At 68.3% G+C, this 55,448-nt stretch carries 55 protein-coding genes, 1 tRNA gene, 2 other RNA genes and 1 pseudogene (2 of these 59 only partly in view); 17 read left to right on the top strand and 42 right to left on the bottom strand.

Translation table 11 applies throughout. The features are described 5' to 3' along the window. From IFT54_RS06815 to IFT54_RS06765, 11 genes are all read right to left on the bottom strand, one after another. Positions 1-1,450 carry the 5' portion of a hypothetical protein gene (locus IFT54_RS06815; RefSeq protein WP_192070030.1) on the bottom strand. The gene continues 518 nt to the left of window position 1, outside the view, so 1,450 of the gene's 1,968 nt are visible here — the first part of the coding sequence; the start codon lies at positions 1,448-1,450; its stop codon lies beyond the left edge, outside the window. Positions 1,451-1,495: 45 nt separating this feature from the next. After that, positions 1,496-1,884, bottom strand: an RNA gene (gene rnpB, locus IFT54_RS06810) — RNase P RNA component class A. 11 nt (positions 1,885-1,895) lie between these two features. After that, positions 1,896-2,528 (bottom strand): N-acetylmuramoyl-L-alanine amidase, encoded by a 633-nt coding sequence (locus IFT54_RS06805; RefSeq protein WP_081874152.1) that lies wholly within the window; start codon positions 2,526-2,528, stop codon positions 1,896-1,898. Between the two features lie 53 nt (positions 2,529-2,581). Continuing rightward, positions 2,582-3,496, bottom strand: a complete 915-nt coding sequence (locus IFT54_RS06800; RefSeq protein ID WP_192070029.1) for a DMT family transporter — start codon at positions 3,494-3,496, stop codon at positions 2,582-2,584. A gap of 60 nt (positions 3,497-3,556) precedes the next feature. Continuing rightward, a complete protein-coding gene (locus IFT54_RS06795) occupies positions 3,557-4,435 on the bottom strand; it encodes a CheR family methyltransferase (protein WP_244648635.1) in 879 nt (292 codons plus the stop codon). A 29-nt stretch (positions 4,436-4,464) separates the two neighbouring features. After that, entirely contained in the window at positions 4,465-5,562 is a 1,098-nt protein-coding gene (cheB, locus tag IFT54_RS06790) for a chemotaxis-specific protein-glutamate methyltransferase CheB (RefSeq protein WP_342354778.1), read from the bottom strand. 59 nt (positions 5,563-5,621) lie between these two features. After that, positions 5,622-5,987, bottom strand: coding sequence for a response regulator (locus IFT54_RS06785; protein ID WP_031396352.1), 366 nt, complete (start codon positions 5,985-5,987; stop codon positions 5,622-5,624). A gap of 85 nt (positions 5,988-6,072) precedes the next feature. Further along, the gene (locus IFT54_RS06780) at positions 6,073-6,504 is read right to left on the bottom strand and encodes a chemotaxis protein CheW (protein ID WP_056680424.1); all 432 of its coding nucleotides are present in this window, start codon (positions 6,502-6,504) and stop codon (positions 6,073-6,075) included. After that, a complete protein-coding gene (locus IFT54_RS06775) occupies positions 6,504-8,858 on the bottom strand; it encodes a chemotaxis protein CheA (protein ID WP_192070027.1) in 2,355 nt (784 codons plus the stop codon). The genes IFT54_RS06780 and IFT54_RS06775 overlap by 1 nt, the downstream gene beginning before the upstream one ends. 100 nt (positions 8,859-8,958) lie before the next feature. Continuing rightward, on the bottom strand, positions 8,959-9,603 hold the full coding sequence (locus IFT54_RS06770) for a histidine phosphotransferase family protein (protein ID WP_192070026.1): 645 nt from the start codon (positions 9,601-9,603) through the stop codon (positions 8,959-8,961). Between the two features lie 104 nt (positions 9,604-9,707). Next, positions 9,708-10,100 carry a Mov34/MPN/PAD-1 family protein gene (locus IFT54_RS06765; protein ID WP_056405530.1) on the bottom strand — a complete coding sequence of 131 codons (393 nt, stop codon included), beginning with the start codon at positions 10,098-10,100 and terminating at the stop codon, positions 9,708-9,710. Positions 10,101-10,117: 17 nt separating this feature from the next. On the opposite strand from IFT54_RS06765, the gene IFT54_RS06760 reads away from it, so the two are divergent. From IFT54_RS06760 to mtgA, 4 genes are read left to right on the top strand one after another with little or no spacing between them, the layout of a single operon-like run. Further along, complete coding sequence (locus IFT54_RS06760) at positions 10,118-11,065, top strand: RluA family pseudouridine synthase (protein WP_056405529.1); 948 nt, start codon at positions 10,118-10,120, stop codon at positions 11,063-11,065. A 52-nt stretch (positions 11,066-11,117) separates the two neighbouring features. Further along, on the top strand, positions 11,118-12,020 hold the full coding sequence (gene rpoH / locus IFT54_RS06755) for an RNA polymerase sigma factor RpoH (RefSeq protein WP_031396358.1): 903 nt from the start codon (positions 11,118-11,120) through the stop codon (positions 12,018-12,020). A 4-nt stretch (positions 12,021-12,024) separates the two neighbouring features. Then, on the top strand, positions 12,025-13,293 hold the full coding sequence (locus IFT54_RS06750) for an FAD-dependent oxidoreductase (protein ID WP_192070025.1): 1,269 nt from the start codon (positions 12,025-12,027) through the stop codon (positions 13,291-13,293). A gap of 9 nt (positions 13,294-13,302) precedes the next feature. Then, positions 13,303-13,974, top strand: coding sequence for a monofunctional biosynthetic peptidoglycan transglycosylase (gene mtgA / locus IFT54_RS06745; RefSeq protein WP_192070024.1), 672 nt, complete (start codon positions 13,303-13,305; stop codon positions 13,972-13,974). A gap of 27 nt (positions 13,975-14,001) precedes the next feature. Here mtgA and IFT54_RS06740 read toward each other — a convergent pair whose 3' ends face one another. The 8 genes from IFT54_RS06740 to IFT54_RS06705 form a co-directional block, all read right to left on the bottom strand. Beyond that, positions 14,002-14,325 (bottom strand): YbaB/EbfC family nucleoid-associated protein, encoded by a 324-nt coding sequence (locus tag IFT54_RS06740; protein ID WP_031395321.1) that lies wholly within the window; start codon positions 14,323-14,325, stop codon positions 14,002-14,004. Then, positions 14,322-16,025 carry a DNA polymerase III subunit gamma/tau gene (locus IFT54_RS06735; protein WP_192070023.1) on the bottom strand — a complete coding sequence of 568 codons (1,704 nt, stop codon included), beginning with the start codon at positions 16,023-16,025 and terminating at the stop codon, positions 14,322-14,324. The genes IFT54_RS06740 and IFT54_RS06735 overlap by 4 nt, the downstream gene beginning before the upstream one ends. A gap of 381 nt (positions 16,026-16,406) precedes the next feature. Further along, positions 16,407-16,500, bottom strand: an RNA gene (gene ffs / locus IFT54_RS06730) — signal recognition particle sRNA small type. A 70-nt stretch (positions 16,501-16,570) separates the two neighbouring features. Then, positions 16,571-16,807 (bottom strand): hypothetical protein, encoded by a 237-nt coding sequence (locus tag IFT54_RS06725; protein ID WP_031441523.1) that lies wholly within the window; start codon positions 16,805-16,807, stop codon positions 16,571-16,573. 83 nt (positions 16,808-16,890) lie between these two features. Then, positions 16,891-17,253, bottom strand: coding sequence for a hypothetical protein (locus IFT54_RS06720; RefSeq protein ID WP_192070022.1), 363 nt, complete (start codon positions 17,251-17,253; stop codon positions 16,891-16,893). Between the two features lie 139 nt (positions 17,254-17,392). Then, positions 17,393-17,698, bottom strand: coding sequence for a 2Fe-2S iron-sulfur cluster-binding protein (locus tag IFT54_RS06715; RefSeq protein WP_031441521.1), 306 nt, complete (start codon positions 17,696-17,698; stop codon positions 17,393-17,395). 13 nt (positions 17,699-17,711) lie between these two features. After that, positions 17,712-18,782: a cysteine desulfurase family protein gene (locus IFT54_RS06710; RefSeq protein WP_192070021.1), complete on the bottom strand. Its 1,071-nt coding sequence runs from the start codon at positions 18,780-18,782 to the stop codon at positions 17,712-17,714. Next, positions 18,779-19,744 (bottom strand): aminotransferase class V-fold PLP-dependent enzyme, encoded by a 966-nt coding sequence (locus tag IFT54_RS06705; RefSeq protein WP_244648692.1) that lies wholly within the window; start codon positions 19,742-19,744, stop codon positions 18,779-18,781. Before IFT54_RS06705 ends, IFT54_RS06710 begins: the two co-directional genes overlap by 4 nt. Before the next feature lie 144 nt (positions 19,745-19,888). Here IFT54_RS06705 and IFT54_RS06700 point away from each other — a divergent pair, with 144 nt between their 5' ends. Continuing rightward, complete coding sequence (locus IFT54_RS06700) at positions 19,889-20,545, top strand: alpha/beta hydrolase (protein ID WP_031395613.1); 657 nt, start codon at positions 19,889-19,891, stop codon at positions 20,543-20,545. Positions 20,546-20,690: 145 nt separating this feature from the next. On the opposite strand, the gene IFT54_RS06695 is transcribed toward IFT54_RS06700, so the two are convergent. Together IFT54_RS06695 and IFT54_RS06690 are read right to left on the bottom strand one after the other, a co-directional pair. Then, positions 20,691-20,870 (bottom strand): hypothetical protein, encoded by a 180-nt coding sequence (locus IFT54_RS06695; RefSeq protein WP_056405521.1) that lies wholly within the window; start codon positions 20,868-20,870, stop codon positions 20,691-20,693. After that, positions 20,867-21,829: a pyridoxal-phosphate dependent enzyme gene (locus tag IFT54_RS06690; RefSeq protein WP_192070019.1), complete on the bottom strand. Its 963-nt coding sequence runs from the start codon at positions 21,827-21,829 to the stop codon at positions 20,867-20,869. Before IFT54_RS06690 ends, IFT54_RS06695 begins: the two co-directional genes overlap by 4 nt. A 137-nt stretch (positions 21,830-21,966) precedes the next feature. Here IFT54_RS06690 and IFT54_RS06685 point away from each other — a divergent pair, with 137 nt between their 5' ends. The 4 genes from IFT54_RS06685 (at position 21,967) to IFT54_RS06670 (ending at position 26,046) form a co-directional block, all read left to right on the top strand. Next, positions 21,967-23,202 (top strand): type III PLP-dependent enzyme, encoded by a 1,236-nt coding sequence (locus IFT54_RS06685; RefSeq protein ID WP_031440749.1) that lies wholly within the window; start codon positions 21,967-21,969, stop codon positions 23,200-23,202. Positions 23,203-23,335: 133 nt separating this feature from the next. Then, entirely contained in the window at positions 23,336-24,397 is a 1,062-nt protein-coding gene (locus IFT54_RS06680; protein ID WP_031396469.1) for a 1,9-bis(guanidino)-5-aza-nonane synthase, read from the top strand. A gap of 116 nt (positions 24,398-24,513) precedes the next feature. Further along, positions 24,514-24,939: an MAPEG family protein gene (locus IFT54_RS06675; protein ID WP_192070158.1), complete on the top strand. Its 426-nt coding sequence runs from the start codon at positions 24,514-24,516 to the stop codon at positions 24,937-24,939. A 72-nt stretch (positions 24,940-25,011) separates the two neighbouring features. Continuing rightward, positions 25,012-26,046, top strand: a complete 1,035-nt coding sequence (locus IFT54_RS06670) for an alpha/beta hydrolase (RefSeq protein WP_192070018.1) — start codon at positions 25,012-25,014, stop codon at positions 26,044-26,046. 22 nt (positions 26,047-26,068) lie between these two features. Here IFT54_RS06670 and IFT54_RS06665 read toward each other — a convergent pair whose 3' ends face one another. The 12 genes and pseudogenes from IFT54_RS06665 to IFT54_RS06610 all read right to left on the bottom strand — a co-directional run bounded on the left by IFT54_RS06665 (position 26,069) and on the right by IFT54_RS06610 (position 41,876). Further along, the gene (locus tag IFT54_RS06665; protein WP_192070017.1) at positions 26,069-27,955 is read right to left on the bottom strand and encodes an XrtA/PEP-CTERM system amidotransferase; all 1,887 of its coding nucleotides are present in this window, start codon (positions 27,953-27,955) and stop codon (positions 26,069-26,071) included. Next, positions 27,956-29,464, bottom strand: a complete 1,509-nt coding sequence (gene xrtA, locus IFT54_RS06660) for an exosortase A (protein ID WP_192070157.1) — start codon at positions 29,462-29,464, stop codon at positions 27,956-27,958. It abuts the gene before it with no gap. Then, positions 29,458-29,994, bottom strand: a pseudogene (locus tag IFT54_RS06655) (glycosyltransferase); the annotation flags it as partial. The gene xrtA and the pseudogene IFT54_RS06655, both read right to left, overlap by 7 nt. Positions 29,995-31,136: 1,142 nt before the next feature. Next, positions 31,137-32,168, bottom strand: coding sequence for a FemAB family XrtA/PEP-CTERM system-associated protein (locus IFT54_RS06650; protein ID WP_192070016.1), 1,032 nt, complete (start codon positions 32,166-32,168; stop codon positions 31,137-31,139). Beyond that, positions 32,165-32,992: an XrtA system polysaccharide deacetylase gene (locus IFT54_RS06645; protein WP_192070155.1), complete on the bottom strand. Its 828-nt coding sequence runs from the start codon at positions 32,990-32,992 to the stop codon at positions 32,165-32,167. The genes IFT54_RS06650 and IFT54_RS06645 overlap by 4 nt, the downstream gene beginning before the upstream one ends. A 43-nt stretch (positions 32,993-33,035) precedes the next feature. Beyond that, positions 33,036-34,097 carry an ExeA family protein gene (locus tag IFT54_RS06640; protein WP_192070015.1) on the bottom strand — a complete coding sequence of 354 codons (1,062 nt, stop codon included), beginning with the start codon at positions 34,095-34,097 and terminating at the stop codon, positions 33,036-33,038. Positions 34,098-34,109: 12 nt separating this feature from the next. Beyond that, positions 34,110-35,762, bottom strand: a complete 1,653-nt coding sequence (locus IFT54_RS06635; RefSeq protein ID WP_192070014.1) for a hypothetical protein — start codon at positions 35,760-35,762, stop codon at positions 34,110-34,112. Beyond that, on the bottom strand, positions 35,759-36,790 hold the full coding sequence (locus IFT54_RS06630; RefSeq protein ID WP_192070013.1) for an AAA family ATPase: 1,032 nt from the start codon (positions 36,788-36,790) through the stop codon (positions 35,759-35,761). Before IFT54_RS06630 ends, IFT54_RS06635 begins: the two co-directional genes overlap by 4 nt. Positions 36,791-36,800: 10 nt before the next feature. After that, entirely contained in the window at positions 36,801-38,324 is a 1,524-nt protein-coding gene (locus IFT54_RS06625; protein ID WP_192070012.1) for an XrtA system polysaccharide chain length determinant, read from the bottom strand. Positions 38,325-38,335: 11 nt separating this feature from the next. After that, entirely contained in the window at positions 38,336-38,980 is a 645-nt protein-coding gene (locus tag IFT54_RS06620; RefSeq protein ID WP_192070011.1) for an XrtA/PEP-CTERM system exopolysaccharide export protein, read from the bottom strand. A 128-nt stretch (positions 38,981-39,108) separates the two neighbouring features. Then, the gene (locus IFT54_RS06615; RefSeq protein ID WP_192070154.1) at positions 39,109-40,350 is read right to left on the bottom strand and encodes a pyridoxal-dependent decarboxylase, exosortase A system-associated; all 1,242 of its coding nucleotides are present in this window, start codon (positions 40,348-40,350) and stop codon (positions 39,109-39,111) included. Then, positions 40,350-41,876 (bottom strand): acyl-CoA ligase (AMP-forming), exosortase A system-associated, encoded by a 1,527-nt coding sequence (locus IFT54_RS06610; protein ID WP_192070010.1) that lies wholly within the window; start codon positions 41,874-41,876, stop codon positions 40,350-40,352. Before IFT54_RS06610 ends, IFT54_RS06615 begins: the two co-directional genes overlap by 1 nt. Before the next feature lie 77 nt (positions 41,877-41,953). Between IFT54_RS06610 and IFT54_RS06605 the strand changes: the two genes are divergently transcribed. From IFT54_RS06605 to IFT54_RS06595, 3 genes are read left to right on the top strand one after another with little or no spacing between them, the layout of a single operon-like run. Beyond that, positions 41,954-42,232 (top strand): acyl carrier protein, encoded by a 279-nt coding sequence (locus tag IFT54_RS06605; RefSeq protein WP_167396747.1) that lies wholly within the window; start codon positions 41,954-41,956, stop codon positions 42,230-42,232. 11 nt (positions 42,233-42,243) lie between these two features. Next, positions 42,244-42,906, top strand: coding sequence for a hypothetical protein (locus IFT54_RS06600; RefSeq protein WP_244648633.1), 663 nt, complete (start codon positions 42,244-42,246; stop codon positions 42,904-42,906). Continuing rightward, a complete protein-coding gene (locus tag IFT54_RS06595) occupies positions 42,894-43,709 on the top strand; it encodes a hydrolase 1, exosortase A system-associated (protein WP_192070009.1) in 816 nt (271 codons plus the stop codon). Before IFT54_RS06600 ends, IFT54_RS06595 begins: the two co-directional genes overlap by 13 nt. A 272-nt stretch (positions 43,710-43,981) precedes the next feature. Here IFT54_RS06595 and trxB read toward each other — a convergent pair whose 3' ends face one another. After that, positions 43,982-44,950, bottom strand: coding sequence for a thioredoxin-disulfide reductase (gene trxB, locus IFT54_RS06590; protein ID WP_031395129.1), 969 nt, complete (start codon positions 44,948-44,950; stop codon positions 43,982-43,984). Between the two features lie 125 nt (positions 44,951-45,075). Between trxB and IFT54_RS06585 the strand changes: the two genes are divergently transcribed. The 3 genes from IFT54_RS06585 to fdhD are packed head-to-tail and all read left to right on the top strand — an operon-like array spanning position 45,076 to position 48,685. Further along, positions 45,076-47,364, top strand: coding sequence for an FdhF/YdeP family oxidoreductase (locus IFT54_RS06585; RefSeq protein ID WP_192070008.1), 2,289 nt, complete (start codon positions 45,076-45,078; stop codon positions 47,362-47,364). Next, a complete protein-coding gene (gene mobA, locus IFT54_RS06580) occupies positions 47,271-47,876 on the top strand; it encodes a molybdenum cofactor guanylyltransferase (protein WP_342354776.1) in 606 nt (201 codons plus the stop codon). Before IFT54_RS06585 ends, mobA begins: the two co-directional genes overlap by 94 nt. Continuing rightward, positions 47,873-48,685 (top strand): formate dehydrogenase accessory sulfurtransferase FdhD, encoded by an 813-nt coding sequence (fdhD, locus tag IFT54_RS06575; RefSeq protein WP_192070007.1) that lies wholly within the window; start codon positions 47,873-47,875, stop codon positions 48,683-48,685. Before mobA ends, fdhD begins: the two co-directional genes overlap by 4 nt. Here fdhD and IFT54_RS06570 read toward each other — a convergent pair. The 4 genes from IFT54_RS06570 to IFT54_RS06555 form a co-directional block, all read right to left on the bottom strand. Further along, positions 48,664-48,740 (bottom strand) — tRNA-Met (locus tag IFT54_RS06570). The genes fdhD and IFT54_RS06570 overlap by 22 nt on opposite strands. 65 nt (positions 48,741-48,805) lie before the next feature. Beyond that, positions 48,806-49,324: a 2'-5' RNA ligase family protein gene (locus tag IFT54_RS06565; protein ID WP_192070151.1), complete on the bottom strand. Its 519-nt coding sequence runs from the start codon at positions 49,322-49,324 to the stop codon at positions 48,806-48,808. Positions 49,325-49,460: 136 nt separating this feature from the next. Then, entirely contained in the window at positions 49,461-51,308 is a 1,848-nt protein-coding gene (locus tag IFT54_RS06560; protein ID WP_107932838.1) for a potassium transporter Kup, read from the bottom strand. Between the two features lie 311 nt (positions 51,309-51,619). Further along, complete coding sequence (locus IFT54_RS06555) at positions 51,620-52,060, bottom strand: Lrp/AsnC family transcriptional regulator (RefSeq protein WP_183935296.1); 441 nt, start codon at positions 52,058-52,060, stop codon at positions 51,620-51,622. A gap of 127 nt (positions 52,061-52,187) precedes the next feature. On the opposite strand from IFT54_RS06555, the gene ald reads away from it, so the two are divergent. Then, the gene (gene ald, locus IFT54_RS06550; RefSeq protein ID WP_037532307.1) at positions 52,188-53,294 is read left to right on the top strand and encodes an alanine dehydrogenase; all 1,107 of its coding nucleotides are present in this window, start codon (positions 52,188-52,190) and stop codon (positions 53,292-53,294) included. A gap of 52 nt (positions 53,295-53,346) precedes the next feature. Continuing rightward, on the top strand, positions 53,347-53,565 hold the full coding sequence (locus IFT54_RS06545; RefSeq protein WP_056405507.1) for a DUF3072 domain-containing protein: 219 nt from the start codon (positions 53,347-53,349) through the stop codon (positions 53,563-53,565). 78 nt (positions 53,566-53,643) lie between these two features. Here the strand turns inward: IFT54_RS06545 and IFT54_RS06540 are convergent, their stop codons facing one another. The 4 genes in view from IFT54_RS06540 to IFT54_RS06525 are tightly spaced (each overlapping or abutting the next) and all read right to left on the bottom strand, a layout consistent with a single transcriptional unit that may run on beyond the window. Continuing rightward, positions 53,644-54,321: a tetratricopeptide repeat protein gene (locus IFT54_RS06540; RefSeq protein WP_342354775.1), complete on the bottom strand. Its 678-nt coding sequence runs from the start codon at positions 54,319-54,321 to the stop codon at positions 53,644-53,646. Further along, positions 54,282-54,716 (bottom strand): cytochrome c-type biogenesis protein, encoded by a 435-nt coding sequence (locus IFT54_RS06535; RefSeq protein WP_192070006.1) that lies wholly within the window; start codon positions 54,714-54,716, stop codon positions 54,282-54,284. The genes IFT54_RS06540 and IFT54_RS06535 overlap by 40 nt, the downstream gene beginning before the upstream one ends. Next, entirely contained in the window at positions 54,713-55,240 is a 528-nt protein-coding gene (locus tag IFT54_RS06530; RefSeq protein WP_031440727.1) for a redoxin family protein, read from the bottom strand. Before IFT54_RS06530 ends, IFT54_RS06535 begins: the two co-directional genes overlap by 4 nt. After that, a protein-coding gene (locus tag IFT54_RS06525; RefSeq protein WP_192070005.1) for a heme lyase CcmF/NrfE family subunit crosses the window boundary here: on the bottom strand, positions 55,237-55,448 show its final stretch. Its footprint extends 1,702 nt past the window's final position; 212 of the gene's 1,914 nt are visible here — the last part of the coding sequence; the start codon falls outside the window, past its right edge; the stop codon is at positions 55,237-55,239. Before IFT54_RS06525 ends, IFT54_RS06530 begins: the two co-directional genes overlap by 4 nt.

Raw genomic sequence — 55,448 nt, 5'->3', positions numbered from 1 at the left:
AACCGGGCTTCGACAGCAGCGGCGTGATAGCGCGGGCATAGGCACCCTGCTTCCAGCTATCGGCACTTTCGGTCTCACGCACACGGATGTCGAGCGGGAGCAGCGCGATCGGCGGGGCGCCGTTTGCCTGAGCAATAGCGAACGCCCGCTGCGCCAGCTCATGCGCCTCCTCACGACCCACGACCGCATTGCCGACGAGCTGGTACAAGGGTGGCAGCGTGGCGAGCGATGTCGGCCCCGACTTGCCCTCCGCCGCCGCGAGTGCGGCACGTTGCCCGACGATGGCGGCGGCATCCGCGCCACGTTCGCGTACCGGTATCGAAAACCCCTTGGACTCGAGCCAGGCCGCCATGTCCGCGTCGAGAAACTTGGTGATCGACGGCCGCTCGAACGCGGTCGAGCAGCGCATCTCGACGCGGATATTGTAGCGGAAGAACGCGGGAAAGGACTTGGTCTGCTCGGGCGTCCATGACCAGTCGCGGACGGCACGCGCAAATTCGAGCGCCACCGCGCCACCGCCTGCGGCATAGATGGGCGAGACGCCGCGTACCACGCCGTCATTGTCGATCGTGAATTCGACGACCGCCATGTCCGCAGGCCTCAGATCGGCCTCGCCACCGCAGGCGGGTACCTCCATCTGTACCGCCGGATCAAACTCCCCCTTGCTCAACCGGCCCGCGCCGGTCATCGCCATGTACCGGCGGGCCTCTTCGCTCTTGCCCGCCAACAGTGACGCGATCGCCGCATCTGACCGCGCGGAAACGTCGCGCGAATCGGTCTGCGACGTCATCCCGCCATAAAATTTGACCGCCTCAACCGCTTGCGTCCGCGCCTGTTCATACTGCCCCCGGTTCAGCGCCAGGATCGCGCGCCGCCGCGCGATCAGAGCCTTTACATCCGCATCGGCAGGCGCCGTCCGGACGAGCGCATCGACCTTCGCAAGGGCTGCATCCGCTGCGGCGGGATCGGTGAACGTCGTCGTGTCAGCTAGGGACAACAGCGCCGCGACCTTCAGCGACGCTCCGTCCGCCGCAGCGGCGGCGCTCGCAAACGAAACGCTCGCCCCCGCATAATCGAGCGCATTCTGCGCAATGAGGCCCAGATCAAAATAGGCCCGCCACCGATCCTCGGCGAGCGTCGGGTCCTTCGCAGGCAACAGCGCGAGGCCGTCGCGTGCCGCGGTCACCGCATCGTCTGAGCGATCGAGCTTGAACAGTGCCGCACTCTTGCGGATCAGCGCAATGCCCCGGCTCCGCGATCCCGGCTTGGTTCGTGCTTCAAGCGTCGTCCAGGCCGCAAGCGCAGCGGTACTGTCGCCCTTCGCATCCAGCGCCGCGGCCGCTTCGAAATCCTGCTGCACCGTGGTTGCGGGCCCCTGTGCCGCGACCTGCGCAGCGATCGCCGCCATCACGATGCCTGCACCCATCAGTCCTGCCCGGTCGATACGCATCACATCCCCCCCGTCTTTCGGGCAGTCTGCATGCGATCGGGCGAGGATGCCAGAGGGTCTGTAAGCCGGGTTCTGTCCATTTCCGACCCTTCGGTCGAAAGTTGGGCGACCATTCCTCTAGGACGACGGTTGCCCGCCGCCTCAAGCAATCAACCCGGGTGACGAGCCGGAACGAAGCCCATGTGCCACCCCTATTCGATCTTGCTCCCGGTGGGGTTTGCCGTGCCGCCCCTGTTACCAGGCGCGCGGTGCGCTCTTACCGCACCCTTTCACTCTGACCGCCCCGACTTGCGCCGAGGGTTGGCCGTCTGCTCTCTGTGGCACTGTCCCTGGGGTCACCCCCGCCGGGCGTTACCCGGCACCGTCGTTCCGCGGAGCCCGGACTTTCCTCGCGGATGTCATTACAACACCCCCGCGGCCGCCCGACCCTCTGGCGCGCCGATCCCTAGTCGTCACCCATCGGTTTGGGAAGCAGCAAAGCGAGCAGGATGCACCGGCATTCCGCATCGATCTCGCCGTCTACAAGCTCGGGGCGAAACCGGCGCTGGAACGCCATGATCGCCGCCATCCGGTTCTCCACGTCGTAACCGAACCGTTCGAGCGCAAGGCAAAACCCGCCCTCCGTCCAGCCGGGATCCATCAGATTCTTGGTCGGCCGCGGCAGCGCAAGCCGGCGTCGCGCCAGTTCGTGCCACGGAAACAACTCGCCGGGATCGCGCTTGCGCGTCGGCGCGATGTCGGAATGACCGACGATGTTACCCCGCGTGATCTCGTGGCGGTCCTTGATCTGCGCCACCAACGGCAGCAGCGCGGCGATCTGTTCGGGCGGGAACGGGCGATAGCCGAACTCATGCCCAGGATTGACGATCTCGATGCCGATGCTTGCCGAATTGACGTCCTCGATCCCGCGCCAGTGTGACCGTCCCGCGTGCCAGGCCCGCTTATCCTCGGCGACCATCCGCAGGACGGTCCCGTCCTCCTCGATCAGATAATGCGCCGACACCTTCGCGTCCGGATCGCGCAGGCGGGCAATCGCGGACGGGCCGTCCTGCATGCCGGTATAGTGCAATACGATCATGCTGACAGGCAGCGTTCGGTCGTCGAAATTCGGTGACGGCGTCTCGATGATCGTCAAGCCAGCTTCCCCTCCAGCCGGTCCGCACGTGCGGTCCGGATCGTGACGATCGCGACGCCGAGCATCGCAACGCCTCCGCCTGTAAGCATCAATAGCGTCAACGGGTTGCCGAAGTAATAGGCCGCGGCGAACACCGAGATAATTGGTGCGGCGAGCGTCATCGGCGTGACCACGCTGACTGAATGACGCTGCAACAGCCACGACATCGAGCCCTGGCCAATCACCGTCGATCCGATCGCGGAAAACGCCACCCAGCCGACCGTGCGAAGCGGCAGGTCGGGGATCGCGCGCATCGCCGCAGGCTCGGTGATCATCGCCACGACCGCCATTACCAGGCTCCCCATCAGCCCGACCCAGGCATAGATCGTCAGAACCGGCACGCCGACGAGCCGCCGCTGGATCAGCGAGGTGATCGCCCAGATCAGGCTTGCCAGCGCGGTCAGCGCAAGACCCGCGCCCTCGCGCGCTGCCGAAGGATCGAAGACCAGCAGCACCACTCCCAGGATCGAGAGGCCGATCCCCAGCATCCGGGGCCAGTGGATCCGTTCGCGAAAGACGACGATCGCCAGCAACAACGCGAATGGAACACCGAGTTGGCCGGCGATCGCCAACGCGCCGATATTCGTCGCGACCGACAGCGACAGATTGATCACGAGATAGAAGATGCCGCCCGACAACAGTCCGAGCAGCGCCAGCGTCGCGGTCCGTCCCGGCACCAGCCGGAACCAGCTCGCGCAGACCGCAAACACGATGACCTGGCGCAGGAACCCGGCCGTCATCGGCGCGATTTCCGTCACCGCCATCTTCACGGCGATGATGTTGAGCCCCCACAGAACGTTCATCACGACGACGATCGCAAAGTCGCGCAGGCCAAACCGATGCGTCGCGGGAGGTGCGGCCTGGATCGTCATCCCTCAACGCTTGCCGGGATCGAGCCGCGAAGTAAACTGCAGCGGCACTCTATTGCGGGATCACGGCGCGGGCGAGCGAAGCCGCGGATCGGCAGGGTTTGACGACGGCATTTCGTAGAAGCCGCGATAGCGCTGGCTGGGTTCGAACAACGGGGTCTGCCCGCTCACCGTCTCCCCCGCGCCCATGACGAACAGGCCGCCGGGCCGCAACGCCCGTGCGATCGTCGAGAACACCCGCAATTTCGTCTCCGCCGTCAGGTACAACAGGACATTTCGGCACAGGACCAGGTCGAAACGTCCTGCGGGCGCCGCATCGGACACGAGATTCACGCGCCGGAACGTGACAAGCTTTACCAGCTCTGGCTTGGCGACCCAGTCCGCGCCGACACCGTCGAACCACCGCATCATCCGACGGATCGGCAACCCACGCTGAATTTCGAACTGCGTGAAACGCCCCGACCGTGCGCGGGCGATTGCGGCACCCGAAACGTCGGTCGCGATAATGTCCGGAACCGGCGCACCGGTCGTCTCGTGCCGCTCGGCGAACAGCATCGCCAGTGACAGCGGCTCCTGCCCGGTCGAACATCCCGCGCACCAGATCCGGATGCGATGACCGGCGGTCTCGGCATCCGCGATCGCCGCGACGAGGTGCTCAAAGACCTGCGCGTCCCGGTAGAAGGACGTTTCCTGGTTTAGCAGCGCATCGACGATATGCTCGCCGATCTCCCGATCCTTTCCGGCCAGCAACTGCGCAACCAACTCATCCAGGCTGCCGAGCTGGCGTTCACGCAACAGCGGCTTAAGCGCTGTATCGAGGCGCCAGGAGCGATAGGCCGCGATCTGCTGGCCCGTCCGCGCTTCCAGCAGCGCGGTCAGCACATCGATCGTTGCTTGGGAGGCCGCCGGGGCCGGTGAGGACGACGGGGCCATGGTCGGCATGCTCCGCCCACGTAACGCTGACGCGCCCATCATGGACGGCGCTGCGACGCGATGAGCCGCCCGATCGCCTCGGGGGGCAGTATCGCCGCCGCGACACCCGACGATACGACAGCGCCCGGCATGCCCCAGACGACCGACGTCGTCTGATCCTGAGCCACCACGCTGCCGCCGGCGTCGTGGACCTGTCGCGCCCCCTCCGCACCGTCGCGGCCCATGCCGCTCAGCATGATAGCCAGCGCGCGCGCGCCAAAGACTTGGGCGACCGATCCCAGCATCGGATCGACCGAGGGGAGGCAGCCGCTGCCGACGACACCCTGCCTGAGGCGGATCGCGGCGCCGCCGTCGCTCAGCCGCACGCAGGTCATGTGCGCGTCGCCGGGGGCGATGAACAGGCGACCGGGGCGGATCCGCAGGCGGTCGGTCGCGACGTCGCACGGCCGGCCGGACAGGACCGTGAGTTGTGCCGCGAAATACGGCATGAACGACGCGGGCAAATGTTGCGTGATCAGGATCGGCAGCTGGAACGTGGCGGGCAACTCACGCAGCAACTGGCTCAGCGCGTGGATCCCGCCGGTCGATGCACCGATCGCGACGATGTCATAGGCGTCGCCGACCGCGACGGAACGGCCCTGATCCGCAGCACCCCGGCCGCACAGCGGCTCAACCCCGGCCGTGACGTTGCGCGCGCTTCGCAGTCCCGACGCGCGGGTAGGCACGATCGCGGTCGGGGCTTCGCACAGGCGCTCGAGCTTTTCGACCAGTGCGGTTGCAAAGCGGCCAGACATGCCGCTGGCGCCCGGCTTCACCAGCGTTTCCGCCGCCCCCAGCGCGAGCGCCTGGACCGCGGCCGCACCGCCCTCATCGGCGGAGGAGGACACGATCAGGATCTTGGCACCCTGCCCCGCGGCGATGAGGTCCGGCAGCGCGGTCAGCCCATCGACCCCCGGCATTTCGATATCGAGCAGGATGAAATCGACCTCGGCGGAGCGCAGGAACTCAAGTGCGGCTCCCGCATTGGCGACCGCGCCGACGACGGTGAACTGCGAGCTCGCGTCGATCAGCCGCGCCATCACCGCGCGGGCGACCACCGAATCATCGACGATCAGGACACGCGCGACGGCGGACACAGGCGACCGCGGCAGCGGTGGAAGGGGCAGCGAGGCGGCCACGGCGTCGTAAGACCCGCTCAGGCCATGCCGACGATTTGCAACTTCGATGCGAGGGTTTCGCGGTCGAACGGCTTCATGACATATTCGTCGGCGCCCGCCTCGATCGCGGCGCGGATATAGGCCATGCCGTTCTCGGTCGTGCAGAAGACGACCTTGGGACGCTGCGTGATATCGCTGTCGCGCAGCGCTCGCAGGAAATCCATGCCGCTCATGACGGGCATGTTCCAGTCGAGCAGGATGACGTCCGGAACCGACTCCAGACAGCACTGAAGCGCCTCCTGGCCGTCACATGCCTCGCGAACGGTAAAATCAAGCGTTTCGAGGATGTGACGCGCGACCTTGCGGATCACCTTCGAATCATCAACGACAAGACAGGTCTTCATGGAAAGCCTTCCGGGGTGATCATGGCGCCCGCTTTAGCCGGCAAAGCGTAAGCACCGGGTTAAGCGCGCGCGAGTTGGCCGCTGTTCAGGCGACGAGCGCGGGCAAGGACGACGGCACGACTGCGGTCAGGTCTAGCACCAGCATCGGCTCGCCATCGCGATCGACCAGCCCCGACGCCGCCGCCGCCCAGCCGTGGTTGAGCGCCAGTCCCGACGACAGCGGCAGCCGCTCGAACGGCGCGACATCCTCAAGCGAGTCGACCAGGATCGCATAGTCATGCCCGTCGACCTGCGTGATGACTGCCCGCCTGGCAGTTTCGGGCGTCGGCGCGAGCCCCAGCGCGGTGCCGGTGTCGATCACCGTCACGACCCGGCTGCGAAGCGCGGTCAGCCCACGGATCGCCGCCTCCGCCTGCGGCACCGCGACGACATCACCGATATCGACGACCGAGCCGACCTGCTCTGCCGGAATCGCGACGCCGCGCCCGGCGATATGCGCGATCAGAAACAATTCCATCAGCGCGCTCCCCCACTCGTCACGGCGCGAATATACGGTGCTGAATCCTCTTGTTGCGCGCCGGCCTGCGCCGCGACCCGCCGCGCGAGTTCCTCGATCAGCGCCGGACGGTCATAGCGATAGATGCTGTGGTCCTGCGCACCTGTACCCTCCCGATTACGGCGCAGCGTGACGATCGGGGCGGCGACCGCCTCGACCGGCCCATCCTCCATCGCCAGCGCGACCGCAGGCGTCTCGCCCGCGGCGAGGCGTGTCACACACCGATAGCCCGACGCCTCGAGCGCGGGTTTGAGGAACGTCTCCATCCACCCGCTGCTGTCGCTCTGCAACAGGCAGACCGGGCGCGAAGCGCGCCGGACCGGCTCGCCCGCGAACAACGCGTGTGGATCGATCAGCTCGACCTGCTCACCGCCGATGATCACGACGCCCGCGATCGGCCCGCCGCCATTAGCCGGCGCCATTTCGGGCGGCAATTCGACGATCTCGATGGCCTCCGCGATCGCATAGGCCATCTCGCTGTCGCCATCGGTCAGACGGAGTACGGCGACCTCTTCCCGGTCGCCGATCGTGCCGACCGAATGCAACGGCACGATCGCCCCGCCGATGGCGAGACGCAGCGCGCCCGCCGTAAAGCTGATCGCCGACGTCGCCACCGGTTCGACCCGGTCGATCACCGCCAGCGCGATCACGCGGCGCTTTCCGTCCAGATCGTCGAACAACAGCGCCTGTACGCCGGCAACGCTGTCCGCCGCCGCCTCGTCGTGCGCGACCGCGAGGGCGGAAAACCGCAGCCCCGCGACATGCGCGATCCCCGCTCCGTCGAGCAGCAGCATCGGCAGGCCGCTGTCGGGCAGCGTCTGGCCGGCGTAGACGCCGGTCGCCATCACGTGCGGCGAGGCGGGTTTGACGACCAGTTCCTCCGCGTCGAGAACATCGTCGACGCCGAGCGCATAATCGCCTTCGCGGGTCGACACGATCACGAGCGTGCCAGGGTCATGGTCGCCCAGCCCGAACAGCGCGGCCAGCGAAACCAGCGGCATCCGCCGTCCCCGAACCGCGACGGCCGATGCATCTCCGATCGTGTCGATCCGCACCTGCGTTCCACGGACCCTGACGATCTCCTCGATCGACTGCCGCGCCAGCGCGAAACGCTGCGTCCCCACGCTGACGATGATCGTCGACAGGATCGACAGCGTCAGCGGCACGTGAATGACGATCCGCAGACCCCGGCCGGGCATGTTGCACAGCGCGATGCGTCCGCCGATATGCTCAATGTTGGCGCGCACGACATCCATGCCGACGCCGCGTCCCGAGACTGTCGTGACCGTGTCGCGGCTCGACAGCCCCGCTTCGAATACGAGATCGAGCTTTGCGTCCTCATCCATCGCGCCGATCTGCGCTTCGGTACGCACGGCTTGGTCCTTGGCCTTGCTGACGATCCGCGCGACGTCGATGCCACGTCCGTCGTCGCTGATCTCGATGAGGATCTGGTTGCCCGACTGGCGTGCGGACACGACGAGTCGCCCCGTCGCGGGCTTGCCCGCGGCCAGACGGTCGGCCGGCGATTCGATCCCGTGATCGACGGCGTTGCGGATGATATGTGCCAGCGGATCGCGAATCAGCTCGATCAGCTCACGGTCGAGCTCGACGTCAGAGCCCTCGATCACCAGGTTGACCGCCTTGCCCAGTTCCGCGCTGGTATCGCGGACCATGCGCGGCAGCGCCGAGAACAGCGCATCGATCTTCTGCATCCGGGTCCGCGTCACCGTGTCGCGCATGTCCGCGACGGTCAGCGAGAGCCGTTCGAGCGCAGCATCGACATGCGGATCGCTGACGTTATCTCGCAATCGCCGCGCCAGTTCGTTGCGGGCGAGCACCATGTCGGACATGCCGCTCATCATCCGGTCGAGCAGATCGACATTCAGACGGACGCTGCGGCTGCTGGCCCGCACGGTTGCGACATGTACGGGCACGGCCGCCGGCGCGGCGTCCTCCGCCAGCGCCGTGATCAGCAACTCCTCGCTTGCATCGTCCAGCGCTGCGCCGGCATCGATCGCCTCGACGATCTCGCCGATCCGGTCGACAATCGCGAGCACGGCATTCACCAGCGCGGTGTCGGGCACCCGCTTGTTGTCCCGAACCGCCGCAAGCACGTCTTCAGCGGCGTGGCTCAGCCGGGCCAGCCGGGGGATGTCGAGAAACCCACAGCTGCCCTTCACCGTGTGAACGAAGCGGAAGATTGCATCGAGCCGCGCGCGATCCGTCGGCGCCGCCTCCCAGGCGACAATCTCGCCCGACAGCGCCTCCAGCGTCTCGCGCGTCTCGGCTATGAATTCCTGTAGAAGATCGTCCATGCGGGCCCCGGAACGCGTGCGTCGGGCCCGTCATGACGAACAGGGGTTAAGGCCGCGTTAGGATCGCTCCTCCCCCACCGCACCACCGTATCCAGCCAAATTATCGCGCGTTGAACACCGCACCGAAGATCATGACGCCGTCGGAGGGTTCGAAGATCTGCATGCTGCCCCCGCTCTCGGCGACGAGCGTGTGCACCATATAGGCGGCGGCCGCGCGCGGCGTTACCGCCGTATCGCCAGGACCGTCGACCAGCGTCCGACGAATTTCGAAGTCCAGGACGAGCCGCGGCCCCTCGACCTTCACGACCACCTCGAAATGGCCGGCATTGTCCTCGCCGCCAATCTCCATCCGGCCGCCACGCACCAGCGATTCGCTGCCGATCAGCACCAAATTGAGCAGGACCTTGATCGCCGCCTTGGGCATCGTTTCCTCGTCCACGAGCCAGGCGAGCTCGATCCGCTTGTTCTCGGCGATCAGCCCTTCAATCGCGGACTTGGCCTCGCGGGTTGCGACCTCCTCGCCAAATCCTCCCGCAGCACCGAAGGCCAAGCGAAAGAATTTCAGCTTGCTCGCCGATGCGCGTGCGCTGTCTGCCAGCAGCTCCATGCACCGCGCACGCATTGCCGGATCGGTTTCGTCTGCCAGCAGTTCGAGCCCGTTGTTGAGCGCGCCGACCGGCGACAGCAGGTCGTGACACAAACGCGAACACAACAGGCTGGCAAAATCGACCGGGCTGACAGTCATGAATATCCTCTCGAAAACATGTGCCGTTCTGACCTCGCCACGATTGGCTGGCAAGCGGCAAGGCGCATCGTTGGCGCTTCGCGCTTTATGCTCCGTGGATCACGTCAAATCAGCACAATGGCAACCTCGGCAAATGCGCCGGGGGCGTGAGAGCGCCAAGCGCGGGCTTGCCTGCCGCCGATGATCAGCCAGATCGCTCCGTCGCCCATCGCCTGCGCGGCGTCGCGCGGCGACGGCACGGGGTTGCCCGTGGGATGCGAGTGGTAATGACCGATGACCGCTGGGCCGCCGTGGCGCGCGCGACGATGTGCGGCCAGCAGCGCTGCAGGATCGATTTCGAAGCTGTGGGCGGGATGGTTCGCGACGTTCTCGCAAGGCTCTGCCGTCGCGATGGCTCCCGGCGTACCGAAGAGCAGTCCGCAAACCTCCTCCGCCGGCGATGCCGCCGCCCGTGCAAGGATCCGATCGAGGACGCCGCTTGAAATCGTAACGCTCATCGCCACATCGCTACCGCATGGACCGGGGGGTTGCCACGATTGAAGCGAAAATTGCCGCGGCGGCCGATGGATGGCGTCTCGACCGGGCGCTCGCGGATGCCGTTCCGACGATGTCACGCGAACGGCTGAAGACGTTGATCGCCGCCGGTGCGGTATCGCAGGCGGGTCAGGCTTGGCGCGATTCTTCGAAAAAAGCGTCCGCCGGTCAGACCTTCGCGATCGCCGTGCCGCCACCGACGCCGCTGCATAACGAGGCGCAGGACATCCCGCTCGTCATCGCCTATGAAGACGAGCATCTGATCGTCGTCGACAAGCAGGCGGGTCTGGTCGTGCATCCCGCAGCGGGCAATTTCGACGGCACGCTCGTCAACGCGCTGCTTCACCATTGCGCGGGCAATCTTTCGGGGATCGGCGGGGTCGCGCGTCCGGGCATCGTCCACCGGATCGACAAGGATACCTCCGGGTTGATGATCGCCGCGAAGAGCGACCGCGCGCACGAGGGACTGGCCAAGCAGTTCCACGATCACAGCATCGACCGCCGCTACCGCGCGATCGTCGGCGGGATCCCGCGCCCTTCCTCAGGGACCGTCGATGCCCCGCTGGCGCGCAGTCCGCAAAACCGGAAGAAGATCGCCATCGTCCAGGGCGGCAAACGCGCCGTCACGCATTTCACGACGCTGCAACCGCTTCGCGATGCCGCGCTGGTCGAGTGCCGGCTCGAAACGGGTCGCACGCATCAGGTGCGCGTCCACATGGCCTCGATCGGGCACGCCTTGCTCGGCGACCCGGTCTACGGTAGAAACCGGCCCGGCCAGAAGACGCTGCTCGAAACGCTTGGTTTCCGCCGTCAGGCCTTGCACGCCGCGTATCTCGGGTTCATCCATCCTATAAATAGTAACGCTTTGGCGTTCGAAAGCAGGATGCCTGCGGACATGCAGGAACTGTTCAGCGAGCTTCACGTATAGATATCGGACCCTGCCGCAGTGCGGTATGGTTTCGCAGAAAGGGAAGACTACCATGGCAGCCCGCTCCAACGTTCCAGCGACGATACCTGCGCTCGGCAGCGAGGCGGGTCTCAATCGCTATCTCGCCGAGATCAAGAAATTCCCCATCCTGCAACCTGAGCAGGAATATATGCTCGCCAAGCGGTTCCAGGAGCATGGCGACACCGATGCTGCGGCGCAGCTGGTGACGTCGCATCTCCGTCTCGTGGCGAAGATCGCCATGGGCTATCGTGGCTACGGCCTGCCCACCTCCGAGCTGATCTCTGAGGGCAATATCGGCCTGATGCAGGGCGTGAAGAAATTCGAGCCGGAGCGCGGCTTCCGCCTCGCGACTTATGCGATGTGGTGGATCCGCGCGTCGATCCAGGAATATATCCTGCGCAGCTGGTCGCTCGTGAAGATGGGCACCACCGCAGCACAGAAGAAGCTGTTCTTCAATCTGCGCCGGATGAAGAGCCGCCTCGACGCGTTCGAGGACGGTGATCTGCGCCCTGAGCACGTGACGAAGATCGCCACCGATCTCGGCGTCGCCGAGACTGACGTCGTCAGCATGAATCGCCGCATGGCGATGGGTGGTGACACCTCGCTCAACGTGCCGATGCGCGAGGACGGCGAAGGCCAGTGGCAGGATTGGCTGCAGGACGACGCACCGCTCCAGGACAAGATCGTTGCCGACGCACAGGAGGCCGACGTCCGCCACTCGATGCTGGTTTCCGCGATGGACGACCTCAACGATCGTGAACAGCATATCCTGACCGAACGCCGCTTGACGGATGATCCTAAGACACTCGAGGAATTGTCTCAGGTCTATGGCGTCTCGCGCGAGCGAGTCCGCCAGATCGAAGTTCGCGCGTTCGAGAAGCTGCAAAAGGCTATGATGCGCATCGCCGGCGAAAAGCGCCTGCTCGCCGCCTGACGCCGTGCGCACCGTCGTCATCGGCGGCGGTGCGGCCGGTATTGCGGCGACGCGGACGCTCCATGACGCCGCGCATGACGTGTTGCTGGTCGAGGCGAGCGACCGACTTGGTGGTCGGGCGCATAGTCTATCGATAGACGCGTTATTGAGCCGCGAGGGCAGTAAGGCAGAGGCGGATCCTGTCCTTGCGGGGTCTCATGTCGATACCGGTTGTGGGTGGCTCCACTCCGCGCAGCGCAACCCATGGACCGCGATCGCGGAACTTTCGGGTTTCAGCGTCGACCGGTCGGACGCGAACTGGCGCACGCAATGGCGTAACCTCAGTTTTTCACCCGAAGAGCAGGCGTCTTCGTCCACTGCCTATCAGGAGTGGAACGCCCGCGCATTGGCGGCAGTCGACGGTCCCGACCGCGCCCTGTCCGAGTTTGTCGGTGTGAACGATCCATGGCGGCCGAGGATCGACGCAATCTCAGGCTATGCGAATGGCGCCAGCCTGTCGCAGGTTTCGCTCCATGACTGGGCCGCGTATGAAAATGCGGCGTCGGACGATAATTGGACCGTGAAGCAAGGCTATGGCACGCTGGTCGCCAGCCACGCCTCCGGTCTGCCGATCCGCCTCACGACGCCGGTCACCCGTATCGACCATGGCGGTCGGCGGATCAGGCTCGACACGCCGTCCGGGACGATCGACGCGGATCATGTCATCGTCTGCGTACCCACCACGGTGCTTGCCGGGTCGCAGTTCCTGTTCGACCCGCCCCTGCCCGACAAGCACGCAGCCGCCGCCGATCTCCCCCTGGGTCTGGCGGACAAGGTGTTCCTGCATGTCGATCGCCCGGAATGGCCGGCGAATGCGCATCTCGTCGGCAACCCCTATGCCGCCTGTACCGCCAGCCACCGCCTGTCGCCGTTCGGCTGGCCGATCGTCGAAAGCTTTTTTGGCGGCGACTGCGCGGAGATGCTGGAGGATGGCGACGCCGCGGCGTTCGCGATCGATGAATTGGTCGCCCTGCTCGGCAGCGACTGGCGCCGTCGCTTCACGCCGCTTGCCGCGACGCGCTGGCGTCACGTACCGTGGATCGGCGGCAGCTATAGCCATGCGCGGATCAGGTGCGCGGGCCAGCGTGCGGTGCTCGCCGAGCCGGTCGACGGCCGGATCTTCTTCGCCGGCGAGGCCTGTCACCGTGAGGATTTCTCTACGGCGCACGGCGCATATGAAACCGGCGTCGCGGCGGCGCGGGCGATCATTGGCGGGGGCGCGGTGATCGCATAAGGAGCGGCGATGGGCCTTATCCGCATCCTCGCCAAATTCGCGTTCGTCTTCGTCGTCGTGACGGTCGCCTGGGTCGGCCTGTACCGGGTCGTCCCGCCGCCCTTCACCTTCACGATGATGGGCGACCTGCTGTCCGGGCATACGGTGACCAAGGACTGGATGCCGTTGTCGGAGATGGATCCCGACATGGCGCGCGCCGCGATTGCGGGCGAGGATTCGGGGTTCTGTTCGCACAGCGGCTTCGACTTCAAGGCGATCGCCGGGGCTGCGGCGCGCAATGCGCAGGGCGGGCGGATCCGTGGCGGGTCGACGATCAGCCAGCAGACCGCGAAGAACGCGTTCCTGTTCCAAGGGGGCGGCTATATCCGCAAGGCGTTCGAGGCGTATTTCACCGTTCTGATCGAGACGCTGTGGCCGAAGCGGCGGATCATGGAGGTGTATCTCAACATCGCCGAGACCGGGATCGGCACCTATGGCGCCAATGCCGGGGCGATCCGGTATTTCAACCATGATGCGTCGCGGCTGTCGGCGACCGAGGCGGGGCGGATCGCGGCGGTGTTGCCGCTGCCGAAGAAGCGGGCGGCGATCGCGCCGCGCGGTTTCGTCCGCCGCCACGGCAACACGCTGTCGCGCCGCGTCTCGACGGTCCGCACCCAGGGGCTCGACGGCTGCCTCCGCTAGGGACCGGCAGCCGCCGCACCCGGCAGATCAGAACGGCAGCTTGAAGCCCGGCGGGAGCTGCAGGCCGCTGGTCATCTTGGACATTTCGGTGCCCGACACCGCATCGGCCTTGGCGCGGGCATCGTTAAACGCGGCGGTCAGCAGATCCTCGAGCATCTGCTTCTCGCCGACCTGCATCAGCGAATCGTCGATCGCGATGCCGATGATCCGGCCCTTGGCGGACGCCTTGACCTTGACCAGACCGCCACCCGACGCGCCCTCGACCTCGATCGTGTCGAGATTGGCCTGCGCCTTTTCGAGTTCGGTCTGGACGTTCTGCGCCATGGCGAGGATTTCGTCGATATTCTTCATGCGTTGCTCCTTTGACCCGGCCACGATTCAAGCTTGGCGTCGGGAAACGCTGCCACCGCGGCCTTCATGATGGGGGATTCGAGAATGGCCTGCTTCACCGCCTCGTCGGCGGCGTCCTGCGCCTCGCGCAGCGTCGGTTCGCCCGGCGCGTCGACGATCGACACCTTCCAGGCGGTCCGCGTGACCGACTTCAGCAGCGTGCCCAGTTCGGCCAGCGTGTCGGCCGAGACCGGCCTGCTGCCGCTGAGCGCGAATTCGGGCGGCGCATAGGAGACGATCCGCGCGCCGTGACGCAGCCGCGCGGCGATCGCCAGCCCGCCCGAATCGTCGAGCAGATCGACCAGAGCCGCGAAGGTCGGCGGCAGGATCGGCCCGGTGTCGACGGGTGCCGGCGCAGCGGACGCCCCCGCCCCGGCCCAGGGCGGTGCCTCGCCGGAGGATGCGGGAGCGGGCGCCGGCGCCTGTGTCGACGCGGTGGCCGCAGCTGCGGGTGGCGGAGCGCCGGCGAGCTGCCGCGCGAGTTCGCCGGGATCGGGCAGCGTCGATGCGTATATCGTCCGCAGCAGCGCCATCTCCGCCGCCTCGATCGGCAACACAGCCTTTGCGACCTCGTCATGGCCCTTGAGGAACAGCTGCCAGAGACGGTGCAGCGCGGGGTAGGACAGGTTGGCCGCCCACTCCTCGCGCGCGGTGCGCTCCTCCGCGGGCTGCGCGGCGTCGGCGGGCGTGCCGACCTTGGTCAGCGTGATGCCGTGAACGGTTTCGAGCAGCGACCGGAGCACCGACAGCGGATCGACGCCATAGTCATATTGCCGCCGCAGTGAGGCGAGCGCCCCCGCCCCGTCGCCCGCCAGGATCAGTCCGAGCAGGTCGCGCACCGCGCCGCGATCGGACAGGCCGAGCATCTGCCGCACCGCGTCCGCGGTGACGCCGCCACCTTCGAGCCCGGCATGCGCGATCGCCTGGTCGAGGATCGACAGGCCGTCACGCGCCGACCCTTCCGCGGCGCGCGCGATCAGCATCAGCGCCTCGGGCTCGGCGACGACGCCTTCCTCGGTCGACACCCAGGCGAAGTGCTTGGCAAGCTGTTCCGCCGAGATGCGGCGCAGGTCGAAGCGCTGGCAGCGCGACAGGACCGTCACCGGCACCTTGTTCACTTCGGTCGTCGCGAACAGGAACTTCACATGCGCGGGCGGTTCCTCCAGCGTCTTCAGAAGCGCGTTGAACGCGTTCTTCGACAGCATGTGGACTTCGTCGATGATGTAGATTTTGAAGCGCGCGGTGACCGCCGAATAGCGCGACGCGTCGATGATCTCGCGGACGTCGTCGACGCCGGTATGGCTCGCGGCGTCCATCTCGATCACGTCGATATGGCGGCCCTCGGCGATCGCGCGGCAGGGTTCGCAGACGCCGCACGGGTCGATCGTCGGACCACCCTGCCCGTCCGGACCGATGCAATTGAGCGCCTTGGCGATCAGGCGCGCGGTCGACGTCTTGCCGACCCCGCGCACGCCGGTCATCAGAAAGGCATGCGCCAGCCGGTCGCGCTTGATCGCGTTGCCGAGCGTCTGGACCATCGCGTCCTGCCCGATAAGCTCGGAAAAGGTCTGCGGGCGGTATTTGCGCGCGAGCACGCGGTACGCGACATCCGCCTTAGCAGCCGGCTGCGGCGGTTCGCCCAGGTCGAAGGAATCTGACATTGCGGTCGTCATAGCGGCTGTCGGGTCCGGTGTCGAAGGGCATGGCCGGGACCGCGAATGTTGCGAATGTTGAGACGATAGCGCGATTCAACATTGGGCGTCGGGTCGACATCGGGCGTCGTCGCGGTGCAGCGCGAGGTCGGGATGCGGCCGTTCGGGACGGCGTATCGAGGGCCGGAACTGGGAACGATCTGGGCCATGGTGCGGCGTACCACAAACGCGGGCAGATTTACAGCGAAATGGAACGTTTCGGGAACGTCTTTGCGAAAGCTGTTTGGGATCAGGGGTTTGTTGGGAAGGTAGGGGCGCCACGGCTAAGCCGTGTCGTCAGACGGCGCTTTGCGCCGCTGGCCGCGCTCGCATGGCGCATCGCCATGTTCGCGGTGGGAGCCGGGACGACCCGGGGCGAAATCGTTGTGGCTGCTTCCTTCCGGATCTGACCAAGTTGGCGACGACCCCGTCCGCCCGACTCCCGCTGCGCATATGGCGGGGTCGGACGGGATGATCAAGCCGCTTTAAGGCCTGACCCGGGGGAAGGCCCGTTCTTAGCGGTTGACGCGGACCGTGCGGCAGACGCGCTGGCGATGATGGTTGCGGACCACGTTGCGGCAGACCTGACGCGTGCGCGTACGATGACGGACGCCGGGGCGGTTGTCGTTGTGACGGACGACGGTCCGCTCATGGACGACGGTGCGCTGTGCGGATGCCTCGGCGGCGAAGCCGACGGGCGCGAGGCCGGTGAGCGCAACGAGACCGGCGGCGGCGAGAGTAAACAACTTCATGGAAAGTCTCCTGAGCGGTCTGGATTCGCGTGAATCCCATAACCTATGTTAGCAAACTCACCCCGCCTCATTACGGTTCCGTATCAACGACGGAAACAGCGGCGAACCGGGCCGTAATAGCCGCGCTGGATGCGGCAAACGACGCGCGAGCGGCCATAGCCGCGCGGCCCGCCATAGCCGTAATGCGCGCGATAGCCGCCGTGGTGCCCGCGATAGCCGCCGCGATATCCATCCCGGTACCCGCCCCGGTAGCCGCCCCGGTAGCCGCCCCGGTAGCCGCCATCCCGATAGCCGTCATAGCGATGGCGCGGGCCATGCCAGCCGCGGTCATGATGCCCGCCGCCACGCGGCCCGTCCCAGCCGTAACGCTGTGCGTCCGCGGGGGCCGCTGCGACCATGGTACCGGCGGCCAGGGCGCCGGCGGCGAAGAAAGCGATGATCCTCATGAGAGCTACTCCACTCGAGCCCCGGGCAGCGGGGCTGTATCAATGCCCCGTATACTGGGGCGGTGGAGGCTTGATCGCCGAACCGCCGTGGCTCGACGCTGAACCGGCCGTTGTCATTCTGTAAGGTTCGCCCGGTCGGTCAGCCGGGGATGCGCACCGTCAGTCCGTCGAGCGCCTCGGTCAGGCGGATCTGGCAGGCGAGCCGGCTGGTCCGGGTCGCGCCGGGGGCGAGATCGAGCATGTCCTCCTCGTCCGCGCTTGCCGGCGGCAACCGTGCGACATCGGCGGCGTCGACGATGACATGGCAGGTCGCGCAGGCAAGCTGGCCCTCGCACGTGCCCTCGAGCGGCTGGCCGTCCGCCTGCGCGGCGTCGAGCAGCCGGTCGCCGGGGGTGGCGGCGACGCTGCGCATGCTGCCGTCGCGGGCGATGAAGTGGACGATCATGGGAAGCGGACGATCATGGCCATTGCCCTTCCGCCGCGGCCGCGATCGCGTCGATCGCGGCCGCGAGGTCTGTTTCGGTGGTGTAGCGGCCGAAGCCGAGGCGGATGCTCGACCGGGCCTGGGTCTCGGTCAGCCCGATCGCGCGGAGCACATGGCTCGACCGCCCCGACCCGCTCGCACAGGCCGAGCCTGCGGAAAAAGCGATGTCGCGCAGGTCGGACATCAGCCGGTTCACGTCGAGCGCGTCGCGACGGATGTTGAGATTGCCGTGATAGCGCGGGTCGGTGGCGCCGTTGATCGTCCAGCCGGGGCCGAGCCGGTCGCGCGCGAGCGCCCAGAGCCGGTCGACATGCGCGGCATCCTGATCCCTGCGGTCGGCCATCAGCTGCGCGGCGACGCCGAAGCCGGCGCATAGGGCGGGCGACAGCGTGCCCGAGCGGCCGGGCGCCTCCTGCCCGCCGCCGTGCAGCAGTGGGGCGAGCGTGACGCCGTCGCGGATCCACAGCGCACCGATGCCCTTGGGGCCGTGGATCTTGTGCGCGGAGATAGCGATCAGGTCGACGGTGTCGGGGATCGCTACGCGGCCATAGCCCTGGACCGCGTCGCACAGCAGCAGCGCGCCGGCAGCGTGCGCGGCCTCGGCAAGCGCGGCGATCGGCTGGATCACGCCGATCTCGTTGTTGACGAGCATCGCCGCGACCAGACCCGTGCGGGCGACGGCATCGGTGTCGACGATCCCGTCCGGGCCGACCGGCAGGATCGTCACGTCGCGCCCCTGCGCTGCTTCCGCCGCCGCGGTGTCGAGCACGGCGGCGTGTTCGGTGGCGAGCGTCGTGATCGGCCCGGCGGTGCCCTTGATCGCCCAGTTGAGCGCCTCGGTCGCGCCGCTGGTGAAGGCGACGCGGCCGCCGGGGGGGAGCAGCGCCGCGACCTGATCGCGCGCGAATTCGACGGCGGCCTTCGCGCGGCGGCCTTCGCGGTGGGGCGAATGCGGGTTGGCGTGCTGCGATTCGAGCCAGGGGAGCATCGCGGCCAGCGCCTCGGGCGCGAGCGGGGTGGTCGCCTGATAGTCGAGATAGCTCATGCCGCCGCCCTGATGTCGCGGGCGATGCGCGTCCACGCCTCGGCGAAGCGCGCGACGTCGTCGGCGGTGGTGGTCCAGCCGAAGCTGACGCGGACGACCTGCGCGGCGGCGTCGGCGGGATAGCCCATCGCGGCGAGGACATGGCTCGGGCGCATGCTGCCCGACGAACAGGCGCTGCCCGCCGAGACCGCGAACCCGGCCATGTCGAGGCGGATCAGCTGCGCCGCCGCGCCGACGCCGGGCATCCGGTAGGAGGCGATGGTCGGGATGCGGGGGCTGGCCTGCCCGACGATCTCGCCCCCATGTGCGAGGATCGCGGCGTCGAGTTCGGCGCGCAAGTCGGCGAGCGGCGCGAACCAGTCGCGCGGGGCCTCGAGTGCGGCGGCAAAGCCCAGCGCGCCGGGGAGATTCTCGGTTCCGCCGCGATAGCCGCGCTCCTGCCCGCCGGTCGGATCGAGCAGGCCGAGGTCGCGGACGAGCAGCGCGCCGATCCCGGGCGGGCCGCCGAGCTTGTGCGCGGAGACGATGATCATGTCGGCGTCGGGAAGCGGGAGCTTGCCGGCGGTCTGCGCGCAGTCGGCGATGCGGGTGGTGGCGGTTGGGGGCTGGAGGACGCCGGTTTCGCTGTTGGCGGACTGGAGCGCGGTCCAGTCCCGCCCCTCGGTCCTGACGATGCCGCCCGCATCGACGTCGAGCATGACCGGGCGGTCCGCCGCGCGCAGGACCGCGTCATGCTCGACCGCCGCGACGCCGATGCCTGGCCGGCCGCGCAGCGCGAGGCTTGCGGATTCGCTCGCGCCGCTGGTCAGGATCACGTGGTGCGGCCAGCCGAGCGCCTGCGCGATCCGCCGCCGCGCACCCTCCAGCGCCGCCCGCGCCGCCCGCCCCTCGGCATGCGGCGAGGACGGGTTCGCCCAGCGCGCCATGCCCTCCATCACCGCCGCGACGGCCTCCGGACGCATCGGCGTCGTGGCGGCGTGATCGAGGTAGATGCGGGGTTCGTTACGGGACAGGGTCGGTTCCAATTGCGAAAAGGGGTGCATTACCTATATAGCGCGCATCGTCCGGCACTCCACCCGAGTGCGTATCCCAGCTCGCGAGTGCCCATGCCAGAAGTCATTTTTCCCGGTCCCGAAGGCCGTCTCGAAGGTCGTTTTGCGCCGGGTCCGCGCCCGCGCGCGCCCGTTGCGATGATCCTCCACCCGCATCCGTCGGCGGGCGGCACGATGAACAACGCGATCGTGCAGCAGCTCTACAAGACCTTCCAGCGGCGCGGCTTTGCGACGCTGCGGTTCAACTTCCGCGGGGTCGGCAAGAGCCAGGGCGTGTTCGACAACGGCGTCGGCGAGCTCTCCGATGCGGCGAGCGCGCTCGACTGGGTGCAGAGCTTCCATCCCGAGGCGCAGACGACGTGGATCGCGGGCGTCAGCTTCGGTGCGTGGATCGGCATGCAGCTGCTGATGCGTCGCCCCGAGATCCGCGGCTTCATCTCGATCGCGCCGCCTGCCAATCTGTACGACTTCACGTTCCTGGCACCCTGCCCGTCGAGCGGCATCATCATCCAGGGCGAGGGCGACGAGGTCGCGACGCCGGGTGCGACGCAGAAGCTGGTCGACAAGCTGCGCACGCAGAAGCACATCACCATCCATCACGACACGATCCCGAAGGCGAACCACTTCTTCGAGCATGAGATGCCCGAGCTGATGGGGTCGGTGGACAAGTATCTCGACATGCGGCTGGATCCTAACAGCCCCATTCGGTGAACCTCTGCCCTTCTCCCCTCGGGGTAGAAGGTGGCGCGGTAGCGCCGGATGAGGGCACGTTGGGGGAGCGTTGCGCTTCACCACGTGCCCTCACCCTCCCACCGCTGCGCGGCGGGCCCCTCCCTCTCCCCCGGGGGGAGAGGGGTTAGAGGGTCCAGATTGCTACGTTGGCTAGCAGGACTGCGGCCATCACCAGCATGAGTATGCCCTTGCGGCGGTCGTGGTTCTTTACGATCAGCGTGATGCCGCCGATCAGGCAGGCGAACATGCCGAGCATGGCGATGGCGGGCGCGGCGGCGGCGATGGCGGTCAATGCGGCGGTCATGCGGCCAGCACCGCGGCATAGGCGGCGCGGTCGACATTGCCGCCGGACAGGATGACGAGCAGCCCGGGCTCGGGATGCACCTTGCCCGCCAGCAGCGCCGCGAGCGCGACCGCGCCGCCGGGTTCGACCACCAGCCGCAACCGCTCCGCCGCCCAGCGCTGCGCCGCCGCGGTCTCCGCCTCGCTGACCGCGACGCCGGTCGCATCGCGGCGCGACAGCACGTCGAAGGTCAGGGGCGACACGCGCTGCGTCTGGAGCGAATCGCACGCGGTCGGCGGCGGGTTCGGCCCGACCGGCTCGATCCACGACGCTTCGAGCGACCGCCGCATGTCGTCCCACCCCTCGGGCTCGACCACCGTGATCGCCGCGTCCTTGACCGCGAGCGCGACCCCCGCCGCAAGCCCGCCGCCACCGCACGGGACGACGATGCGCGACGGCGACCCCAGCCCCAGCGCCGCCATCTGCGCATGCGCCTCGATCCCCGCGCTGCCCTGCCCCTCGATGATCCACGGATCGTCGAAGCTCGGCACCAGAGTCGCGCCGCGCGCCTTGGCGAGCCGTGCGGCGATCGCCTCGCGGCTTTCGGTCGCGCGGTCATAGGCGACGACTTCCGCGCCGAGCGCCAAAGTCGCGTCGCGCTTCGTGCGCGGGGCGTCCGACGGCATGACGATCGTCGCGGCGATGCCGAGTCGCCGTGCCGCCCAGGCCACACCCTGCGCATGATTGCCCGACGAGAAGGCGACGACGCCCCGCGCCCGCGTGGCCTCGGGAATCGCGGTCAGCCGATGCCAGGCGCCGCGAATCTTGAACGCGCCGACCGGTTGCAGCGATTCCGCCTTGAACGCGACCGCTATTCCCCTGATTTCAGCCACGAACAGCGGCGTCGGCGGCAGGATGCGCGCGATCTTCTCTGCCGCGTCACGGACCCCGGCCCGTGTCGGCTGTCGCAAAATCGTCACACGTCGTCTCCTGTGGTGCAGATGCTATTTACATGGGGGGCGTGCGCCCCTAAATCGCGCTTCCGCTGCCCCATGGGACTTCCAACCGCAAGGCAGTGTTTTCGTAATTTGTCTCAGGACATTGGAGGTCCCTTGAATTGGTCAAGCATCATATCGCGCTGGGGTTAGCGAAAGCCCATTCGACCGCCGACACTCCCCTCATCGGGGGCGGCATCGACATCGCTAAGGGGCGCCCGGTCAATCCGGTCACGCTCGTTCGTCCGCACGCTGCTGCGCGCGCCGCTCGGTTCTTCGTCGAGAAGTTCCCGGGCCGCTCGATGTATGCGGTGAAGGCGAATCCATCTCCCGAACTCCTGCAGATCCTGTGGGACAATGGCATCACGCATTATGACGTGGCGTCGATCGCCGAAGTGCGCCTGGTCGCGCGGACGCTGCCCGAGGCGACCCTGTGCTTCATGCACCCGGTCAAGGCCGAGGAAGCGATCGCCGAGGCGTATTTCACGCACGGTGTCCGCACCTTCAGCCTCGACAGCCTGGAAGAGCTGGACAAGGTCGTGCGCGCCACCCGCGAAGCCACCGACCTGACGCTGTGCGTCCGGCTGCGCGTGTCGTCCGAGCATTCGAAGCTGAGCCTCGCGTCGAAGTTCGGTGCCGCACCGCATGAAGCCAAGGAACTGCTGTTCGCGGCCCGCCAGGCGGCGGACGCACTCGGCATCTGCTTCCATGTCGGCAGCCAGGCGATGACGCCGGAAGCCTATTCCAACGCGATGGAGCGCGTCCGCGCGGCGATCGTCGAGGCAGCGGTCACGGTCGACGTGATCGACGTCGGCGGCGGCTTCCCGTCCTCCTATCCGGGGATGGAGCCTCCTCCGCTCGAGCGCTTCTTCGAGACGATCCACCGTGCGTTCGAATCGCTGCCCGTCAGCTATTCGTCCGAGCTGTGGTGCGAGCCCGGCCGGGCGCTGTGCGCGGAATATTCGTCCATCATCGTGCGCGTCGAGAAGCGCCGCGGGACCGAGCTGTACATCAACGACGGCGCGTACGGCGCGCTGTTCGATGCGGCGCATATCGGCTGGCGCTTCCCGGTCGAGCTGCTCCGCGAGCCGGACAGCCGTGCCAAGGACATGGAGTTCAGCTTTTACGGTCCGACGTGCGACGACATGGATCACATGGCCGGGCCGTTCCTGCTGCCCGCCGACATCCAGGCCGGCGACTATATCGAGATCGGCATGCTCGGCGCGTACGGCTCGGCGATGCGGACCGCGTTCAACGGGTTCGGATCGGACGAGACGGTGATCGTCACCGACGAGCCGATGGTCTCGCTGTACGACGAACGGTACCAGGACCTCGCGTCCAACGTCGTCACGCTGTAACCACTAGCTATTATTTCTACCGTCATTCCCGCGCAGGCGGGAATCCATAAACGCTATCGGCGCGGCTCCACCTAGCCCCCGAGTTTATGGATCCCCGCCTGCGCGGGGATGACGACGTTTGAGGATGATGACCATGACCGAAGACACCCGCATCGACGCGCAGCGCAAGGCTGAGCTCCTGTCCACCACCGTCGAGCATATCGACATCACCAGCTTCGACGCGCGGCCGATCGTCGACGCGATGAAGAAGATGTCGTTCACCAGCCGCGACCTCGGCCGTGCGACCGACATCTACAACCAGATGCTCGCCGACAAGGACTGCACGATCTTCCTCGTGATCGCAGGCAGCACGAGCGCTGGCGGCTGCATGGACCTCTATGCCGAGCTGCTGCGCAACAACATGATCGACGGCATCGTCGCGACCGGCGCGACGATCGTCGACATGGATTTCTTCGAGGGCCTCGGCCACAAGCATTACCAGGCGCTCGAGGTGCCGCACGACGACGTGCTGCGCTCGCTGATGATCGACCGGATCTACGACACCTATATCGACGAGGAAGAGCTCCAGCACGTCGACCACACGATCTTCGAGATCGCCGAGACGCTGGAACCCCGCCCCTATTCGAGCCGCGAGTTCATCCGCGAGATGGGCAAGTACCTCGTCGAGCACGGCAAGAAGGAGAACAGCCTCGTCAAGCTCGCCTATGAGCATGACGTGCCGATCTTCTGCCCGGCGTTCGTCGACAGCTCGGCAGGCTTCGGCCTGGTCAAGCACCAGGTCGATGCCGCGAAGGCGGGCAAGCCGTACATGGTCCTCGACGCGATCGCCGATTTCCGCGAGCTCACCGAGATCAAGATCAAGGCGGGCACCACCGGCCTGCTGATGATCGGCGGCGGCGTGCCGAAGAACTTCATCCAGGACACCGTGGTGTGCGCCGAGATCCTCGGTCACGACGACGTCCAGGTCCACAAATATGCGGTGCAGATCACGGTCGCCGACGTGCGCGACGGTGCGTGCTCATCGTCGACGCTGCAGGAGGCGGCGTCGTGGGGCAAGGTCAACACCGGCATCGAGCAGATGGTGTTCGCCGAAGCGGGTTCGGTCATGCCGCTGCTCGCGTCGGACGCGTATCACCGTGGCCTGTGGAAGGACCGTCCGGTCCGCAAGTGGGGCGCGAGCTTCGACAAGGCCTGAGGCGGGCGCGCTGATCCTCCCCTGCAAGGGGGAGGATTCTGCGATTGCTCCCGGTGCGGGATTGATGCAGCCTCCTCCGGGGAACCGGGGGAGGCTTTTTCATGCATGACGACCTGATCCACAGCGAGATCCTGCGGCCGATGGTCGCGCTGATCGCCTGGACGCTGGTGATGCTGCTCTGGATGCTGGCGACCCGGCTGCCCGCGATGAAGGCGGCGGGGGTCGACCTCAGCCAGCTCGTCGGCACGCGCGCCGCCGACGCGGACCGTTCGCTGCCCGCGAGTGCGCAGTGGAAGGCGCATAACTACAACCATCTGATGGAACAGCCGACGCTGTTCTACGAGGTGTGTGCGGTGCTTGCGCTCAGCCATACCGGCGACGGGGTCAACGCGTGGATCGCCTGGGCCTATGTCGGCTTGCGGGTCGCGCACAGCATCGCGCAGGCGACGACCAACCGGGTGCAGACGCGGTTCATCCTGTTCCTGCTGTCGAGCCTCGCGCTGATCGCGCTCACGCTGCACGCGGCGATGGCGGTATTCTGACGGGACCATTGCCGGGGATGCGTGTCGATCGCCCCTTCCCCTGCGCAATCGGGATCGGCTAGCTACCGCGCCATGACCTTCGACCGCCGAACCTTGCTCGCCCTGCCGCTCGCGGCCGGGATCGCCCCCGCCGCCCTGCTCTCCGACGCCGCCGGCCAGTCCGCGACGAACGGGAGCGCCAGTCGAGGCGCGCGGCTCGCCGGCGATCCGGTCTGGCCGCCCGCCGAGCGGTTCGCGCTGTGGCCCGGCATTCCCGCCGGCGCGCCGACCCCGCTGCCGCGCCCACGCCCGATGATCACCGGACGCCCGGGCGGCTACCGCGACGTGCAGATGCGCGGTGTCGTGCAGCCCGAAGTCGGCGTGTTCCGCGCCGCCCGCCCCGATGGGCGTGCGGTGCTGGTCTGCCCCGGCGGCGGCTATTCGATCACCTCGCTGCGCAACGAGGGGATCGACGTCGCGCGGGTGCTGAACGGCTTCGGCATCACGGTGTTCGTGCTGAGCTACCGGATGCCGGGCGAAGGCTGGGCGGACCGCGCCAACGTGCCGCTATCCGACGTGCAGCGCGCGATGCGGCTGATCCGCGCCAATGCGAAGCGCTATGCGATCAACCCCGACACGCTCGGCGTGCTCGGCTTCTCGGCGGGCGGGCATCTCGCCGGGTCGCTCGAGATCCATCATGGGCTCGAGGTCTATCGCCCGGTCGATGCCGCGGACCGGCTGTCGGCGCGGCCGGCCTTTGCGGGGCTGATGTACGCGGTGTCGAACATGGATCCGGGGCGCAGCCATGGCGGGTCGCGCGCGCAGCTGCTCGGGCCCAATCCCGATCCGGCGATGCAGGCGCGCTATGCGATCGACCGCAATCTGCGCAGCGGCGACGCGCCGCTGTTCCTGGTTCATGCCGAGGACGACGACACGGTGCCGGTCGCCAACAGCCTCGACATGCTCGCCGCCGCGCGCCGCGTCGACATTCCGGTCGAGGCGCATATCCTGCGGCGTGGGCGCCACGGCTTCGGCACGCGGCTGCCCGCGAGTTCGCCGGGTTCGCTCTGGCCGCAGCTGTTCGACCGCTGGATGCGCGAGGCGATCGGGCCCGAAGCGCCGCTCTGACGGCGGGTGTGTGTGCCCGGGGTTAGCCGAACACCCGCTTCAGCGACCGTTCGAGCATCATCAGCTGCCACAACGTGCGGCCATGCTCGGCGCGCCCGCCGCGATGTGCCTCGGCGAGCACGGTGATCGCGGCCATGTCGAACCACCCCGTCTCGGCGAGCATCCGCGATGATCCGAGCGCGCTCGCCTCGCCCGCCAGCGCGCCGCGGAACCACGCGCTGATCGGCGTCACGAAGCCCATTTTCGGGCGGTAGAGGATGTCTTTGGGCAGATAGGGCTCCATCGCCTTCTTCATCAGCCATTTGCCCTCGCCGTGGCGCAGCCGCATGCCGACGGGCAAGGTCGCGCAGAACTCGACCAGCCGGTGATCGAGCAGCGGTTCGCGCGCCTCGAGCCCGACCGCCATGCTGGTGCGGTCGACCTTGGTCAGGATGTCGCCGGGCAGCCAGTGCTTGAGATCGGCATATTGCGCGCGGTCGATCGCGTCGCGCGCGGGGGCAGCGGCCATCGTCGCGACATAGCGCTCCTCCGCGCGGTAGCCGCCCAGCGCGGCTTTCGCGGCGCCCGAGAACAGCCGCGCGCGCACCTCTGGCGTCGTGACGCCGACCGAGCGGGCATAGGCCTCGCCCCCGCCTGCCGCGAGCGCGAGCAGGGTCGACTTGGCGCGGAACGGTCGCGGTGCCCAGTCGGCCTTGGGATAATGCCGGCCGAGCGCGCCGAATATCTGCGTCCTGAGATGCGCGGGGAGCATCCCGCGCACGCGTTCCTCCGCGGCCTGGAAGCGGTAGCGGCGATAGCCCGCGAGCGCCTCGTCCGCGCCGTCGCCCGACAGCGCGACCGTCACCCGCTCGCGCGCCAATGCGCAAACCTGATAGGTGGCGAGCGCGGATCCGTCGGCGAACGGCTCGTCGAACGCGGCGACCAGCGTGTCGATCAGCGCAAAATCGTCGGGATCGACGACCCGCTCGGCATGATCGGTCGCGAAGCGGCGTGCGATCGTCGTCGCATGGCCGCGCTCGTCATGCCCCGCCTCGTCGAAGCCAATCGTGCAGGTGCGGACCGCGCGCGGGCTCGCCTCCGCCATCAGCGCGACCACCGCCGAGCTGTCGACCCCGCCCGACAGGAACGCGCCGAGCGGCACGTCCGCGACCATCCGCGACCGCACGCCCGCGCGCATCCGCTCGACCAGTTCCTCGCCCAGCGCCTTGGTGGAGCCGGTCGCACGGTTGGAGAAGTCGACGTCCCACCAGCGACGCGGCGCGGGCATGCCGCGCCCGCGCTCGATCAGCAGGAAATGCCCGGCCTCGAGCTTCTTCACGCCCGCGACGAGGCAGGCGTCGTCGGGGACATAGCCGAGCGCCATGTAATCCTCGACCGCGGACAGATCGGGCGCGCGCCGCACCAGCGGGTTGGCGAGCAGGCCCTTCAGCTCGGAGGCGAACGCGACCGAGCCGTCCGCCAGCTCGACATAATGAAGCGGCTTCACCCCCAGCCGGTCGCGCGCGAGGAACAGCGCGCGGGCGCCCGCATCGTGGATCGCGAAGGCGAACATGCCGTTCAGCCGGTCGAGCATCGACGGCCCCCAGGCGCGCCAGCCGTGGAGCAGCACCTCGGTATCGCCCTTGGTCCGGAACCGCGCGCCGCCTGCGATCAGATCGGCGCGAAGCTCGGCGAAATTGTAGATCTCGCCGTTATAACTGATCGTCAGCTCGCCGTCGGACATCGGCTGCGGCGAGCCTTCGAGGTCGATGATCGACAGCCGGCGATGCCCCAGCCCGACGCCCGGCGCGGTCCAGATGCCGTAGCCATCGGGACCACGATGCGCGAGCGCGGCGATCATCGCCTGGATGCGGTTCGGATCGACCGGCTTTGGCGTGCCCGGGTGGAAGATCCCGGCAATCCCGCACATTCAGCGCAGGCCCGCGGCGTGATCGGCGACAATGCCCACCGGCCCGAGCGCGGCAAGGAAGCGCGCCATCGGTCGCGGATCGCCGCCCTCGACCGACAGATGCACCGCAACCGCGCGCTGCGGTCCGCCGAACAGCCGCGCCTTCATCGTCTCGATCTTCACGATCATCCCGTCATCGGTGGTAGCATCGCCGACCCGGTACCACGTCGCGACGATGCGCTCCACGGGTCCGGGCGCAGTAATCCGCATCGCCGAACCGCGCGCCCCCGCAGCGTCCGCGACCGGGGGAAGATCGGCGACGCGGACCCAGCGATCCTCCTCGCGCAGCACCCCCGTGCCGAACGCGATCAGCTCGTGCCCGTCGCCCTGCCGCCCGAATACCGCGAGCGCCATGTCGACGGTCGCGCCCGAGGCGTCGGCATAGCGGCCGAACAGATAATGGTCGGCGCCGGGATACCAGGGCATCCACGGCGCGCGGACGCTGACATCGACGCGGTGCCAGCCGGGCACGTCGGGCAGCGTGATATGCGCTGGCAGCATTTGCCGCCGCCCCGCGATGGCCGTGCTCCATGCGGGAAACGCCGATGCCACCGCCAGCACGAGCAGCGTGATGATGGCGAGGTCGCCGCGATAGCGCGGGACCGCCTGCAGCTGCGCGGGATCGAAGGCGGGATCGTCGGGCGCGCGGTCGAACCAGCGCCAGCCGATCGCGAGCACCGCCGCCATCACGAGCGCGAAGAACAGCCAGCCATAGACGATGTGGTCGATTCCCGTCGCCGCCTCGACCGAGGTCAGCTCGGCCGCCCAGATCGTCCCGAACGCGCGAAACCCGTTGGCGACGACCGGCACGACCACCGATACGATCAGGAACACCGCGCGGCGCCGGCACGACACGAAACAGACATTGGCGACCAGCACCCCGAACGCGACCATCGCGATCACGAACTTGGCGCCCGAGCACGCCTCCGCGACCTCGAAATAATAGCGGCCGGCATGGATCAGCACGCCGTCGACGACCGCGGGCACGCCGACCAGATGCAGCAGCGGCATGACGATCACGACGGTCGCCGCCTGCAACGGCGGCTCGATCCCCTCGCCGAAGGGCACGAGGAACAGCGCATAGCCGAGCGGAAACAGCAATCCGCGCGCGACATTGGGGCCGAGGATCGCGACGACCGCGCCCTGCAGCATCAGCACCAGCCCGAGGTGCCGCGCGAGATTGACCGAGGCAGCGTCGCCCATCAGCCACCCTGCCCCGCCGACCGCGACCAGCGCCAGCCCCGGCCACCAACCGACCGGCGTCAGCTGCGCGAGCTCGCTACGCCGCTGCCACACCAGCCAGGCGATCACCGGAGCGATGAACAGGCAGTGCCCGAAGGTCGTGCTGGTCCACCAGATCGTCGTCAGATCGGCGACGTCGCGGCGGAACAGCGCGAGCAGCAGGATCGCCACGATACCGAGCGCGAGCAGATGCCGGGGCCAGGACGTCGCGGGTCGATCGGTCACGATGCGGACCGGCTGCCATCGACTCCGAACAGCGCATCCAGCGGCGCAAGCCGCGCGTCCCAGCCATAGCGTCGCAGCACCTGCGCGCGCGCCGCCCGCCCGAGGTCGGCCGCGTCGGTGGGTGCGTCGAGCAGCGCGAGGACCTGCGCGGCGAACTCGCTCGCGTCCGCCGCGACGCGGATCGTGCCGGCGTGGTCGATGCCCTCCGCCGCCGCCGCCGAGGCGACGACCGGCCGCGCCATCGCCATCGCCTCCAGCACCTTGTTCTGGATGCCGCGGGCGAGCTTCAGCGGGGCGACGCAGACATCGGCTGCGGCAAGCCAGCCGCGTACGTCGTCGACCGCGCCGGTGACGATCACCGCGTCGCCTGCCAGCGCCTGCACTGCGGGGGTTGGGGCGCGGCCGACGATCGCGAACCGGGCTGTCGGGTGGCGCGTGCGGATCCGGGGGAGGATGTCGCAGGCGAACCAGGTCACGGCGTCGATATTGGGGCGGTAGTCCATCTGGCCGGTGAAGACGATCAGTGGGTCTGCGTGGGCCGCACTCTGTACCGCCTTACTCTTTACCGCCCCGGCGGAGGCCGGGGTCCAGTTGGGGGACGTTGATGGCGACGGACTGTCCGCCGTTACTGCGACCTTTCCAACTGGGCCCCGGCCTTCGCCGGGGTGGTGGGATGGGGTTTCGGCCTGCCCGCGATGCGCAGCCGGATCGGGCGCCCTGCCCTTCACCTCCCCGGCGGAGGCCGGGGTCCAGTTAAGGGACGTTGATGGCGACGGACTGTCCGGTGTTACTGCGGCCTTTCCAACTGGGCCCCGGCCTTCGCCGGGGTGGTGAGATGGGGTTGCGGCCTGCCCGCCATGCGCAGCCGGGTTGGTCGCGCTGCCCTTCACTTCCCGGGCGGAGGCCGGGGTCCAGTTGGGGGACGTTGATGGCGACGGACTGTCCGTTGTCACTGCGACCTTTCCACCTGGGCCCCGGCCTTCGCCGGGGTGGTGGGATGGGGGTGCCGCCTGCCCTGCCTGCCCTGCCTGCCCCGCCTTCTCAGCCTGCGCAGCCGGATCGAACGTGGCCGAGTCGATGCCGTTCTCGACCGCGAGGATGCGGCCGGTGGCGCCGCCGGTGCGGAACAGGGCGGCTTCGGCTTCGCTGACGAACAGGCTGGCGGAGACCCTCGCCGCGATCCCCCGCTCGAAGGCCCCTAACAGCCGTGCCTCGCGGCGCATCATCCAGCGCATCGGGGCGCGCGAATCGTCCGCGAAGCCTGCGAACTTGGCGGAGTCCATGTCGACGAAATCCATGACCACGCGGGCCCCGCCATCGGGGAGGTACTGCGCCATCTGGCCCGAGAAGCAGTAGATGCCGTCGACGCGTGGCAGGATGCGGTCGACCGCGGCCTGCATGGCGGGAGAAGCGAACGCCGTCAGCGATACGGGCTTGCCGGTGGCCAGCGCCTCGAGTCCGGCGCGCATCTGCGACCTGCCGCGTGGCAGGATCGTGCAGCTCGCCAGCATGTCCGTGAAGGCCGCAGGCGGATCGAGGTCCGCCGGGTCGTCGGCAAACGCGACGAGATGGATGCGCATGCGTGCGCTGAGATAGCGGAGGACGTGGAAGCTGCGGATCTTGTCGCCGCGATCGGGCGGAAACGGCACGCGGTGCGCGAGGAACAGCAGATCGCTCACCCCAGACCCCGGGAGATCCACGGTCCGGCGAGATTGGCCGCCCAGAGCGGCATCTTCTTCCAGCTGCGCACCATCAGCGCATATCTGGGGTTGAGCGGATTGACCTCGCGCGCGGGCCCGTCGCTGCGCTTGGCATAAAGCCGCGGCACGGGCGTGAAGCCCCAATTCTTCTTGAACGCCGCCGCGCCGGTGCCGGTCTTCGACCGTCCAAAGTCGAACCGCGTGCAGCCGCGCGCGCGGGCATGCGCCATCAGCGCGAAATACATCCGGTCGTTGGCGCGCAGGCCGCGCGCCGCCTCGGTCCCGCCGCCCCAATAGGGATAGACCGTCCCGCGGTGATAGAGGCTGAGCACGCTCGCGACCGCGCGGCCGCGGTGGCGGACGGTCAGTACGTCGGCGTCCATCGTCTCGACGACCGAGCGGAAGAGCCGCGCGGGAAAGACCGGCGTCCCCAGATTGCGCACCGATTCGGCATAGACGCGGTAATGCTCGGCGAGCATTGCGCGGTCGCGGCCGGTCGCGATGTCGAGGTCGAAGCCGAGCGCGCGCCGCACCTCGGCGCGCTGCTTGCGCGGGATGGCGAGCAGTTCGGCATCGTCATCCGCCGCCAGATCGCGTGCGAACCCCAGATAGCTGTCCGCGTCGCTGTCCCAACCCGCGGGCACCGCGCCACCGCGAAGCTCGACCGACGGGCAACCGCACCGCTGCGCGAGGTCCCAGGCCGCCGCCGCGAGCGGCTCGACCGCGACATCGCCGAGCACGCCGCCATCGACCGCGAACCCCGCCGAGACGAGCGCACGCCCGAACAGCGGCGATCGCATCTCGGTCAGCGGCAGCACGCCGGTGATCGTCCCGCCCCGCTCCGCGACCAGATAGCGTGCGCGCTGGCCGCAACCGCGCGCGACCGCGATGCTCCACGCGGGCAGATGGAACGGCGTCGCCGCCGCCGTCGCATCGACGAACGCCGCGATCCGCGTGCGCTCGTCCGCGTCGGCGAGATCCGCCTCGCGCACGGTGGCCGTCGTCACCGCAGCCGACCCGCCTCGACCGCGACCGCGGCATCGACGCGACCCCAGTCATGCCGCCCGAGCAGCCCGCGCAGCTTGCCCGCCATCGCGCCAAGCCGCGAATAATGCCGGATCTTCGAGCGCAACGGTGCCGCCGCGACACGCGGCTGGGCGGGGTCGATCTCCCAGGGGTGGAAATAGAACATCGCCGGGTGGTCGGCGGCGTTCACCTGGCGGACCGCGAAATCCATCAGCGCGGCGGGCAGCAGCCGGAAGAAGCCGCCGCCCGTGGCGACGCGGCGTTTGCCGAACTGCGCGACGGTGACGGGCACTTCGAGCAATGCGCTGTCGGGCAGCGGGCGGAAGGCGAAGCGCGGTGCGTCGCGCCAGCCATAATGGTCGTGCGCGAGCGGTGCGACGCTCGACGAATAGGCATAGCCCTGCTCCGCCAGCACGCCATGCGCCCAGGGCGTGCGCTGGTCGATCGAGAAGCTCGGCGCGCGGTAGCCCGTGACACGCTGTCCCGCCGCATCCTCGATCGCCGCACGCGCGCGCGCGAGGTCGGCGCGGAACAGGCCTGCATCCATCGTGAAGACGCGCTGGTGATCCCAGCCATGGCTCGCAATCTCGTGCCCGGCATCGACGATCCGGCGGATCAGTGCGGGATAGCGGTGCGCGACCCAGCCGAGCGTGAAGAAAGTCGCGTGCACGCCGCTTTCGGCGAACAGCGCGAGTACGGCGTCGGTGTTCGCCTCGACGCGCGGCTGGAGGCTGTCCCAATCCGCCTTGTCGATTACCGTCTCGAACGCGCCGACCTGGAACCAGTCCTCGACATCGACCGACATGCCGTTGCGGATCGGGCCGGCCGTTACCGCCGTCGTCACCGGATCACGCCGCGTCGTGCCAGTGCGACGCGCCGCGGATCGGCTTGTAATCGGGCCTGGGCTCGTCACCCTCGACCCATTCGACGAGCAAGGTCAGGACGCGGCGCAGTGCCTGGTCCTGCTGCTCGACGCGCGCCTCGAGCATCGCGAGCCGGTCGAGGACCGCGGGGTCGGTGGCGGGGTCCGGTGTCGCGCGGGGCTTTGCCTTGGATTCGGGGGCAGGCTCGGGCGTGGGCGTCGTCGCCAGCGTCGGCAGGTCCGCGGTCAGGTCGCTCTGCACGGCACGGACGACGGCGCCGTCGATGACGCGCAGATCCTCGATCGCGGCATAGAGCATGACGCGGCCCGCCAGCATGTTGAGGCGGCGGGGGATGCCGTCCGACCCATCGAACAGCGCGGCGACCGCGTCGTCGGTGAACGCCGGATTGCCCTCCCAGCCGACCACCGACAGGCGGTGCGCGATATAGTCGGCGACCTCATGCGGCTCCATCGGATCGAGATGGTGGATCGCGATCACCCGCTGGCGCAGTTGTTCGAGCCCGTCGGAGCCGTGGAGCCGGTCGCGGAATTCGGGCTGGCCGAGCAGCAGGATCTGCAGCAGCGCATGCCCGGCGGTCTGGAAGTTGGACAGCATCCGCAGTTCCTCGAGCGCGGACACGGGCAGCGCCTGCGCCTCGTCGACGATCAGCAGCGTGCGCTTGCCGGTCCGCGCGACGGCGTGCAGCCCGCGTTCGATCGCGGTCAGCAGCTGCGCCTTTTCGAGCCCCGCCGGGTCGACGCCGAGCGCGGTCGCGACGATCCGCAGCAGGTCGCTCGCCTCGATCGCGGTCGACACCAGCCGGATCGCGTTCAGGCTCTGATGGTCGATCGTGTCCATCAGATGCCCGACCAGCGTGGTCTTGCCCGCGCCGATATCGCCGGTCATGACGATGAAGCCCTCGCCCTGCGCCAGGCCATAGCCGAGATAGGCCATCGCCTTGCGATGCGTCCCCGATTCGAACCAGAATCTGGGGTCCGGGGTGAGCTGGAACGGGCGTCCCGTCAGTCCGTAATGTTCGTCGTACATCTGCCAAATATCCTAGAACTGATACCGTGCACCGAGCAGCGCCTGTGCGGACCAGTCGCTGTCGAAGTCGCCGACCTTGAAGCTGTATAACCCGAGCGACGCGGTCGTGCCGAGCCGTCCGAAATTACGGTAATAGGTGCCGGTCGCGCCATAGGACCAGACCCCGCCATCGCCCGCGGTAACGAAACCGCCGCCGAGCTGGCTGTCGAAATAGTTCACGAACGCGGTCGCGTTGATCCCCGATACCGAAGACAGCGACCGCGCGAAATAGAGCTGGCCGTAATAGCTCTCGTCCTCAAGGCCGGTGACGACGAGGCCGGGCGCGCCGCGCGGCGCGAACAGCCGGCGATTGGCATAGCCGATCCCGCCGCCAAACGTCGTCCGCCCGCGCGTCGCGACGAGCACCGCGTCGATCCCGCGCGCACGGTAGCTCGAGGTGGAGATCGACTGGAACACGTCGTCGAGGCACCCGCCCGGCGCCGCGCCGGTCGCGCCGAAGACGCAGCCGTTGAACTGCTGCGCAAAGCCCTGGTTGGGCGCTAGGAAGCTGGTCGGCAGGTTGGCGAGGCCGGTGCGCAGCTGGCGGCCGAAGGTCTGCACGCCGTCATAGACGTTGACCGCGACGCCGACGTCCTTCGACGCCTGGTAGGTCGCGGTGCCGGTAAAGCTGAGCGAGCCATAGCGTTCGCCGATCCGCGCCTCGACCGAGGTCCGCCGGTTCGGCCGCCAGATCACGCCCGCGTCGTAATAGAGCCCGTCGGTGCGATAGGCGATCCGGCGCGGCGATCCCGGCGCGGTCCGGAACCGGCCGTCGCGGTCGAGCACGGGGACGCCCGCGGCATCGACCAGCGCATCCTTCTGGCTCGTCTCGATCCGTTCATAGCCGAGGCCCGCGGTCAGCGCGACATAGGGCGACACCGGCAGCACCGCGTCGCCGCGGCCGAAATAGCCCTGGTAGCGCTGGCTCAGCTGGCCCGCGGTCTCGCGGTCGAACCCCGCGCTCGCGGTCAGCCCGACCGGCAGCAGCGTGCCCGGCCGGAAGCCGGCGCTGGCGGTCGCGGTATGGCCGATCGAATCGTCGTAATAATCGAGCCGCTGCCCGCCGGTCGCGGCGGTGCCGAAGGTCGGGGTCTCGACCTTGGTATAGCCCAGCCGGTAGTTGGCGTTGAGCGCGACGTCGCCCGCCTGCGCGGCGAAATTCGGGCCGCCATAGACGGCATAGACCTGCGCGATGTTCGACACGTTGCCGACCAGCACGCCGGGCGCCGCGCCGCGAATGTCCGAGCGCGACCGCGTGGCGATCCCGCCCGCTTCCAGCGAGATGTTGCGCGTCAGTTGCGCCTCGACCCGCGCGAGGCCCGAATGGATGTCGGTGTCGCCGATATCGTCGTCATAGGCGAAGCGGCGTTCGTAGCGATAGCTGACCTGCCCGTTGATCCGCGCGGTCGACACCGCGGCATCGACGCCGGCGGCGAGCGAGGTGTAGGTGAGCACGTCGCCGCCGCCGAGATCCGCGGTGAGGATCTGCGTCGCCTCGATATAGGGCCGGACGACGACGCGCCGTGCGCCCTGCCCGCTACCGGACGCGGAGTCCGACTGGGCGAGCGCGGGCCCTGCGACGAACAGCGCCGCTGCGCCGCCGAGGATCAGGCGGACGTCACTCACCGCGCGCCGCCTTGCTCGTAATAGCTGCCGAACCGCGCGCCGCCGGGGACGAACGACACCGCGTTGAGCACCAGCTGGATATGCTCGCAGCTGTCGAGCCGGTTGACCGCGGCGCGGACCTCGCTCTCGGGCGTATGGTCGGCGCGGACGACGAGCATGACCTGCCCGACCAGCATCGCGAGCACGCCCGCGGGCGACGCGGCGAGCGCGGGCGGCGAATCGAAGATCACGATGCGTCGCGGATCTGCCGCGAGCAGCCGCGCGAGCACCGCACGGGTCCGCGCGCTGGCGAGCAGTTCGGTGTCCATCGTGGTCCGGTCGCCCGCGGGCAGGATCGAGAGATGCGGCACGTCGGTGCGGATCACCAGCGTCTCGACGTCGATGCTCGTGTCCGCCAACGCATCGAGCAGGCCGGGGCCATCGTCGAGCCCGAGCTGCCGCAGCACGTCGGGCTTGGCGACATCGGCATCGACCAGCAGCACCTCGGTATCGCGTTCCGCGGCGATCGAGAGTGCGAGGTTGATCGCGCAGAAGGTCTTGCCGTCATTCGGGCGTGCCGAGCAGACGAGAATCGTGCGCGCCTTGTCGGGCACCGCGCTGGCCTCGATCCGCGCGCGGGTGATCAGCAGTTGCCGCTTGATGAGGCGGAACTCCTCCGCCAGCGGACCGACCGGCGCGCCGGGCACCATCATGCCGTTCGCCGCCAGCATCCCGCGATCGATCATCGCCGTGTCGCTGGCGACGAGCGGCAGATGAAATTCGTCGGGCAATTCCTGTCCGATCGGTGCGCGAAGCTCGACCGGGATCGCGAGGAAGGTCGCATCGTCGGAGTCCGGCGCGTCGGCTTCGAACGCGGCAACGGGCTCGGCGGCAGGCTCAGGCGCGCGTGCCGGTTCGACCGGCGGCACCGGCGGCCGGGCGCGCACGTGCTGGTTGAAGTCATAGACCGTGGCGGCGCGTTCGAGCAGCGACGGCGCGCGTGGCGGCTCGCCGCTGGCTTCGTGCGATTCGGGGATCTTGCTACGCATGGTCACGTCCTCAGGCCGCCAGGCCACGCTGCAGGATCTCGACGCCCAGCAGCAGCACATAGGCGGCGCCGAGTGCTGCCGTGCCGCCGAGGAACATCCGGAACTGCTTGGCGCGCAGCTCGGACTGGGTGCGCGTCACGACTTCGCCGATCGACCCGATCACCGGCATCCCCGCGACGCGTTCGAGCCGGGCGCTCGTCGCGAACGTGCCGCGGAGCTGGCCGAGCAGGAACGCGCCGCCGATCCCGGCACCGAGCCCGGCGATCAGCACGCCCGTCAGCAGCAGCATCCGGTTCGGTGCGCTCGGCTTTTGCGGCGTGGTCGGCGGGTCGATCACGCTGAACTTGACGCGATCGGTCTGCGACTGCGCCTGGCCGCGGAGCGCGATCTGTTCGCGCTGGGTCAACAGCTGGTCATACTGGTCCTTCAGCACCTGATAATCGCGGTCGATCGCGCCCTGTTCGGCGGCGACGGTCGGATCCTCGGAGAGCTTCGCGTTGAGCTGGTCGAGATCGCCCTGCAGCTGCGCGCGGCGGATCCTGAGCGACGCGACCGCCGCCTGCTTGTCCGCCATCATCGCCTGCAGCGAGACATAGAGCGGGTTAGGCGACGAGCCCGCGCCGCTGCCGCCCGACAGCGGTTCGCCGCGCGCCGCCGCGGTCGCCTGCGCGAGCTGCGCGCGCAATGCGACCACGTCGGGATGGCTTTCGGTATAGCCGCGCGCGCGGGCGTCGGCGAGCTGCCCCTGGATCGCCGCCAGCCGGGCGCGTGCGGGTCCGGCTGCACCGGCGACGCCGCCGCTGCCCGCGACCGTCCGCGCGACGCCGGCCATCTGCCCCTGCACCGCCGCCAGCCCCGATTGCGCCGCGGCGAGGTCACCATCGACCTGCGCCATCTGCGACCGCGCGGCACCGATCCGGTCGGCGACCGACCCGGTGCCGGGCAGCGCGCCGAGATAGCGGTTCTGGAAGTCGGCGCGCTTGGCCTCCGCGTCCTGGAGCTGCTTCTGCCGCTGCGCCAGTTGCTTGTCGAGAAAGCTGAGGCTCTGGCTGGTGCTCGTCCGGTCGCCTGCCAGATTGCCCTCGACGAAGATGTCGATCAGCTTCTGCGTGATCGTCCGCGCCAGCTTCGGACTCGCCGCGGTCGTCGCGATCTCGAACAGATTGTCCTGCGCCGACGTGACCTTGATCGACTGGGCGAGGCTGGCGACGCGGTCGGCGACGTCGCGGTCGCTGGCGACCGTGTTGGCAAGGTCAGTGCCGCGCACGACCTTCTCCAGATTGACCGCGGAGGTCAGCGTCTGGCGGATCGTGTCGATGTCGGTGCGGCTCGAGCCGGAGGGCTGGTCCATGCTCGCGGGCAGCAGGTTCTGCATCTGGACGAAGACGCGCGCGCGCGATTCATAGCGGCTCGGGATCTGCGACACGAACAGCCAGCCGAGGACGCACACGCCCCACGCGATCGCGAGCGCGAGCCACCGCCGCGTCCAGATCGCGTGCAGCGCGACCCGCGCCTCGTCATAGATGCCGTTCATACCGCCACGCCTCAGAACATCGATTCGGGGATGATGATGACGTCACCGGGCTCAAGCCTGACATTGGCGGACGAATCGCCCTTTTTCAACAGGTTCGAGATTTGCAGCGAGAACTCGCTCTGCTTGCCGCTCGCCCGGTCGTAGCGCACCAGCCGCGCCTTGTTGCCCGCCGCATACTGGCTGAGCCCGCCGACCGCGATCATCGCGTCGAGCAGCGTCATATTGGCACGATAGGGGATCGAGGCGGGCTTTTCAGTCGCGCCGACGATGCGGACCTGCTGGCTGTAGGTTCCGCTGAAATTTTCGACGATGACCGAGACGATCGGGTTTTTGACATATTCGCCGAGCGCCTTCTTCATGTCGTCGGCGAGCTGTGCGGGCGTCTTCCCCACCGCGGACATGTCGTTGACCAGCGGCGTCGTGATCCGGCCGTCGGGGCGGACCTGGACCTTCGACGACAGTTCGGGATTGCGCCAGACGAAGATGTTCAGCTGATCGAGCGGGCCGATCACATATTCCTCGCCCGGCAGTTCCTTGTTCGCGACATAGGCCGCGGGCGGCAGTTCGGGCGGACCGCCGGTGCTGCTGCAGGCGCCCAGCGACGACGCGGCGAGCCCCAGCGTGAACAGGGAACGGGAAACGGGTCCGGAACGCATGGGCACTGATCTCCTGGCGCCATCCCGGCAACGGGTGTCCGATGGCCGGTTAAACTCGCACGGGCTATGCAGGGAAACAGGTGAAGATAGCGTTTAGGAGCGCCCCGCAACCCCGCCCGCCGCCGCGCTCATGGCTGGGGTTGGACTGAAGTAACGATCTCGAGCGCGGGTGGATGCCCGAGAAATGCCGCCGGGCTCGCGCTGGCGCCGTATGCGCCCGCCATGAAGATCGCGATCAGGTCGCCGGGCACGACCGGCGGCAGCGCGACGCGGTCGCCGAGCCGGTCGAGCGGGGTGCACAGCGGCCCCACGACCGACACCGCGTCGGCCGCCGCCGCCTCCCCCATCAGCGCGGCGACTGCGATCGGATAGTTGCGCCGGACGACGGTGCCGAAATTGCCGCTCGCCGCGAGCTGATGGTTGAGCCCGCCATCGACCACCACGAAGACTTCGCCCTGGCTCTGCTTCACGTCGATCACGCGGGTCAGGTACACGCCGGCCTCGGCGACCAGCCACCGCCCGAGCTCGATCGCGAACCGGGTGTCGCGCAGCACCGCCGCGCGGGTCTCGAGTGCCGCGTGCAGCGCCGCGCCGACCCGTTCGACGTCGAGCGCGACGTCGTTGGCGAAATAGGGGACGCCGAACCCGCCGCCAAGATTGACCAGCGGCGGCGCGACGCCCGCCGCGTCGGCGAGCCGCGCGGCGAGGTCGAGCGTGGCCGCCTGCGTCTCGATGATCGCGCCCGCGTCGAGCGCCTGGCTGCCCGCATAGATGTGGAACCCGCGCCAGTCCGCGCCTGCCGCGACGATGGCGCGCACCAGCGCCGCCGCACGCTCCGCATCGACGCCGAAGGGCGAGGCGCGGCCGCCCATCCGCATCCCCGATCCGCGCAGTTCGATATCGGGGTTCACGCGCACCGCCATCCGCGGCGCGATGCCGAGCCGCGCGCCGATCGCGAAGCCGCGCGTGGCCTCGCCCTCCGATTCGACGTTCAACGTCGCGCCAGCGCGGATCGACGCGGCGAGTTCGTCGTCGCGCTTGCCGGGACCGGCGAAGCTGATTGCGTGTGCCGGCTTGACCGCCAGCGCCATGCCGAGCTCGCCTGCGGACGCGACGTCGAGCCCGTCGACCAGCGGTGCGACCGCCGCGAGCAAGTCCGAATGCGGGTTCGCCTTGATCGCATAATGGAGGTCGATCGCGGGCATCGCCGTGCGGAACCGCGCGATCCGCGCCGCGACGATGGCGCTGTCATAGACGAACAGCGGCGTGTCGCCGGCGTGGGCGACCCAGGCCTCCGCGGACCGCCCGCCGATCGTCAGCGCGCCCGACTGGTGCGCATATTCGGGCGGCAACGCCCCCATCGGCTTCATCATGCCTGTTCCTGTCCCTGTGCCGACGACCATGCCCGGACCTCGGCCGCGATCGCGGACCTGTCGAGCTTGGCATTGGCGTTGCGCGGCAGCGCGTCGCGCCACAGATAGCCGGCGGGCTGCATGAAGCTCGGCAGCGCGGTGCGCAACCGGGTCCTGAGCGCGGGCTCGTCCGCCGCGTCGCCCGCGAGCATCACGACGATCGCCTGCCCCAGCCGCCGATCGGCCACGCCGACCGCGACCGCCTCGCGGGCTTCGTTGCCGGCGAGTACCGCCTCCTCGACCTCGAGCGGGCTGATCCGGTTGCCCGCGCTCTTGATCATCTCGTCGTCGCGGCCGACGAAGCGGAGCAGCCCGTCCGCGCCCTCGACCACCGTATCGCCCGACCAGACCGCCATGCCGTTGCCGTCGGGCGCGGGGCGGAAGCGCTGCGCGGTCCGCTCGGCATCGCGCCAATAGCCCTGCGCGACCAGCGGGCCCGCATGGACCAGCTCGCCCGGTTCGCCCGGCGCGGCGCTGGTGCCGTCGGACCGGATCACCGACACCTGCGCGAACGGTATCGCACGCCCCATCGCGTCGGGATGCGCGTCGATCAGCGACGGGTCGAGATAGGTCGAGCGGAACGCCTCGGTCAGCCCGTACATCGCGTAGATATCCGCGCCGGCGAACCGCGCGCGCAGCCCTGTGACGAGCCGCGGGGTCAGCGCGCCGCCCGAATTGGTCAGCCGCCGCAGCCGCGCCGCGGTCTCCGCCGGCCAGTCCGCCTCGAGCAACTGCACCCAGAGCGGCGGGACACCCGCGAGCGTCGTCGCGCCGACCCGTTCGACCGCCTTCACGACGTCGCGCGCGACCATATAGTCGATCGGCGCGACCGCCGCGCCCGCCGCCCAGGTCGAGAAGAGCTGGTTCTGGCCATAATCGAACGACAGCGGGAGCACGCCCAGCACCCGGTCGTCGCGCGTGAGCTTCAGATAATGCGCGACCGACACCGCACCGAGCGACAGATTGGCATGGCTCAGCATCACCCCCTTGGGCCGCCCGGTCGATCCCGAGGTGTAGAGGATCGCGGCGAGCGTGGCCGGATCCGCATCGGACGGTCCCGGGCCGCCCTCGCCTTGCAGATCGGGCACTGCCTTGTCGACGATTGCGCAGTCCGCGGGCACGTCGCCCGGCTCGAGCGTCGCCGCGCGCGCGCCCTGCGTCACCAGCAGCGCAGCACCACTGTCGGCCAGGATATGCGCCACCTGCGCGCGCCGCAGCAGCGGGTTGACCGGCACATGGACCAGCCCCGCACGCGCCGCCGCGAGCGGCATCACGCAGGCGACCCGCGTCTTGGGCAGCCAGTTCGCGACGCGCGCACCCTTCGCCAACCCCTGCCCCGCCAGCCAACCCGCGAGCGCGGCGACCGCGGTTTCGAGGTCGCGGAACGTCATCGTCCCTGCGCGGTCAATCAGCGCGATGTCGTCGGGTGCGCCGCGCGAGGTCAGGTGATCGATCGGAAACGGGACGGGGTCGGGCGGGGTCATGGTTCCTCCATAGCGCCAAGCCGTTGCCGAATTCACCCCCACAGGCTAGCGGGGCCCGGTTCGCAACGGTTCAGGCGATGCTCGTGATCTTCGAAGGTACTTCCCAGGTTGAAACGACGGTCCGCGCCGTCCTTGCCGACATCCTTGGCCTCGGCGCCGAGCGAGTCGCGGCATTCACCGACGACACGCCGTTGTTCGGCGCGCTCCCCGAACTCGATTCGATGGCGGTGGCGAGCGTGCTGACCGAGCTCGAGGACCGGCTCGGCATCCTGATCGAGGATGACGAGATCGACGGCGAGATGCTCGAGACGTTCGGCGCGCTCGTCCAGTTTGCGGCGCGCAAGGCGCTGGTCTAGCCTCGGCCGGGATGACCGGCCCCCGCTTCGATCGCTATGACTGGGCCGGCGGGCGCGAGACGATGCTGCGCTTCGGCCCCGATGCCGGACCGGTGGTCGTCGCGGTGCTGCCGCTGTTCGAGGAGGCGAACCGCACGCGCGCATTCCTCGTCGCGATGCTGCGCGCGCTGGCCGGGCGCGGGATCGGCAGCATCTTGCCCGACCTGCCCGGTACCGGCGAGAGTGTGGTCGAGACGCGCGACCTGCGGTTGCCCGACCTGCGCCAGGCCTTTGCTGCGCTTGTCGGGACGCTCGACGCGCCGGTTTACGCGGTTACGATTCGGAGCGGTGCGCTCGTCGATTGCGACGCCAGTCTTGCCGGGCGGTGGCGGCTCGCACCGCAGTCGGGCGATGAGCTGTTGCGCGACCTGAACCGGATCCGCGCCGCTTCGACGATGCCCGACGCAGAGCGTTACGCGGGCAACAGCCTGTCCGAGGCGCTGCTCGCCGATCTGCGCGACGCCGTAAGTTACGCCGCATCGCGAACGGTTCGACTCGAGAGCGATCCGCGTCCGGCAGATGCGCGCTATGCCGGGGCGCCGCTGTGGCGGCGGTCGGAGCCGGACAGCGATGCAACGCTTTCCGACACGCTGGCCGCGGACATCGCCGGGTGGATCGCCACATGCGGCGGCTGATCGCGGTCCCCTGCGAGGGCGAGACGCTGGTCGCGACGCTCGACGACGCGGCGGGCGCGACCGGGGTGCTGATCGTGTCGGGCGGCAACGAGATTCGCAGCGGTGCGCACCGCGGCATGGCGATGCTCGCGCGGCGGCTGGCGGCGGGGGGTACGCCGGTGTTCCGCTACGACCGCCGCGGCCTCGGCGATTCGAGCGGCGAGAATCGCGGCTTTCTGTCGGCGCAGGCCGATCTGGTCGCCGCCGCCGCCGCGTTCCGCGCCGCCGCGCCGCACGTCACGCGGCTGGTGGGGTTCGGCAATTGCGACGCCGCGAGCGCGCTCGCGCTGTTCGGCGCGGCGGCGGGGATCGACCGGCTGCTGCTCGCCAACCCCTGGGTGATCGCGCCGACCGACGACCTCCCCCCCGCCGCCGCGATCCGCGCGCGCTATGCCGCGCGGCTGCGCGATCCGGCGGCGTGGTTCAGCCTGATCCGCGGCGGGATCGATCTGCGCAAGCTGGTCCGGGGTGTGGCGAGGCTGTCGCGTGCGTCGGGGGAGGTCGAGGGCGATCTTGCGAGCCGGGTCTGCGGCGCGATCGATGGCTGGGCGGCGCGGGTCGTCATCCTGCTCGCGACCGGCGATGCGACCGCGCAGGTGTTTGCGGCGCGTTACCGCGGCGCGGCGCGGATCGTGCGGCTTGCTACCGATTCGCACAGCTTTGCCGGTGCCGCCAATGCCGCCGCGTTGGAGGCGACGCTCAGGGCCGTGATCGACCGCACGGACGATGCGGACGCCGCCAGTTCCCCCCACTCGTCATCCTGACGAACGTCAGGACCCAGGGTTACGGGCGGTGCCGTTCCTGGCTCTGGATCCTGACTTTCGTCAGGATGACGGAGGGTGGGATGGGACGCTGGCACTCCCCCGTCCATTATAATGGCGAAAGGTGTGAGGGGAACTCCGGCATCTCTACTCTCGTCATCCTGACGAAAGTCAGGATCCAGGGTTACCAGCGATGCCGTTCCTGGCTTTGGATCCTGACTTTCGTCAGGATGACGGGGGGTGTGAGGGGCGTGAATCGGACGCACGCCCCTCGTTTACTCCGCGGCTTCGGCCAGTTCGGCGAACTCCGCCGCCGCCAGGAACCGTTCGGCGTCGAGTGCGGCCATGCAGCCCGTGCCTGCCGCGGTCACCGCCTGGCGGTAGACCTTGTCCGCGACGTCGCCGCACGCGAAGACGCCTTCGACGCTGGTGCGCGTGGAGCCGGTCTCGACCGAGATATAGCCGTCCGAATCGAGATCGATATGCCCGCGGAACAGCTCGGTCGCGGGGTGGTGGCCGATTGCGACGAAGCCGCCATCGACCGCGAGGCGCGAGCGTTCGCCCGTGACCGTGTCCTCGAGCTCGAGCGCGACGAGCCCGGCATTGCCGCCGCCGTCGACGAATTCGCGGACTTCCTTGTTCCACAGCACGGTCACGCCCTTGTGCGCGAACAGCCGCTCCTGGAGGATCTTCTCCGAACGCAGCGAATCGCGGCGGTGGATCAGCGTCACGTCGGGCGAATGGTTGGTGAGGTACAGCGCCTCCTCGACCGCGGTGTTGCCGCCGCCAATCACCGCGACCTTCTTGCCGCGGTAGAAGAAGCCGTCGCAGGTCGCGCAGGCGCTGACGCCCTTGCCCTTCATCGGCTCCTCGCTGTCGATGCCCAGCCACTTCGCCTGCGCGCCGGTCGCGATGACCAAAGTCTCGCCCTCATAGACGTCGCCGCTGTCGCCGGTCAGGCGGAACGGGCGGCTGCTGACGTCGACCTTGACGATCGTGTCCCACATCATGCGCGTGCCGACATGTTCGGCCTGCGCCTGCATCTGCTCCATCAGCCACGGGCCCTGGATGACGTCCTTGAAGCCGGGATAATTTTCGACATCGGTGGTGGTGGTCAGCTGGCCGCCGGGCTGGATCCCCTGGACGACGATCGGCGCCATCCCGGCGCGCGCGCCATAGATCGCGGCCGACAGCCCGGCAGGCCCGGAACCGAGAATGAGCATGCGGGTCGTGTGCGTCGTCATCGTGATATCCTTGGAGTTTCGGATCCCATCTAGGCGATGGAGCATGCGATTTGAACCATCGCCACCGCAATCGGCGTGCATCGTTTGCCGCCCCGCTTCGTTGAAAGGCAAAAGCGGAGAGACGTATGAGCGACGACCGGACCATCGAGATCGAAGACTATACCGCACCCGCCGGCGGCTGGGGGTCGATGAAATCGCTCGTGGAGATATCCGCGCGCGAGAAGATCGGCCCAGAGGCGCTGCGCGAACTCACGCGGCAGAACAAACCCGAGGGCTTTGCGTGCGTCAGCTGCGCCTGGGGCAAGCCCGCGCATCCGCATACCGCCGAATTCTGCGAGAATGGCGCGAAGGCGACCGCGTGGGAGCTGACATCCTACCGCGTGACGCCGGCGTTCTTCCAGGAGCATACGGTCACCGAGCTGCTCGGCTGGAAGGATTTCGATCTCGAACAGGCCGGCCGCCTGACGCATCCGCTGAAATATGATGCCGCGACCGACAAATATGCCGCGTGCAGCTGGGACGAGGCGTTCGCCGGGATCGGTGCGAAGCTCAAGACCTATGACCCGACCAAGGTCATCTTCTACGCCTCGGGTCGCGCGAGCCTCGAGACGTCGTACATGTACAGCCTGATGGCGCGGATGTACGGCAGCCAGAACCTGCCCGACAGCTCGAACATGTGCCACGAGACGACCTCGGTCGGGCTCAAGTCAGCGATCGGCTCGGCGGTCGGGACGATCCACCTCTCGGATTACGAGAAGTGTGACGCGATCTTCTATTTCGGCCAGAATCCGGGCGTGAACAGCCCGCGCTTCCTCCATCCGCTGCGCGACTGCGCCAAGCGCGGTGTCGAGATCGTCGTGTTCAATCCGCTGAAGGAGCGCGGTCTGGAGAAATTCCAGGATCCGCAGAATCCGCTGGAGATGGTGACCGGCAAGTCGACGCCGATCGCCTCGCAATATCACCAGGTGAAGACCGGCGGCGACGTCGGCGCGCTGATGGGGATGTGCAAATATCTGATCGAGGCGGATGATCGCGCGCGCGAACTCAACACGCTGCGGATCCTCGACCATGCCTTCCTCGCCGAGCACACCACCGGGTTCGAGGCGTTCGCGGACGTCGCGCGCGGCACCGACTGGGCGACGATCGAGCATGAGAGCGGGCTGTCGCGCGTCGAGATCGAATCGGCCGCCAAGGTCTATGCGAAGTCGAAGGCGGTGATCGCGGTCTACGGCATGGGCCTGACCCAGCATGTAGGCGGCATCGACAACGTCCACATGCTCGTCAACCTGATGCTGCTGCGCGGGAATATCGGCAAGCCGGGCGCGGGCATGGGCCCGGTCCGCGGCCATTCGAACGTCCAGGGTCAGCGCACCGTCGGCATCACCGAAAAGCCCGAGCTTGCCCCGCTCGACAAGCTCGCCGAGCAATATGGCTTCGAGCCGCCGCGCGAGCTCGGCTGGGACACGGTCGCGTCGTGCGAGGCGGTGCTCGAGGGCGAGGCGCAGGCGTTCATCGGGCTGGGCGGCAATTTCGTCCGCGCGATTCCCGACCATGCGCGGATGGAACCGGCGTGGCGCGGGATCGACCTGACGGTGCACATCGCCACCAAGCTCAACCGTTCGCACCTGCTGCCCGGCAAGACCTGCTATCTGCTCCCCTGCCTCGGCCGGATCGAGACCGACATGCAGGGCACCGGGCCACAGAGCGTCTCGGTCGAGGATTCGTTCAGCCAGATCTATGGCTCGAAGGGCAAGGCGACGCCCGCCGCGGAGACGTTGCTGTCCGAGCCTGCGATCCTCGCGGGTATCGCCAAGGCGACGCTGGCGCCCAATCCAAAGCTCGACTGGGATGCGTGGGTGCGCGACTATGCGCGGATCCGCGATGCGATCGCCGAGACCTATCCGGACATGTTCTCCGACTTCAACGCCAAGATGTTCACCCCCGGCGGCTTCTGGAAGGGCGTGCCGGCGGCGCACCGCGAATGGCTGACCGAGAGCGGCAAGGCGGAGATCAACGTCCCCCACTCGCTTAACGTCACGGGGTTCGAGGAGAGCGAGGGGCGGTTCCGACTGATGACGCTGCGGTCGAACGATCAGTTCAACACGACGGTCTATGGCTATCACGACCGGTTCCGCGGCGTGAAGGGCACGCGCGACATCGTGTTCATGAACCGCAGCGACATGCTGCGCATGGGGCTGACCGACGGTGACGACGTCGATCTGGTCGGCGATGCGGGCGACAATGGCGACCGCCGCTTCAACAAACTGCGCGTCGTCGAATATTCGATCCCGGAAGGGTGCGTCGGGGCCTATTACCCCGAGTGCAACCTGCTCATGCCGGTCGCGCACCATGCGCGCGAAAGCCATGTGCCTGCCGCCAAGTCGGTGCCGGTGCGGATCGAGAAGACACGCTGAGCACGCCCAGGATCCTCGGCGTCGTCCTGGCGGGCGGGCGATCGTCGCGGTTCGGGTCGGACAAGGCGCAGGCGCTGCTCGATGGCCGTCGCCTTGCCGATCACGCGTGCGCGCTGCTCGGGCCGCATGTCGATGACGCGGTGGTCGCGGGCCGGGATGGCCTGATCCGCGACCTGCCGGGGCCCGCTCTGGGGCCGCTGGGAGGCATAGCGGGTGCGCTGCATCATGCGGCGTGTCTCGGCTACACTTCGGTCCTCACGATCGCCTGCGACGTGCCTGCGTTGCCCGACGGGCTGCTGGCGGCGCTCGCCCGCCGCGCGCCCGCCTTTTGCCCCGACGCGCCCGTGCTGGGGCATTGGGAGACCGCGTCCACCGCTGCGCTGATCGCGCATATCGAATCGTCGTCGCGCCGGTCGGTGCGCGGCTGGGCCGAGGCGATCGGCGCCTTGCCGATCCCCGCGCATGGGGTCATCCCGAACATCAACACCCCCGAGGACATGGCCGCGCTGTGACGACTGCCCGTACCGAAGCGATCACCATCCTGCGCCCCGACGCCGTCGCGGCTGGCACGCGCGCGATCGCGATCGAGGTGCCCGTCGCGATCGAGGTCGATGGCCTGGGCTATGCGGTGATGATGATGACGCCCGCCGACCTGCCCGCCTTCACCACCGGGTTCCTGCTGACCGAGCGGCTCGCCGACAGCGCCGACGACGTCCGCGACATCGACGTGTTCGAGGCGGAGGCGGGCTGGATCGTCCGGGTCGGCCTGTCGGAGCGGTGCAGGGGGCGGATCCACGATCGCGTCCGCCACCGGACCAGCGACACCAGCTGCGGGCTGTGCGGCATCTCCGGGCTCGAACAGCTGCGCAAGCCGGTGGCGGGCACCCCGCCCCGCCCCGACGTGCCCGTCACCGCGATCTTCGCCGCGCTGGCCGGGCTGCGCGCGCATCAGCCGCTCAACGCCGCGACGGGGGCGATCCATGCCGCCGCCGCGTGTGACCGGTCAGGAGCCGTGCTGGCCGCCTATGAGGATGTCGGCCGCCACAATGCGCTCGACAAGCTCGTCGGCGGGCTGGCGATCCGGTCGACCGAGCCCCCCGCCTTCATCCTCGTCACGTCGCGGATCAGTTTCGAAATGGTCGACAAGGCGCTGGTCGCGGGCGTGGCGATGCTGGTCGGGATTTCCGCGCCGACCAGTCTCGCGATCGATCACGCGCGCGCACACGGCCTGACGTTGCTCGCGCTCGCCCGCAGCGACGCGATCCTGGTCGTCAACGACCCGTTCGGCGTGTTTGAAAATGGTAGCGAAGGAGGGACTTGAACCCCCGACCCCAGGATTATGATTCCCGTGCTCTAACCAACTGAGCTACTTCGCCGTACCGTCTGCGGGGAAGCATTCTTCCCTGCGAGGCGCGGCCTATAGGAAGCGGATTCGAGGCGGTCAAGCAAACATGTGACGCGAAATCGCTTCCCAGGGTCCGCCGCGATACCACCAGGCGCCGAGCCCGGCGATTTCGACGTCCCGCGCCGCGAAGTCGCGCTGCAGATTGCCGAGCAGCAGCCTGGCGACCGACGGGTTGACCTTGTTCTGGATCGTGACGTGCGGACGCCAGCCGCCCGCGTCCTGCGGCGTCAGCATCCCCGTGAACGCATCGGCCAGCCGCGCGCGGATGCCGACCAGCTCGGGCGATTCGATCCGGTAGGCGACACCACGCCCCAGCGACATCAGCCCGCCGATCCGCGCCCGCGGTGCGGGCAGCCCGCGCGTCTCCTGGTTCAGCCGGTGCTTCAGCTCGTCGAGGCCCGAGGGCGGCAGGTGGTGGAACAGCGTCAGGTGCGAATCGAGCTGGTTGCGCTCGGGCGGGAAATGCTCGCGCCGCATCGCGTCGAAGAACGCGGTGTCCTGGCGGCCGAACAGCGCGGTGACGATGATCGGGGCGACTTCGGTCGTGCTTGCCATCATGCAGATACCTCCCCGGCGCAGGCCGGGGTCCAGTTGGAAAGGTTGATGTAACTTCGGGTGACGTCCGCCATCGACGTTTCCCAACTGGGCCCCGGCCTCCGCCGGGGAGGTGCGGGGTGCCGACCGACTGAGATCAAATCTCGATCTGGCTGCCGAGCTCGACGACGCGGTTGGTCGGCAGGCGGAAGAATTCCATCGCGCTTTCGGCGTTGCGCAGCATCCACGCGAACAGCTTTTCGCGCCAGAGCATCATCCCCGGCTTGTCTGAGGCGAGCAGGGTCTGCCGCGACAGGAAGAAGCTGGTGTCCATCATCTTGAAGTCCGCGCCGCAGCTGTGCACCTGGCGCAGCGCGGCGGGAACGTCGGCATCCTCCATGAAGCCGTAGCGCAGGATCAGACGGTGGAAGCCGTCGCCGAGTTCGTCGCGCACCGCACGGTCGTGCGCGGGCCAATAGGGCTGGCCGACGATCTTGACGGTCAGCAGGATGACGCGCTCGTGCAGCACCTTGTTGTGCTTGAGGTTGTGGAGCAGCGCGTGCGGCACGCCGTCGGAGGTCGACGTCATGAACACCGCGGTCCCCGGCACGCGCGACGCGGAGTTCGCCGCCGAGCCGATGAACACCTTGATCGGCATCGCCGCCTCGCGCATCCGGTCGATCATCAGCTGGCGCCCCTTCGACCAGGTCGTCAGGAAGGTGAAGATGATGAGGCCGATCAGCAGCGGGAACCAGCCGCCATCGGGCACCTTGGTCAGGTTCGCGGCCAGATAGGCGCCGTCGACCAGGAAGAAGATCGCGAGCAGTGGGATCGCGGCGATCTTCGGCCAGTTCCACAGCCGGAACAGCACGACGCCGAGCAGGCAGGTGTCGATCAGCATCGCTCCCGTCACCGCGATGCCGTAAGCGCTGGTCAGGTTCGACGAGGTGCGGAAGAACAGCACCAGCAGGATCACCATCACCATCAGCGCGCCGTTGACCAGCGGGATGTAGATCTGGCCCGCGGTCGCGGCACTGGTATGCTCGATCCGCAACCGCGGGATGAAGCCGAGCTGGATCGCCTGTTGCGTGACCGAGAACGCGCCCGAGATCACCGCCTGCGACGCGATCACCGCGGCCATCGTCGCGAGGAGGACGAGCGGGAGCTGGAGGCTTTCGGGGGCGAGGTTGTAGAACGGGCTGACGAGCGCCGCCTGCCCGTCGCGGAACAGCAGCGCGCCCTGCCCCATGTAATTCAGGATCAGCGCGGGCAGCACGAAGAACAGCCAGGAGATGCCGATCGGCCGGCGGCCGAAATGCCCCATGTCCGCATAGAGCGCCTCCGCGCCGGTTACCGCGAGCACCACCGAGCCGAGCGCGAGGAAGGCGCGGGTCGGGTCGATCAGGAAGAACTCGACCGCATAATGCGGGGAAAAGGCCCAGAGCACGCCCGGCGTCTGGATGATGCTGAGGATGCCGAGCACCGCGATGACGCTGAAATACACCAGCATGATCGGCCCGAACACCATGCCGATTCGCGCGGTGCCGCTCTTCTGGACCCAGAACAAGGCGATCAGGATCGCGATCACGATCGGCAGGACGAGCCCGGCGAAGCTCGGCGCGGCGACCGCGAGCCCCTCGACCGCGGACAGGACCGACACCGCGGGGGTGATCATGCTGTCGCCGTAGAACAGCGCGGTCGCGAAGACGCCGAGCAGGATGATCCCCTTGCTCCAGCGCCGCGTCTTGGTCTTGCCCGAGACGAGCGCGAGCAGCGCGAGACTGCCGCCCTCGCCCTTGTTGTCCGCGCGCATGATGATGATGACGTATTTTACCGTCACGACGATCATCATCGACCAGAACATCAGGCTGATGACGCCCATGATGTGCGCCGAATCGAGCGCGAGCTTGTGGTGCCCCGCAAAGGTCTCGCGGAATGCGTAGAGCGGGCTCGTGCCGATATCGCCGAAGACGATGCCGATCGCGCCAAAGGCGAGTTTCAGCATGCCGTCCGCATGATGGTGGCCGGTATCCGGATCGAGACCGGCGGGGGGCACGGTCGAGGCCGCGGCTGTGGGATCGACGCTCACTGGACGGTGAATCGACCCGGAAGTGCAGCAATCATCATCGAAATTCCGATTTCACCCTGTGCCCCAAGCTGGCGCATTTAGCATGGGGGTTGGAGAGCGGCAACGGGACCGCCGGCAACGTGGATTAACCGGCGCTGATCACGCCGCTTCGCCTGTTTGCGGTAGGACGCCATCGGTAACGGGCATTGCCGTGCTTGGCCCCGGAGTCCTGCGTGCGCAGGAAAACGTCAGCGCGTGACGACTTCGCGAATCACGAAATGCGAGGCCAGTCGCGTGACGCCGGGCAGTTGCGACAGTGTCTCGCGGTGGATCCTCTCGAACGTCTCGCCGCGCCGGAGCTCGACGTGGAGCATGTAATCCGCCTCGCCGCTCATCAGGAAACATTGCACGACCTGCGGACAGCTCACGATCTCCGCCTCGAACGCCGCCATCGTCTCCTTGCGCTGGTCACGGAGCGTGACGTTGACGAGGACGATGCTCGGATCGCCGCGGGCCGCGCGCGACAGGACCGCGCGGTAGCCGGTGATCGCGCCGCTCTCACGCAGCTGCGCGACACGGCGATGCGCCGCGCTCGGCGACAGGCCCACCGCCTCGCCCAGCTCGGCGCTCGTCAGGTCCGAATTGGCCGCCAGCAGGTCCAGGATCCTGCGCTCGATCGCGATGCTCACAATTTTCCTGCTTCGTCGTCTCTGAGTGCAATATTCTCCCAGATTTGATAGGGCAGCGGGACGGCTTTGCGAACCCTTCCCGGTCGATGCGCGCTACACTGCGGTCAAAGATAATGGAGTGGAAATGATGCGCGTCGGTGTTCCCAAGGAAATCAAGAATCACGAATATCGTGTCGGTCTGACCCCGCCGTCGGTCGCCGAGCTGGTCGCCGCGGGCCATGAGGTCGTCGTCGAGACTCAGGCCGGGTCGGGCATCGACTTCGAGGACCAGGATTATGTCGACGCGGGCGCGACGATCCTGCCGACCGCCGCCGCGGTGTTCGCCGCCGCCGACATGATTGTGAAGGTCAAGGAGCCGCAGCCGGTCGAGATCGCGATGCTCGAACCGCGCCACCTGCTCTTCACCTATCTCCACCTCGCCGCGGACAAGCCGCAGGCCGAAGGCCTGATGAAGTCGGGCGCGACCTGCATCGCGTACGAGACCGTCACCGATCATCGCCGCGGCCTGCCGCTGCTGAAGCCGATGTCCGAGGTCGCGGGCCGCATGTCGGTGCAGGTCGGCGCGCATTATCTCGAGAAGGAGCAGGGCGGACGTGGCGTCCTGCTCGGCGGCGTCCCCGGCGTCGCACCGGCCAAGGTCGCGATCCTCGGCGGCGGCGTCTCGGGCGTCAACGCCGCGCAGATGGCGGTCGGCATGCGCGCCGACGTCACGATCTACGACATTTCGAACGATCGTCTGGCCGAGCTCGACATGTTCTTCTCGAGCCAGATCAAGACCGCCTATGCGTCGAAGGCCGCGATCGCGGCGGCGGTGAAGAACGCTCATCTCGTCATCGGCGCGGTGCTCGTCCCCGGCGCGGCGGCGCCCAAGCTCGTCACGCGCGAGATGCTGAAAACGATGAAGCGCGGCTCGGTGCTGGTCGACATCGCGATCGACCAGGGCGGCTGCTTCGAGACGAGCCATGCGACCACGCACGAGGATCCGGTGTTCGAGGTCGACGGCGTGATCCATTACTGCGTCGCCAACATGCCCGGCGCGGTCGCGCGCACCTCGGCCTTCGCGCTCAACAACGCGACGCTGCCGTTCGCGCTGAAGCTCGCCAATCTGGGTGCGGAGGCCGCGATGAAGGCCGACCCGCACCTCGCCAACGGGCTCAACGTCTACAAGGGTAAGATCGCGTACAAGGCGGTCGCGGATGATCTGGGTTTACCTTACGAAGCTTGGTCGAATTAAGCGGGAACGGATGCGGAACACGGGGGTTGGACAGGCGGAAGGAATTTCACGCATGTCCGACACCCCGAACCCCAAGTCCGAGCCCTTTTCGAACGCCGAGAAGGATCCGCACGACTGGACGACCGGCGACGAGAAGATGACCGGTGCACAGGCCAGCTATCTGAAGACGCTGTCCGAAGAGGCGCATGAGGAATTCGACGAATCGCTGACGAAGGCCGATGCCTCGCTGAAGATCGACGAACTCCAGGGCAAGACCGGCCGCGGCCAGTAAGCCCTTCTACGGCACGGAACGGGACCCAGGATCCCCGGCATCGCGCCGGACGATCCGGGTCCCGTTTTGCGTCGGTGATCAGCTCGCCGGTGCGGCGTCCTGTGTTGCCATGACCTGATCGAGCAGCGCGAGGCGCACCGCGATCTCGTCATGGTAGGACACGCTTTTCGGGGTCAGCGCGAGCGCGCGTGCCCAATAAGGTCGTCCCGCCGCGAAATTGCCCGATCGGACATAGGCGAGGCCAAGGAAGAAGGGCGGCGCCGGGTGGCGCGGTGCGATCCGCATCGCCTGCTGGAACGCGAACAGCGCCGGCGGCGAGACCTGATCGCCGTCATGCGCCGCCAGCGCATTGGCGAGCCCAGTCCACAGGACGAGGCTTTTCGGCGCGACGCGGATCCCACCGAGCAGGACCTTCACGGCGGCGCGGCGCTCGCCGATCCGCGTCATCGCATCCGCCGCGACCAGATAGGCGGCGGCACCGGTATAGCGTTCGAGCATCTTGTCGCGCAGCTCGATCATCGACCCGTCATCGGGCGTGATCGTCGTGCCCGTCACGACCGGATGCCCGGCAAGCTCGGGCTCGCCCTGCAGCGCATAGCCCGCCGCACCGAGCATCAGCGCGGCGGCGACCATCGACCAGAGCAGCCGGTCGACCCTCAGCACCGCCAGCAGCGCGAACGCCCCGACCGCGATGATCCCTAGCCAGAGCCAGCCCATCAGCGCGTCCTCCGGCGGAAACTCGACCGTGCGATCCACGCGCCGATCGCCAGCAGCGCGATCGGCGCCAGCCACAGCGGCCAAGTCAGCCCCGACAGCGGCGGGTCATAGGTCACATAGTCGCCATAGCGCGACACCAGCCAGTCGCGGACCGAGGCGGGCGTCTCGCCGCGTGCGATCCGTTCGCGGACCAGCGCGCGCATGTCGGCGGCCATGTCCGCATCGCTGTCGGCGATGGACTGGCCTTGGCAGACGAGGCAGCGCAGCGTCTCCATCAGGGCCTTGGCGGAGGCCTCCTTGGCGGGGTCGGCGAGCTGGACATTGGCGTAATGCGCAGGCGGCGTAACGGGCTGCGCGGCGGCGGGCGCGGCGGAAAACAGCAGCGCTGCGACCGTCGCGACTGCCGCCAGCGCAAGGCTTGACCGCCCGCTCATCGCGCTTCCCTAACGGCCTGGACGATCTCGCCGATATTGTCCTCGCGGATGTCGCCGATGATCTGTTTCACGACGATCCCGCGGCCGTCGACCACGAAGGTTTCGGGCACGCCCGACGAGCCGAGCGCGAGCTGGACCCGGCTTGCGGTGTCGCTGCCGATCCGCGCATAGGGATCGCCGTTGCGACGCAGGAAACCGGCGATCGCGGGCGTGGTGTCGCGGATCGCGATCGCGTCGATCGGGATGCCCATCGTCTTCAGCCGCATCAGGTGCGGGGCCTCGGCGATGCAGGGCACGCACCAGCTGGCGAACACGTTGAGCAGCCGCGGCTGACCGCCCTTGAACGAGGCGCTGGTCAGGCCCGGCTTGCCCGGCACCATCGCGGGCAGCGCGAAATCGGGCAGCGGCTTGCCGACCATCGCCGAGCGCACGACCTTGTCCGCCGGCCGGAACAGCCCGCTCGCGACCACCGCGAACAGCAAGGCGAAGATCGCCAGCGGCGCCCAGAGCGCGAAACGCTTCATGCCCAGGCCGCCCGGACCGCGCTGCGCCGTTCGCGACGCAGCCGCCCGACCAGCGACAGCGCGCCGCCCAGCGCGATCAGCACGCCGCCGAACCAGATCAGCGTCACGAACGGCTTCCACCACAGCCGCAGCTGCCACCGCCCCTGCCCGTCGGGCTGGCCGAGCACGGTATAGAGCTGGCCGTCGAGCGCGGTCAGGATCGCCGATT

This window comes from Sphingomonas sp. CFBP 13714 (assembly GCF_014842205.1).
In the GTDB taxonomy this organism is placed as follows: Bacteria; Pseudomonadota; Alphaproteobacteria; order Sphingomonadales; family Sphingomonadaceae; genus Sphingomonas; species Sphingomonas aerolata.
The sequence above is the reverse complement of the archived record's forward strand: the minus strand, read 5'-3'. Positions and strand labels throughout refer to the sequence as shown.

Coding starts and splice junctions, on each gene's coding strand:
- IFT54_RS06620 (WP_192070011.1), bottom strand. CDS start 38,980: ATGCGTTCCGGACCCGTTTCCCGTTCCCTGTTCACGCTGGGGCTCGCC.
- ald (WP_037532307.1), top strand. CDS start 52,188: ATGCGCGTCGGTGTTCCCAAGGAAATCAAGAATCACGAATATCGTGTC.
- rpoH (WP_031396358.1), top strand. CDS start 11,118: ATGGCAGCCCGCTCCAACGTTCCAGCGACGATACCTGCGCTCGGCAGC.
- IFT54_RS06585 (WP_192070008.1), top strand. CDS start 45,076: ATGAGCGACGACCGGACCATCGAGATCGAAGACTATACCGCACCCGCC.
- IFT54_RS06625 (WP_192070012.1), bottom strand. CDS start 38,324: ATGAACGGCATCTATGACGAGGCGCGGGTCGCGCTGCACGCGATCTGG.
- IFT54_RS06695 (WP_056405521.1), bottom strand. CDS start 20,870: ATGACCGCCGCATTGACCGCCATCGCCGCCGCCGCGCCCGCCATCGCC.
- IFT54_RS06795 (WP_244648635.1), bottom strand. CDS start 4,435: ATGCCGACCATGGCCCCGTCGTCCTCACCGGCCCCGGCGGCCTCCCAA.
- IFT54_RS06630 (WP_192070013.1), bottom strand. CDS start 36,790: ATGCGTAGCAAGATCCCCGAATCGCACGAAGCCAGCGGCGAGCCGCCA.
- IFT54_RS06780 (WP_056680424.1), bottom strand. CDS start 6,504: ATGGAATTGTTTCTGATCGCGCATATCGCCGGGCGCGGCGTCGCGATT.
- IFT54_RS06565 (WP_192070151.1), bottom strand. CDS start 49,324: ATGGCAAGCACGACCGAAGTCGCCCCGATCATCGTCACCGCGCTGTTC.
- mtgA (WP_192070024.1), top strand. CDS start 13,303: ATGGGCCTTATCCGCATCCTCGCCAAATTCGCGTTCGTCTTCGTCGTC.
- IFT54_RS06715 (WP_031441521.1), bottom strand. CDS start 17,698: ATGATCGTCCACTTCATCGCCCGCGACGGCAGCATGCGCAGCGTCGCC.
- IFT54_RS06610 (WP_192070010.1), bottom strand. CDS start 41,876: ATGACCCCGCCCGACCCCGTCCCGTTTCCGATCGATCACCTGACCTCG.
- IFT54_RS06535 (WP_192070006.1), bottom strand. CDS start 54,716: ATGAGCGGGCGGTCAAGCCTTGCGCTGGCGGCAGTCGCGACGGTCGCA.
- IFT54_RS06720 (WP_192070022.1), bottom strand. CDS start 17,253: ATGAGGATCATCGCTTTCTTCGCCGCCGGCGCCCTGGCCGCCGGTACC.
- IFT54_RS06805 (WP_081874152.1), bottom strand. CDS start 2,528: ATGATCGTATTGCACTATACCGGCATGCAGGACGGCCCGTCCGCGATT.
- IFT54_RS06530 (WP_031440727.1), bottom strand. CDS start 55,240: ATGAAGCGTTTCGCGCTCTGGGCGCCGCTGGCGATCTTCGCCTTGCTG.
- IFT54_RS06560 (WP_107932838.1), bottom strand. CDS start 51,308: ATGCTGAAACTCGCCTTTGGCGCGATCGGCATCGTCTTCGGCGATATC.
- IFT54_RS06665 (WP_192070017.1), bottom strand. CDS start 27,955: ATGTGCGGGATTGCCGGGATCTTCCACCCGGGCACGCCAAAGCCGGTC.
- IFT54_RS06760 (WP_056405529.1), top strand. CDS start 10,118: ATGGACCGGGGGGTTGCCACGATTGAAGCGAAAATTGCCGCGGCGGCC.
- IFT54_RS06670 (WP_192070018.1), top strand. CDS start 25,012: ATGACCTTCGACCGCCGAACCTTGCTCGCCCTGCCGCTCGCGGCCGGG.
- IFT54_RS06680 (WP_031396469.1), top strand. CDS start 23,336: ATGACCGAAGACACCCGCATCGACGCGCAGCGCAAGGCTGAGCTCCTG.
- IFT54_RS06595 (WP_192070009.1), top strand. CDS start 42,894: ATGCGGCGGCTGATCGCGGTCCCCTGCGAGGGCGAGACGCTGGTCGCG.
- IFT54_RS06710 (WP_192070021.1), bottom strand. CDS start 18,782: ATGAGCTATCTCGACTATCAGGCGACCACCCCGCTCGCGCCCGAGGCG.
- trxB (WP_031395129.1), bottom strand. CDS start 44,950: ATGACGACGCACACGACCCGCATGCTCATTCTCGGTTCCGGGCCTGCC.
- IFT54_RS06735 (WP_192070023.1), bottom strand. CDS start 16,025: ATGTCAGATTCCTTCGACCTGGGCGAACCGCCGCAGCCGGCTGCTAAG.
- IFT54_RS06725 (WP_031441523.1), bottom strand. CDS start 16,807: ATGAAGTTGTTTACTCTCGCCGCCGCCGGTCTCGTTGCGCTCACCGGC.
- IFT54_RS06800 (WP_192070029.1), bottom strand. CDS start 3,496: ATGACGATCCAGGCCGCACCTCCCGCGACGCATCGGTTTGGCCTGCGC.
- IFT54_RS06740 (WP_031395321.1), bottom strand. CDS start 14,325: ATGAAGAATATCGACGAAATCCTCGCCATGGCGCAGAACGTCCAGACC.
- IFT54_RS06545 (WP_056405507.1), top strand. CDS start 53,347: ATGTCCGACACCCCGAACCCCAAGTCCGAGCCCTTTTCGAACGCCGAG.
- IFT54_RS06605 (WP_167396747.1), top strand. CDS start 41,954: ATGCTCGTGATCTTCGAAGGTACTTCCCAGGTTGAAACGACGGTCCGC.
- IFT54_RS06785 (WP_031396352.1), bottom strand. CDS start 5,987: ATGAAGACCTGTCTTGTCGTTGATGATTCGAAGGTGATCCGCAAGGTC.
- IFT54_RS06615 (WP_192070154.1), bottom strand. CDS start 40,350: ATGAAGCCGATGGGGGCGTTGCCGCCCGAATATGCGCACCAGTCGGGC.
- IFT54_RS06700 (WP_031395613.1), top strand. CDS start 19,889: ATGCCAGAAGTCATTTTTCCCGGTCCCGAAGGCCGTCTCGAAGGTCGT.
- IFT54_RS06775 (WP_192070027.1), bottom strand. CDS start 8,858: ATGGACGATCTTCTACAGGAATTCATAGCCGAGACGCGCGAGACGCTG.
- IFT54_RS06770 (WP_192070026.1), bottom strand. CDS start 9,603: ATGACTGTCAGCCCGGTCGATTTTGCCAGCCTGTTGTGTTCGCGTTTG.
- IFT54_RS06600 (WP_244648633.1), top strand. CDS start 42,244: ATGACCGGCCCCCGCTTCGATCGCTATGACTGGGCCGGCGGGCGCGAG.
- IFT54_RS06705 (WP_244648692.1), bottom strand. CDS start 19,744: ATGCGTCCGGAGGCCGTCGCGGCGGTGATGGAGGGCATGGCGCGCTGG.
- IFT54_RS06640 (WP_192070015.1), bottom strand. CDS start 34,097: ATGTACGACGAACATTACGGACTGACGGGACGCCCGTTCCAGCTCACC.
- IFT54_RS06645 (WP_192070155.1), bottom strand. CDS start 32,992: ATGTCGGTCGATGTCGAGGACTGGTTCCAGGTCGGCGCGTTCGAGACG.
- IFT54_RS06765 (WP_056405530.1), bottom strand. CDS start 10,100: ATGAGCGTTACGATTTCAAGCGGCGTCCTCGATCGGATCCTTGCACGG.